This window comes from Streptomyces sparsogenes subsp. cuspidosporus (assembly GCF_039532705.1).
Lineage (GTDB): Bacteria > Actinomycetota > Actinomycetes > Streptomycetales > Streptomycetaceae > Streptomyces > Streptomyces sparsogenes.
In genome coordinates this window covers 141,817-198,619 of sequence record NZ_BAAASD010000013.1, presented here as the reverse complement: position 1 = coordinate 198,619, position 56,803 = coordinate 141,817, and the positions used below count along the sequence as shown (strand labels likewise).

Below are 56,803 nucleotides of genomic sequence, written 5' to 3'. Positions count from 1 at the left end.
GAGCCCGGCCCGGCCTGGCCCCCGGCGAGCACCTGCCGGCGGGGGCCGGGGCGAGCCGTGACGCGAACCGGGTACGGGCCACGCCCGGAAACCGGGGGCCCGTGCCGCGGAACGGGGGAGGCCCGCGCCGTGAACCGGGGGGCTCGCGCCCCGAATCCGGGGGAGAACCGTGCCCCGACAGCAGCGTCGCCGCGCCCGGCCCGTACCGTGGTGGTGTGTATCGGTTCCTGCTGACGCCCCGCTGGTGGGTGATCAACATCTTCGCCGTGCTGGCGATCCCGGTCTGCCTGTTCATGGGCAGCTGGCAGCTCAGCCGCTTCGAGGCGCGCGTCGACACCCACAACAAGCAGCAGGACCGCTCGGCCGCAGCCAAGGAGACCGCCGAGCCGCTGCTTACGCTGCTGCCGGTCACCGACCAGACCTCGGGTCGGCTGGCCACCGCGACCGGGCGCTACGACACCGCGCACCAAATGCTCGTCCCGGACCGGCGCCTCGGCGACCGGGACGGCTTCTACGTGCTGACGCTGCTGCGTACGGACGGGGGCAAGGCGCTGCCCGTCGTACGGGGCTGGCTCCCCGGCGACGCCGACGACAGGGCCGACCTCGCCAAGGTGCCCGCGCCCCCGGCCGGTGAGGTGACCGTGACCGGGGCGCTGCAGGCGTCCGAGCACCAGGACAGCGACGGTGTGCGGGCGCGCGGCGGGCTGCCGCGCGGCCAGCTGGGCATGATCAGCGCCGCCTCGCTGGTCAACCTCGTGCCGTACCAGGTGTACGACGCGTGGATCACCTCCGCCTCCGCCCCCGGCGCCCTGAAGCCGGTGCCCCCGGCCGTCGCGGACGGCACGGGGCTCGACCTCAAGGCGTTCCAGAACCTCGGCTACACCGGCGAGTGGTTCGTCTTCGCGGGCTTCGTCGTCTTCATGTGGTTCCGGCTGTTCCGCCGGGAGGTGGAGACGGCGCGCGACCTGGCGCTCGGGATCGCCCCGTCGGATTCTCCCGTCGGCCCGGCCGAAGCCGCGCCGACCGCTACCGCTCCGGACGGGGCTGCGCCGGCCGAGGCTGCTCCGGATGGGGCTGCGCCGACCGCTACTGCTCCGGACGAGGCCGAAGGTGACGCTGAGCGAACTCGATCTCCAAGCGCAACTGCTTGATCCGCTCCTCCACCACCAGCGAGCCGTGCCCCGCGTCGTACCGGTACACCTCGTGCGGGGCGCCGCGCCGCGCCAGCCGCTCCACGTAGTTGTCGATCTGCCGGATGGGGCAGCGCGGATCGTTGACCCCCGCCGAGATGTAGACCGGCGCCCGTACGGCATCCACGTACGTGAGCGGTGAGGACGCCTCGAAGCGCTCGGGGACCTCTTCCGGCGTGCCGCCCAGCAGCGTGCGGTCCATCGCCTTCAGGGCCTCCATCTCGTCGTGGTACGCCGTGACGTAGTCCGCGACCGGCACGGCCGCGAGCCCCACCGCCCACGCCTCCGGCTGGGTGCCGAGCCCCAGCAGCGTCAGATAGCCGCCCCACGAGCCGCCGGCCAGCACCAGCCGCTCGGGGTCGGCGAGCCCCGATTCGACCGCCCACTCGCGTACGGCCGCGATGTCCTCCAGCTCGATCAGGCCGACGCGGTGCTTGAGCGCGTCCGTCCACGCCCGCCCGTATCCGGTCGAGCCCCGGTAGTTGACCCGTACCACCGCGAAGCCGTGGTCCACCCAGGCGGCCGGGCCCGCCGCGAAGGCGTCGCTGTCGTGCCAGGTCGGCCCGCCGTGGATGTCGAAGACGGTCGGGAAGGGGCCCTCGCCCGCGGGCCTGTGCACCAGGGCGTGCACCCGTCCGCCGGGCCCCTCCACCCATACGTCGGTGACCGGCACCGACCCGGGCGCCCGCGGCCCCGGCGGGTCGAGCACCACCCGTCCGCTCGTCGAGCGCACCTGCGGCGGCTCGGCCGCCGAGGACCACAGGAACTCCACCGTGCCGTCCGGCCGGGCCGTCGCCCCCGAGATGGTGCCCGTGGGGGTGTCGAGGCGGGTCAGCTCGCCGGAGGCGAGGTCGTACCGCCACAGCTCGCTGCGCGCCTGGTAGCTGTGCTCGACCAGCAGCGCCGTCCCGTCCGGCACCCAGTCGGCGCCGACGTCCCCGGGCAGGTCGATGGCCAGGGCCGTCTCCACGCCGGTCAGCGGGTCCCACACCATCGGCTCCCAGCGGCCCCGCCGCTGGTGCCCGACCAGCAGCCGGGTGTCCCCGGCGACCGGAGCGAACCCCATGACGGACAGGCCCAGCTCCTGGGTGCCGCCCTTGGTGTCGTCCAGCTCCGCGACCGGCGTGCCGTCCAGCCGTACGACCCGGATCGCCGAGTGCATGGCGTCGCCGTGCTCGGTGTGCTCGATCGCGATCAGCGTCCCGTCGTACGACAGGTCGCCCACCCCGGCCGACTCGCGGTGGCGGTAGATCTCCTGGGGCGCGGCCCCGGGCCGTACGACGTGGACGGTCGAGCCGTCCTCGTCCGTGGACCGCCCGACGACGGCGGTGCCGTCCCGGCCGAGTGCCAGGCCGGCGGGGTACGAGGGGGCGAGTCCGGGCGTCGCGGGCTCGTCCGGCCCGCCGCGGCTCGCCCGGTCCGTCTCCTGGCTCGTCTCCCGGCCCGTCTCGTCGCCTGCCTGCCGGTCCCTCCCGGCCCCGGCCCCGGCACTGTCGTCCGGGACGAACGGCTGGCGCATCCACACCCCGAACTCGTCGCCGTCGGTGTCCGAGAACCACCAGATCCACTGGCCGTCCGGCGAGAGCACCCCGTCCGTCGTGCCGTTCGGCCGGTCGGTCACCTGGCGCTGCGCCCCGGTCGCCCGGTCCCAGGCGTACAGCTCGTACGTCCCCGTCGCGTTGGACACGAAAAGCGCCCGGTCCGGCGCGTCCTCGGCCCAGTCGGGCAGCGAGACGCGCGGAGCCCGGAAGCGTTTCTCCCAGTCGGGCATGGTCTGTGCGTCATTCATCCCCCCATCAAACCCGATTCCGCCCGGAGTCCGATGCCGTGATCCTCGCCAACGCACCCGGCACCCGGCGGATGACCGGCAGGGCTACTTCAGCGTCACCGGCAGCGCGTCCACGCCGTACACGATGGACAGCTTCCGGAACGAGAGCTGCTCCGGCGCGACCGCCAGGCGCATCTCCGGGAACCGCCGCACCAGCGCGGGATAGGCCGCGCGGAGTTCCATCTTGGCCAGCTCGGCGCCGATGCACCGGTGGATGCCGTGGCCGAAGGCCAGGTGGGAGGAGGTCTGCCGGTGCGGATCGAAGCGTTCCATGTCCGGGCCGAGCCGCTCGTCGCGGTTCGCCCCGCTGAGCGAGCACAGCACCAGATCGCCGCTGGATATCTTCGTACCGGCGATCTCCATGTCCTCCTTGGCGAACCGCGGGAAGGCCACCTGGACGACCGTGAGGTAGCGCAGCAGCTCCTCGACGAACCGGTCGACCACGTCGTCGTTGTCGCGGATCTCCGCGAACCGCTCGGGGCTGCGCAGCAGCACCAGCGTGCCGAGCGCCAGCATGCTGGCGGTCGTCTCGAAGCCGCCGGTGAGCACCCCGTCGGCGAGCCCGGCCAGCTCCTGGTCGCCGATCTCGTCGCCGTGCTCCTTGACCAGCATGCCCAGCAGCCCGTCGCCGGGCGTCTCGCGCTGCTTCTTGACGATGTCCAGCAGGTACGACAGCGAGTCGGATATCGCGCCGAACGAGGCGTCCGCCCCGCCGAACAGGTCGAAGCGGGCCATGCTCAGCTGCTGGAAGTCGGCGCGGTCCTCGTACGGCACGCCGAGCAGCTCGCAGATGACCAGGGAGGGGATGGGCAGGGCGAAGGCCTGCACCAGGTCGACCGAGCCGTCGCGCGCGGCCGTCGCGGCCATGTCGTCGAGCCGCTCCTCGACGATGGAGTGGATCCGCGGCGTGAGCCTGCTGAGCCGGCGCATGGTGAACTCCGGCGTCAGCAGGCGTCGCAATCTCGTATGCGTCGGTGGATCGCTGAAGCCGAGGCCTCCTGGATTCTGCTGGGCGGCGATCCCGATGTTCTTCTCCGCGAGGTTGGTGAAATCCGAGCTGAATCCGCTCGTCCGGCCCAGCACGGCCTTGGTCTCGTCATATCCGGTGACAAGCCATCCTTTTATCCCGAAAGGCAGCGGAAGCCTGCTTATGGGCTCTTTTGCCCTGGTGCGGGCCAATTCCGCCACCGGGTCAAGGCCGTCGCGCCGCAGCGGGGCGAGCGTGGCGTCCGGAAGAAACGACATCTTGGACAAGTCGAAGCCGTTCTTCTGCAGCCGCGAAAAGTACTTGCGCCCCAGCCAGGCCATGATGTTTGAGCGGAGATTCGACATGGGCGCAATACTGCCTTGCTTTGGTCGGGTGTCCGTAATGCCTTCTGTAGTGCGGCTCGGTGTGATACGCCACAGCGGGCGCTCCGGCGCACGACCCGGCGTACGTCCGAGGTGGCGGACCCCGGGCAAACGGAGGAAAGTGGACCTAACGGGCATCATGTGGGACGGTGAAGGCTGCGCGCACGCGGAAGGACGACCGCTCCGCGCAAGCGGAGGCGGAATGAGGTGAGCGGCCGTGGAGAGGCGGGAGAGATTCCGCGCCGTCCAAGGCGCGCCGTGCTGGGTCAGCCTCATGGCGGCCGACCTGGAGGGCGCCCAGAGTTTCTACGGAGACCTCTTCGGCTGGCGCTTCCGGCCCAGTCGCCACGGCCACGGCCGGTACACCATCGCGTTCACCCCGGACGGCGCGCCGACCGTCGGCATGGGCACCCCCGCCGCGACGGGTGCGATCCTGCCGGTCACCTGGACCACCTACTTCGCGGCCGACAGCGCCGACGACATCGCCTGGCGCGCCCGCGAGCGCGGCGGCACCGTCGCCGTCGGCCCGCTGGAGTTCGGCAGCGGCCGCGTGGCCTGGGCGGCCGACCCGGACGGCGCCGTCTTCGGCATCTGGGAGGGCGAGCTCTCCTCCGCCTGGTGGGGCGAGCGCCGGCCGGGCGCCCCCGTCTGGCTGGAGCTGCGCACCCGCGACGCGTTCGAGGCCGCGCTCTTCTACGGCCACGTCTTCGGCTGGGACGCCCAGGGCCAGGAGCGCTGCGACGTCCGCTTCGAGCACGACCGGGTGGTCCTGCACATCGACGGCAAGGCCGTCGCCGGGCTGCGCGGCGGCGCCCTGGAGGCCGCCCCCGACCCCAATGTCCGCCCCCGCTGGCACGTCTACTTCTGCGTCGACGACGTCGACCGTGCCGCCGCCCAGGCCGCCGCCCTCGGCGGCGGCATCATCTCCGCCCCGGCCGACACCCCGTACGGCCGCATCGCGGCCCTCCGCGACCCGGAGGGCGGGCTCTTCAGCATCGCGGCGGCGACGGAGGCGGCGGACGGGGCGGAGGCGGCGAGCGGCGCGGGGGGCTCCGCGGGCGCGGGGCTCGGCGACGCCGGCACCTGAGCCGGCTCGAGGCGCCGTCCTCCCCGCGGCCGGACCGTCACACGAGGGCGATCGTGAAGAGGGCGAAGGCGCTGACGATGACCGCCACGCGAACGAAGTGGAAGCGATCCCAACGCCGGAGCTGCTCCCGCCAGTCGGTCGGGAGGTCGCCGTTCGACCACTGGGCGACCCGCGAGTTGATGGGCACGAGCAGAAGGATCGACATCACCACGCTCACCACGAGCAGCGCGGTGGCCGTGACGATCAGCGCCACCCGCGAGTCGCCCCAGGCGTGGAGGGTCCACAGCGCTCCGAGCACCATCGAGCCGATGTACCAGAACGGCATGACCCGCCCCAGCACCCGCGCGCCGTCGCTGCGGGCCGCCAGGCCGCCGTCCTCCGGGAGTCGGTCGAGGATCGGGTTGACGAACGCCGCCACCGCCAGCTCAACCCCCACCATCAGCCCGACCACCACGACCGTGACGACAGCGAGCACGTCCTGCATGTCCCCTCCCGGGATCTAGCGTTGCTAGATTCTACGGCAATGCTAGATGTTCACTGCTCGAATGTATAGCAGTGCTAGGAATCGTGCTCGCAGGCCCAGGCCGTGGGCCAAAGGGGCTGTTCAAACTCCTTTCTCGGCGGTCCGCGCCTCCAGCGCGCGCAGCACGGCCACCATGTCCTCGCCGCCGTGGCCCCGGGTCACGGTCTCGTCGAAGAGGGTGTGGCAGACGTCGAGCAGGGGAGAGGCCAGGCCGGCCTTCCGGGCGGCCTCGGCGATCAGCCGGTTGTTCTTCAGTACGTCCGACGCCGCCGCCTGCACCGCGAAATCGCGGGCCAGCAGCTTGGGGGCCTTCATCCGGGAGACGGCGCTCGCCATCGGCCCTGCGTCCAGCACATCCAGGAACAGCCGCCGGTCCAGCCCGTGCCGGTCGGCGAAGTGGAACGCCTCGGTCAGGCCGGTGACCAGCGTGATCAGGAACAGGTTCACCGAGAACTTCAGCAACAGGGCACCCGGTACGGGCCCGCAGTCGAACGCCTGCCGGCACATGGGGGCGAGCAGGGGCCGCACCGCCGCCACGGCGTCCTCGTCGCCCGCCAGCAGCGCCACCAACTGCCCCTGCTCCGCCGGGACCCGGGAGCCGGACACCGGGGCCTCGACATATCTGCCGCCGGCCGCCCGGATGTCGTCCTCCAGGCTGCCCGAGTACTCCGGCGCGGTCGTTCCCATGTGGACGACGGTGTGTCCGGCGACGAGCGTGGCGAAGTCCGGGGTGCCGCGTCCCAGGACCGCGTCCACGGCGGTCTCGTCGGCCAGCATGAGGAACACGGTGCCGGCCCGGTCGAAGACCTCGGCGGGACTCGCCGCGACCTCGGCTCCCGCGGCCCGCAGGGGTTCGCACGTGGCCGGAGTGCGGTTCCAGACCACCACGGGAGTGCCCGCGCGGGCGAGGTTGAGCGCCATGGGCCGCCCCATGACTCCGAGGCCGACGAATCCCACGTACACGATGCACCGCCATGCGTCCGAGCCGACTATGACAGCGGTCATAGTAGTCGTCCCTATGACGACGGTCATAGGCTGGACACACGCAAGCGCGGGGAAAGGCTGGAGAGGGGTCGGGGATGGCGGCGAACGAGACGTCCGGGCGCGGGCCGCGCGAGCGGATGGTCTTCAGCGCGGCCCAGCTCATCCGGCGCGAGGGGGTCGCCGCCACAGGGATGCGCGAGGTCGCCGCACACGCGGACGCACCGCGCGGCTCGCTCCAGCACTACTTCCCGGGCGGCAAGGAGCAATTGGTCAACGAGGCGGTGGGCTGGGCGGGCCGGTACGCGGCCAACCGGGTGGCCCGCTTCCTCTCCGCCCTGCCCGAGCCGACGCCCAGTGGGCTGTTCGCCGAGATGGTGCGCCAGTGGACCGACGAGTACCGGACCACCGGCTTCGCGGGCGGCTGCCCGGTGGCCGCCGCCACGGTGGACTGCGCGGAGTCCACCGACTCCACACGGGAGGCCGCGGCCGCCGCGCTCGGCCACTGGACCGGCGCGGTGGCCCGGGCCCTGGCAGGCATGGGAGTGCCCGAGGACCGGGCCGCCGCCCTCGCCACGCTCATGATCAGCACCCTGGAAGGGGCGATCATCATCGCCCGCGCCGAGCGGAACGTCCGCGCCCTGACCACCGCGGCCCGGGAACTCGGGCCTCTCCTCGACGCCGCGGTGAGCAAGGCCGATTGACCGTCGCGGAAGGCGATCGACCCGCCATGCTGAGATTCATCGGCTGGCGTCGGCGCTGGAGTTGGAGGACGCGGGCGCCTGCACCGTAGTAACGCAGAGGGCCACCTACCAAAACTGGTAGGTGGCCCTCTGACCTGTGTCGGGGTGGCGGGATTTGAACCCACGACCTCTTCGTCCCGAACTACGGGCGGGACGGTCGCTGAGGTCTGCTGGGCTGGTCAGCCGGTCGACTGGGGCCGGAGTCGATCGACCGTGGTTGAGGCGGCTGCTGTACTTCGCTGCTGTACAGCACTCGCTGAACGCTGGCTGGGGCGTGCGCCGGGGTGAGAAACGTCTTTACTGATACTTCATGAGATTGTCGCATTAGTTACTTACGCCTCAAGTTGCACTTATTCACGCCTTTGTTGTTCTGCGTCCCATGGCTTCAATCGTGCTAAGCGAGACAACAACGCGCCCGCGTGGTCTTGCGCCGAGTTGGGATCCGCCCGCCGCGTTTGTGCGCCGTGTCTTCTGCCTCATCTGAACGGGCGGGGCCCGGCTCGGGCTGAGGGCCGGCCAACCAGGCTGCCCACAAAGCAAGGAGTCCCCCCGTGAAGTTCTCACTCAGAGCAGGCGGAATACTCTCCGCCATCGGGCTGGCCATCGGCCTCGCGGCCTTGCCCAGCCCGGCGTCCGCCGCAGTCATCGGCTGCACGGTCACGGACCTGAAGGCCGCTATCAACGCCGCCAACAGCGGCGGCGGCACCATCAACCTGTTCCCGGGCTGCACCTACAGCCTCAACTCGGTCGACAACGACAGCAACGGGCTGCCTGTGATCACAGCCGCTGTCACCATCAACGGCAACGCCGCAACCATCGAACGAGCCACCGGCTCACCCCTGTTCCGCATCTTCGAGGTGGGGGGCCCGGCTGGCAACCTGACCCTCAACACACTCACCGTACGCAACGGCGACCTCGACTCCAGTGCCGACGGTGGAGGCATTCTCGTCGACTCCGGGCGCAAGCTGACCGTCCAGGCCGGCAGCACCATCACCGGAAACACCGCCAACAACGGAGGCGGCATCTTCAGCAACGGCACCACCGCCGTCACAGCCAGCACCATCAGCAAGAACACAGCCAGCGGATTCGGTGGCGGAATCGGAGTCAGCGGCGGCGGATCCCTCACACTGACCGCCGCGACGGTCACGGGAAACACAGGAAACTTCTCCGGCGGCCTCGGCTTCGACACCGGTACCACCGGCACGATCCAATCCAGTTTCCTCACCAACAACACGGCGAACGTCAACGGTGGTGGACTGGCCAACGACGGCACGCTGACGGTCAGGAGCAGCTACTTCTCCGGCAACACCGCCGGGGGTGATGGCGGCGGACTGGCCAACGACCGGTCGCTGACGCTCTCAGGTGACGTCTTCACCGGTAACTCCGCGAACCGCGGGGCCGGTCTCGCCAACTTCAGCGGCAGTGGTCAGGCAACCATCGGCAGCACCCTCTTCCTGTCCAACAAGGCGACCACCTTCGGCGGCGGCCTGCTGACCCGCGACAACGCGAGCACCACTCTCAACAGCAGCGTGGTCGAAGTGAACGAGGCGGGCACGTCCGGCGGCGGTCTGGCGACTCTGACCGGATCCACCGCCACCCTCAACAGCACCGCGGTGATTGCGAACAAGGCGGGCTCGACGGCAGGTGGCATCTTCAACAGCGCCTCCACCACAACCTTGAACAGCAGTCCCGTAGTGGCCAACAACCCCAATAACTGCACTGGCAGTTCCCCGGCGGTAGCAGGCTGCATCGGCTGATCCACGATCTTTGTGGGCAACAGAACCGGAGGCACCACCCACAGAGCCCGGGGTGGTGCCTCCTCCGTTTGTCTGCTCAGGGGGTGGCGACTCGGAGCGGACCTCTGGGCGGCGTCCGCGATGCGGGCCCTGGTTGGCCTACCCTGCTCACCATGATCCGAGCTGTGGTGTTCGATGTCGGTGAGTGCCTGGTAGACGAGACGCGCGAGTACGGCACGTGGGCGGATTGGCTGGGGTGCCCCGGCACACGTTCGCAGCAATGTTCGGCGCCGTGATCGCTCAGGGTCGGGACTACCGCGAGACGTTCCAGGTCTTCCGCCCTGGGTTTGATCTGTCCGAAGAGCGGGAGAAGCGGGCTCAGGCCGGCCAGCCGGAGCACTTCGACAACAGCGATCTATAACCCGATGTCCGTCCGACGCTGACCGCGCTGCGGGATGCCGGTCTGTGGGTGGGCGTCGCGGGCAACCAGACCGTGCGGGCCGGGGGCGTTCTGCGCTCCCTCGACCTCCCGGCCGACTTCATCGCCACGTCCGACGACTGGGGCGTGTCCAAGCCTGATCCGGCGTTCTTCTCCCATGTGGCGGACGCGGCCCCCTGCCGGGCCGAGGAGATCCTTTACGTGGGCGACCGGATGGACAACGACATCCGCCCGGCGGCCAAGGTCGGCATGAAGACGGCACTGATCCGGCGCGGGCCGTGGGCCACCATCCAGTGGGATGAGCCGGACTCCGTCGCGATGCCGACCTTCCGCATCATGACAGAGGGCCCGGTGCGACTTGCACACCGAGCCCTCTGACCTGTGTCGGGGTGGCGGGATTTGAACCCACGACCTCTTCGTCCCGAACGAAGCGCGCTGCCAAGCTGCGCTACACCCCGAAGCAACGAGCTCTACTTTAGCGGACCCGTGGCCAGACACGAAATCCGGTTTTCGAGGGCTCGCAGGTCGGGGCGGGGGCGGCGGTCGTTCGGCGGGCGGAGGCGGTGGAGAGCAGGGGGAGGAGGGGGAGAAGGGGCTCAGGGGGTGGGTGGGGTGAGGGTGAGGAGGGTGGCCTCGGGGGGGCAGGCGAAGCGGACCGGGGTGTAGCGGTTGGTGCCGCAGCCGGCGGAGACGTGGAGGTAGGAGGTGTGGCCGGCGGCGTGGTGGGTGGAGAGGCCCTTGACGCGGCGGGCGTCCAGGTCGCAGTTGGTGACGAGGGCGCCGTAGAAGGGGATGCAGAGCTGGCCGCCGTGGGTGTGGCCGGCGAGGATCAGGGGGTAGCGGTCGGCGGTGAAGGCGTCGAGAACGCGCAGGTAGGGGGCGTGGACGACGGCCAGGGAGAGGTCGGCGCCGGATTCGGGGCCGCCGGCCACCTGGCCGTAGCGGTCGCGCTTGATGTGGGGGTCGTCCAGGCCGGTCAGGGCGATCTCCACGTCGTCCAGCTTCAGCCGGCCGCGGGTGTTGGACAGGCCGACCCAGCCGGCCGTGTCGAAGGCGTCGCGGAGCTCTTCCCACGGGTTGTGGATCGCGCCGACGACGGGGGGATTGCCGTTGAGGCCGTGCTTGCCGCTGGCCTTCTCCATCAGGTAGCGGGCGGGGTTGCGCAGCCTGGGGCCGTAGTAGTCGTTCGAGCCGAAGACGTACGCGCCGGGGAACTCCATGAGGGGGCCGAGCGCGTCCAGCACCTCGGGGACGCCCTCCGGGTCGGAGAGGTTGTCGCCGGTGTTGATGACGAAGTCGGGGCGGAGGCCGGCGAGGGACTGGAGCCAGCGCTGCTTCTTGCGCTGGCCGCTGACCATGTGGATGTCGGAGACCTGGAGCACGCGCAGGGGACGCATGCCCCGTGGCAGTACGGGGACGGTCACCCGTCGGAGGCGAAAGGACCGGACTTCGAATCCGGCGGCGTAGGCGAGGCCGGCGGCGCCGACCGCCGTGATTCCGAGGGGTACTCCGTATCGCGCGCGCATGGTCCCCATGGTCGCAGACCGTGGCCGGGCGATAAATCTTCGGGTGATTCCCGGCGAGGGCTGGCAGACTCGACGACATGACCACCACGCTCAAGTCCAGGCTGCAGGGCGATCTCACCGCAGCGATCAAGACGCGTGACGAGCTGCGCTCCTCCACGCTCCGGCTGACCCTCACCGCGATCCAGAAGGAAGAGGTCGCGGGCGAGGCCGCCCGGGAGCTGTCCGATGCCGAGGTGGAGAAGATCATCGCGCGGGAGGCGAAGAAGCGCCGCGAGGCGGCCGACGCGTTCGCGCAGGGTGGGCGTGCGGAGCAGGCCGAGCGGGAGCGGGCCGAGGGCGAGGTGCTCGCGGAGTATCTGCCCAAGCAGCTCACGGACGAGGAGCTGGACGCGCTGGTGGCCGAGGCCGTGCGGGAGGCCGCGGCGGGCGGGGCGCAGGGGCCGCGGGCGATGGGCGCGGTGATGAAGATCGTGAACCCGAAGGTGGCGGGCCGGGCCGAGGGCGGCCGGGTGGCCGCGGCGGTCAAGCGGCGGCTCGCCGAGGGCTGAGGCGAGGAGACAGACAGGAAGCGGGCCCGGACGGCGTCGTCCGGGCCCGCTTCCGTTCTTCTTCTTCTTCTTCGGTTCCGCTTCCCGTCGGAGGGGGTCCGCCTTCCGGCGCCGCTCCTCGGCCTCGGTCAGGCGCTACGGGAAGTTCCAGCCGTTGCTGTTTCCGTTCCCGTTTCCGTGCCCGCCGTTTCCGTTTCCGCCTCGGTTGCCGCCGACCAAGCCGTCGTCCCCGCCGATCACGTCCGGCGGGATGGTGATGTCCGGCCACGGGTCGTCCGCGCCGCCGTTGCTCCCGCCGTTGTCACCGCCCGGCTTGTCGCCGTTGCCGTTGTCGTCGCGGCCGGGCTTCTTCGCGCTGGGGTCCTTGATCGGCACATTGACGAAGTCCTCCGCCGGCTTGCCCTCCAGGGCGCCGGTCATGGCGTCCCTCCAGATGGGGCCGGGGGTGTCGGCGCCGTAGACCTTGTCGTGGAAGACGCCGCCGATCCGGATGTTCTCCATCTCGACGCCCTTGGAGCCGGAGCCGCCGACCCACACCGCGCCGGCGAGGTTCGGGGTGTAGCCGACGAACCAGGCGGCCTTGCGCTCGTCCGTCGTACCGGTCTTACCGGCGCTCGGGCGGTTGTCCAGGCCCGCCTTCTTGCCGGTGCCGTCCTCGACCACGCCGCGCAGCAGGGTGTTCATGGTGTCGGCGGTCTTCTCCGACATGGCGCGGGTGCACGAGGACTTGGGGACCTCCAGGTCCTTGCCGCCCGGGCCGGTGATCGACTCGATGAAGACCGGGGTGCAGTAGACACCGCGGTTGGCGAAGGTCGCGTATGCGCCCGCCATCGTCAGCGGGGAGAAGCCCTCGCTGCCGAGGGTCAGCGAAGGCACCTGGTTGAGCTTCTGGCCGTCCGCGCGCTGCATGCCCATCTTGGCGGCCATCTCGGTGACGGGGCAGACGCCTATGTCGCTGATGAGCTGCACGAAGTAGGTGTTGATCGACTTGGCGAGCGCCTCCTTCATGCCGTACGGGCCCTTTTCGGAGATGTCCTCGTTCTCGACGGTCGAGCCCTCGCTGTTGGACCAGGAGCCGTTGCAGGTGGAGACCGGGCTCGGGTAGTCCATCTTGTACGGGGACGAGTAGCGCTGGTACGGCTTCTTGCCCTGCTCGAGGGCGGCCGCGGCGGTGATCGGCTTGAACGTCGAGCCGACCTGGAAGCCGTAGTTGGAGCCGCCCATGGCCTTGTCCGCGGACAGGTTGATCGTCAGCTCGTTGGTCCCGAAGCCGTACGGCTTCGACTGGCCCATGGCCACCACCTTGCCGGTGCCGGGCTCGACGAGGGTGACGGCGGTGGCGACCGGGTCGTCCTGGTAGACGTGGGCCTTGATCGAGTTCTGGACCGACTTCTGGGCCTTGGGGTCAAGCGTCGTACGGATCGTCAGGCCGCCGCGGTCCCAGCGCTGGGAGCGCTCTTCGCGCGTCTTGCCGAAGACCGGGTCGTTGAGGAAGACCGCGCGGACGTAGTCGCAGAAGAACCCGGCGCCGTCGACGGCCGTGATGCAGCCGTTCTTGGGCGAGCTGACCTTGAGCCCGAGGGGCTTCTTCTTCGCCGCGTCGGCCTGGGCCTGGGTGATGTCCTTCACCTCGGCCATGCGCTGCAGCACGGTGTCGCGGCGGGCCTTGGCCACCTGTGGGGCGTTGACCGGGTCGTAGCGGCTGGGCGACTGGACGAGGCCGGCCAGCAGGGCCGCCTCCTCCAGCTTCAGGTCCTTGGCGTGCTTGCTGAAGTAGCGCTGGGAGGCGGCCTCGATGCCGTAGGCCTGCTGGCCGAAGAAGGTGATGTTCAGGTAGTTCTGCAGGATCAGCTTCTTGCCCAGCTCCTTCTCGACCTGGATCGCGTACTTCAGCTCCTTGATCTTGCGGCCTATGGACTGCTTCTGGGCCTTGGCGACCGCCTTCTCGTTGTTGCCCGCCTCTTCCACGAAGACGTTCTTCACGTACTGCTGGGTGAGGGTGGAGGCGCCCTGGGACACGCCGCCGTCCTGGGCGTTCTCGTTGAGCGCGCGCAGCACGCCCTTGAGGTCGATCGCCCCGTGCTCGTAGAAGCGCGCGTCCTCGATCGCGACGATCGCCTTGCGCATGTACGGGGAGATGTCCTTGAGCTTCACGATGGTGCGGTCGCGGGAGTAGACCTTCGCGATCTCGCCGCCATTGGCGTCCAGGATGGTGGTCCGCTCGCTGAGCGGCGGCCTCTTCAGATTGGCCGGAATCTCGTCGAACTGCTCGACGGTCCCCTTGGCCGCGAGTCCGATCGCGCCGACGGCGGGCAGCGCGAGCCCGGCCAGCACGGCTCCGGCGAGCACGCTGACGCCGAGGAACTTCGCGGCCTGTTGAGCGGAGGACAGGCCGCCGCCCGAACGCTTGTTACCCATGGAGGCAGCCTACGTGTCGAATCGCCGGACAGGGGACCACCTGTTCGCATACGCTGTTTCACGCCAGTCACTCCGGTGCGGTCGAGCACCATGTCGAGCCTCATGTCGAGCACCATCCCCCTCTCACTCGAGTGAGTGATGAGACCTGCCCCATTTGCGATCTTGTGTCCCGTCGTGCGGCTTCTGGAGTGGGTGAACTGCCCCTATTCGCGCGGGAAGTCACAGATGTCGTCAGCTCACTCCGTTGGGTGATCTGCCGCGTACCCATAGTCCGTTCGGGCCATCCAAGATTGGGCCCGCAGGGGGTGTTGCACCCTGTCCGCCTTCCGTAACGTCCTCAACTGGCGACGGTGAATATGCCGTTTGTCGCCGTGGGGGAGCTCCGAATCGGGAGAGGACGGCGCCAGCATGGGCTGGGTAACCGACTGGAGTGCGCAGGCCGCCTGCCGCACGACTGATCCAGATGAACTGTTTGTCCAAGGCGCGGCACAGAACAGGGCCAAAGCGGTCTGCACCGGCTGCCCGGTGCGCACCGAGTGCCTTGCCGACGCGCTGGACAACCGCGTCGAGTTCGGCGTGTGGGGTGGAATGACCGAGCGTGAGCGGAGGGCGCTGCTGCGCCGCCGTCCCACGGTCACCTCATGGCGCCGGCTGCTGGAGACCGCGCGCCTCGAGTACGAGCGCGGCGCGGGCATCCTGCCGCTCGACGACGAGGAGTACGAGCGCTTCGCCGCGGTCGGCTAGCGCGCGACTGCACGACGGCGTGGGTACGACGGCGTGTGTGCGACGGCGTGTGTGCGACGGCGTGTACGACAGGGTAGGTACGGCGGGCCAGGGCCGTACGGGACCCCTGCGAGGGCCCGTACGAGAACCCGTACGCGGGCGCTAGCCGACCGCGGGCGTGGGTGTGGCCTGCTGCTGTTCCGTCTGATCGGCGAGGCGCTCGCCGATCGCTCGCAGCCCCGCGAGGTCATGCACGTCGCCGGGGAGCGCGGCGACTTCCGCCACGGGCACCTCGGGATGCAGCGTCGTGAAGCGGTGGTGGGTGCGCTGCTCGCGGGCGAGCACCTGCATGCGCTCCGCGTGCAGCCGAAGCAGGCCCACGGCGAGCCGCTCTGCCGACGTGGGGGAGCCGTCGGGATCAGATGGAGCGTCTGCTGCCGGGGGGTCGTCCGCCGCTGAGGCGTTCTGCTCTTGAGTATTCCCTGAACCCGGGTCGACAATGCCGCCCTCAACAAGATTTTCCGGACCGTCGCCCGGGCCGTCACCCGGGTCGTCATTTTCCGGGTCGTCTGCGGTGGGCACGGCCGGTGCCTCGACCAGCCCCAGCGACAGCGTCTCCGCGGCCGCCAGCGCCCGCTCCGCCGAGAGCTGCGCGGCCCCGCTCCCGTGCACCCGGTTCAGCACCAGCCCGGCCAGCGGCATCCGGTCCGCGGCCAGCCGCTCCACGAAGTACGCCGCCTCGCGCAGGGCGTCCCGCTCCGGGGCCGCCACCACCAGGAAGGCCGTGCCGGGCGCCTGAAGCAGCCGGTAGGTGGCCTCCGCGCGCGTGCGGAAGCCGCCGAACATCGTGTCCATGGCGGCGGCGAAGGTCTGCACATCGCGCATCAGCTGCCCGCCCAGGACCTTGCTGACCGTGCCCGTCATCATCGACACGCCCACGTTCAGGAACTTCATCCCGGCCCTGCCGCCGACCTTCGCCGGGGCCATCAGGACCTTGATGAACTTCCCGTCGAGGAAGGAGCCGAGGCGCTTCGGCGCGTCCAGGAAGTCCAGCGCCGACCGGCTCGGCGGCGTGTCGACGATGATCAGGTCCCACTCGTCGCGGGCGCGCAGCTGGCCGAGCTTCTCCATGGCCATGTATTCCTGCGTGCCCGCGAAACCGGCCGAAAGTGATTGGTAGAAGGGGTTCGCCAGGATGGCGCGGGCGCGCTCGGGGTCGGCGTGCGCCTCGACGAACTCGTCGAACGTCCGCTTCATGTCGAGCATCATGGCGTGCAGCTCGCCGCCCGCCGAGCCGTCGATGCCCTCGACCCGGCGCGGCACGTTGTCCAGCGCGTCGATGCCCATGGACTGGGCGAGCCGGCGGGCCGGGTCGATGGTGAGGACGACGGCCTTGCGGCCCCGCTCCGCGGCTCGTACGCCGAGGGCTGCGGCCGTCGTGGTCTTGCCGACGCCGCCGGAGCCGCAGCACACCACGATGCGGGTCTCGGGGTCGGCCAGCAGCGCGTCGGTGTCCAGCCGCGGTGCCATGTCCATGCTCATGCCGCCTCCTGCGTACGGCTCGTACCGCTCGCTCGTGCACTCGTGCAGTTGTCGCCGCTCCCGCGGCTCGCCCTGCTCGTACAGCTCCTGGGGGTGATGCTGTCCGTGCTGTCCGTGCTGATTACGCCGATGGTGCCGATGGTGCTGATTGCGCCGACAATGCGGCTTATGTCGCTCGTGGCGCGTGTCGTCCCCGGGCCGACACCCACGCCGACGCGGCCCGGAGCGCGAGCTGGGCGGCTCACATCGGCCACTGCTTGCGCAGGTCCGCCGCGAGCCGGTACAGGCCGGCCAGGTCCACGCCGTCGGTGAGCAGCTCCAGCTCGTACAGGGGCAGCCCCAGCCCCGTCAGCTCGGCCCGCTGCGCCCGCTCCAGGGCGACCCGCTCGGCGTGCTCACGTGCCTGCTCCAGCAGCGGGTCGACCAGGCGCTCGGCGAGCCCGCCGCGCCGCGCGCCGCCCAGCCCCGCCTGGGACAGGGCCTTGGCCACGGCGGCGCGCTGACCCTGGGCGGCGGCCTCCACGGCGGCGTGGTCGAGGATCGCGGGCCGCACCATGTTGACGATGACCGCGCCGGTCGGCAGGCCGTCGGCGCGCAGCTCCCCGATGCCGTCGGCGGTCTCCTGGACCGGCATCTCCTCCAGCAGCGTGACCATGTGGACCGCCGTCTCGGGGGACTTCAGCACGCGCATCACGGCCTGCGCCTGATTGTGTATCGGGCCGGTCCGGGCGAGCCCCGCAACCTCGTGGTTGACGTTCAGGAAGCGGGTGATCCGGCCGGTCGGCGGGGCGTCCATCACGACGAAGTCGTAGACGAAGCGGCCGTCCTTGCCCTTGCGCCGCACCGCCTCGCACGCCTTGCCGGTCAGCAGTACGTCGCGCAGCCCCGGGGCGATCGTGGTCGCGAAGTCGATCGCACCGAGCTTCTTCAGCGCCCGTCCGGCCGAGCCCATCTTGTAGAACATGTGGAGGTAGTCGAGGAGCGCGAACTCGGGGTCGATGGCGAGCGCGTGCACCTCACCGCCCCCCGGCGCACTGGCGATCTTCCGCTCCTCGTAGGGCAGTGCCCCGGTTTCGAAGAGCTGTGCGATGCCCTGGCGGCCTTCGACCTCGACCAGCAGGGTTCGCCTGCCGTCGGTCGCGAGGGCCAGCGCGAGTGCCGCGGCGACCGTGGTCTTGCCGGTTCCGCCCTTGCCACTGACGACATGGAGCCTGCTCACACTGGGGAGCCTAACCAGTCGTCGTCCGGGCTACGCACCAGGGCCCGGCGGACAGGCATTACAGTCGGCCCTATGACCAAGTGGGAATACGCGACCGTGCCGCTGCTCGTACACGCCACGAAGCAGATTCTGGACACCTGGGGCGAGGACGGCTGGGAGCTCGTCCAGGTCGTGCCCGGGCCGAACAACCCGGAGCAGCTGGTGGCCTACCTGAAGCGGGAGAAGGCATGAGCGCGGTGGAGGCCACCCTCGCCGAGCTGGGCCTGAGCCTGCCGGCGGTCGCGGCGCCGCTGGCCTCGTACGTTCCCGCGGTCCGCTCCGGCTCCTACGTCTTCACCTCGGGCCAGCTGCCGCTGGTCGAGGGCAAGCTCGGCGTGACCGGCAAGGTCGGCGCCGAGGTGACCCCGGAGGAGGCCAAGGAGCTGGCGCGCACCTGCGCGCTGAACGCCCTGGCCGCGGTCAAGTCGGCCATCGGTGACCTGGACAAGGTCGTACGGGTCGTGAAGGTCGTGGGCTTCGTCGCCTCGGCGCCGGACTTCACCGGGCAGCCGGGCGTGGTCAACGGCGCGAGCGAGCTGCTGGGCCAGGCGCTGGGCGAGGCGGGGGTGCACGCCCGCAGCGCGGTGGGCGTGGCGGTGCTGCCGCTGGACGCGCCGGTCGAGGTCGAGATCCAGGTCGAGGTCGCGGACTGAGTCGCGGACCGATCCGTGGACCGATCCGTGGACTCAGTCGCGGACTGACCCGCTGTGGTGGTCGGGCCGGGGGCCTGAGTCACCCCGCCGGCCACTGACGCTCCCCTCCGACGCCGGCCGGGGACCAGGCCGGACGATCTCGGACTGTCCGGGACACCGGCAGCCCTTGCCGGACGGTACGGCCGCCGAAAAGGCTCTCCTCGGGGCCGCCCGGAGACGAGGAGAGCGATCCACCGTGAACACAGCCGCAGACATGGCCTGGTCAACTCGCGTTCGCATTAGGCTGCTTGGACAGTCCGAAGGCGGAGGAGGGGTCGTGGAGACGGGGCCTGACCCGAAGGCGGCGCGCACTGCGGCGGAGTTCGTCGCGGCGATGCGGCAATTGCGCATCTGGGCCGACCTGAGCTACCGCCAGCTGGAGCGGAACGCGGAGGCCGCGGGGGACGTGCTGCCCCGCGCCACCATCGCGGGCGCGCTCAGCCGGGACGACCTGCCCAGGGAACAGCTCCTGGCCGCGTTCGTACGGGCGTGTGGCGGGGACGCGGAGACCGTGGCCGTATGGCTGGCCGCCCGCCGGCACCTGTCCATCGCCGCTTCCGCTTCCTCTCCCACTGCCGTTTCCGCCGCCGCCATGTCCGAGGCGGATCCCGCGCTCACGTCGGCTCCCACGCCCGACCCCGCCCCGGACGCCGCCCCGTCTTCCGGCTCTGAGGCTTCCGGTGCTGAGGCTTCCGGTGCTGCGGCCGCCAGTTCTGCGGCTTCCGGCCCCCCGGTCTCTTCCGGTCTTCCGACCGCTTCCGGAGCCGCCTTGGACGCCCCTTCCGAAGCCACCGCCCTCGGCCCTTCCCGAGCCGCCTCCGCCGCCGAGCCCCGGCCCACCGACTCGGGGCCCGCCGAGGCCGACCCGCTCCCCGAGGGACCCACCGAGGCCGCCCCGCTCCCCGAGGGGGCCGCCCCGGCCGACCCGGACGAGCGGAGCCACGAAATCAGCCGCCCGGCCGATACGACCGCCTCTGGCGGGGCCTCCAGCGGGACCTCCGGTTCGGCATCCGGGGAGGGCGGGACCGGATCGTCGTGGCGCCGCCGGTATCTGCCCCCGCTCGTGGTCGCCGCGGCCGCGGCTGTCGGCGTCCTGCTGCTGACCTACTGGCCGCACTCCGGATCCGACGACGGCGCCCTCCCCGACGGCCGCTCCCGGACCAGCACCGGCCCGTCCGCCGGGGAGCCCTCAGGCGCCGGGCCGTCCACGGGTTCCGCCTCGCCCTCGAAGAGCGGGAAGTCCGTCGTCGACGCCGACGACACCCAGTCGGCCTCCCCGACGCGCACCGCCTCCTCGCCGCCCGGGCGCGAGCCGGCGGCCACCACGACCGCCCCCGAGCCGGGCGACAAGCCCCGCCTGCCGGCCGCGGGCCCGACGCGGATCCGGCCCGTCTCGGCGTCCGGTCTGTGCCTGACCGAGGGGCGCGAGCGCAACGGCCGCACCGACCGGGAGATCGCCGTCCAGAGCCCGTGCGCCGACGCCCCGCTGCCCCGGGTCTCCCTGGACGCGCTCGGCGGAGGCGTCTACCGCATCGAGTGGTACCACCCCGACCCGGACAAGGGCACCGGCTGCCTGGCCGTCGACGGTGGCTCGGCGGAGCCGGGCACCCTGATCTCCCCGCGGCCCTGCTCGGACGCCAACAACATGAAGTTCCGGTTGGAGACGTCCCACGGCGGGTTCCGGCTGCGCCCGCTCCACAGCGGCCTGTGCGTCGGGATGATGCCGCCCCGTACGGAAGGCGCCGAGGCGGTCCAGGCCACCTGCACCGGCGCGGCGGACCAGGCGTTCCGCTTCACCGCCGCCTGAGCCGCCGCGTACCCGCCGCGCGAGTCGCCGCGTACCCGCCACCCGAGATGTCGAGCACTCGCCGCGCGCCGGCCGCCAGAGACGCCAAGCACTCGCCGCGCGCCCGCAGCTTGCTGCGGCGCGCCGCGCCCAGGGCTCTCGAACATCCGCGCGTCAGCGCATAGCATCCGGCCATGTCCACTACGAATGGCCAGTGGTATCCGCCCGAGTGGCCCGAACGCATCCGGCAGCTGGCGACCGGCGAACTCACGCCGGTGACCCCGCGCCGGGCGGCCACCGTGCTGCTGCTGCGCGACGGCGCCGGGGGCCCCGTCGTGCACATGCTGCGCAGACGGACGTCCATGGCCTTCGCCGGCGGGGCGTACGCGTACCCCGGCGGCTCGGTGGACCCGCGTGACGAGCGCGGCGTGGCCTGGGCCGGGCCCTCGCGCCGGGAGTGGGCGGCGCGGCTGGGCCTCGCGGCGGACGACGGGACGGTGGCCCAGGCCATCGTGTGCGCGGCGGTCCGGGAGACCTTCGAGGAGGCGGGCGTGCTGCTCGCGGGCCCGACGCCGCACACGGTCGTCGCGGACACGACGGGCGAGGAGTGGGAGGCGGACCGTGCCGCCCTGGTCGCCCGTGAGCTGTCCTTCGCCGACTTCCTGGACCGCCGCGGGCTGGTGCTGCGCTCGGACCTGCTCGGGGGCTGGGCGCGCTGGATCACCCCGGAGTTCGAGCCGCGCCGCTACGACACCTGGTTCTTCGTGGCCGCCCTGCCGCGCGGCCAGCGCACCCGTAACGCCTCGACGGAGGCGGACCACACGGTCTGGATCCGGCCCGCCGAGGCGGCCGCCGGCTACGACCGGGGCGAGCTGCTGATGATGCCGCCGACCATCGCGACGCTGCGCGAGCTGGCGCCGTACGGCACGGTCGCCGAGGCGCTGGCGGCGGCCCCGGACCGGGACCTGGCGCCCGTACTGGCGCGGGCGCGGCTGGAGAACGGCCGGGTGGTGCTGAGCTGGCCGGGGCACGACGAGTTCACCAAGCACATTCCGACCGGCGGCCCTACAGGGGGAGCGACCTGATGACGTACGCAGCGGCCCTGCCCGGCCAGCCCCGAGGGGGCGCCGTCGGCGGCCCGGCCACCGACCGGGCGGTGTGCGTCCTCGCGCCGAACCCCTCTCCCATGACGCTCGACGGCACCAACACGTGGATCGTCTCCGAGCCGGGCTCCGACCTGGCCGTCGTCATCGACCCCGGCCCGCTCGACGACGCCCACCTCAAGGAGGTCGTCGCCACGGCGGAGCGGGCGGGCAAGCGGGTCGCGCTGACGCTGCTCACCCACGGCCACCCGGACCACGCCGAGGGCGCGGCGCGCTTCGCCGAGCTGACGCGGACCCGGGTGCGGGCCCTGGACCCGGCGCTGCGGCTGGGGGACGAGGGGCTGGGGGCGGGCGACGTCATAACCACCGGCGGTCTTGAGCTGCGCGTGGTGCCCACGCCAGGCCACACGGCCGACTCGCTGTGCTTCCACCTCCCGGCCGACGCGGCGGTGCTCACCGGGGACACGGTGCTGGGGCGCGGTACGACGGTGGTGGCGCACCCGGACGGGCGGCTCGGCGACTATCTGGACTCGCTGCGGCGGCTGCGCTCGCTGGCGGTGGACGACGGAGTGGACATCGTGCTGCCGGGGCACGGGCCGGTGCTGAACGACGCGCGCGGCGCGGTGGAGTACTACCTCGCCCACCGGGCCAACCGGCTGGCGCAGGTGGAGACGGCCGTGGAGAGCGGCTACCGCACGCCCTCGGAGGTCGTGGCGCATGTGTACGCGGACGTGGACCGGACCCTGTGGCCGGCGGCCGAGCTGTCGGTCCGCGCCCAGCTGGACTACCTGAGCGAGCACGGGCTGATCTGAGGCCGTACTACCTCGCTCCCATCACCGGCCCCGTACCTGATCCCGTACTGCCCTGTCCCGTACCTGATCCCGTACTGCCCCGCCCCGTACCTGATCCCGTACGACCTCGCCCCGTACCTGATCCCGTACTACCCGGCTCGTACTGCCCGGCCCGCCTCGTACGGGAAGGGCCCCCGCCGGACATCCGGCGGGGGCCCTTCCCTCGGGTGCTTCCGGTCAGCGGGACCGCTTGGCCAGCCGCTCGACGTCCAGCAGGATCACCGCGCGAGCCTCCAGCCGCAGCCAGCCGCGGCCCGCGAAGTCGGCGAGCGCCTTGTTGACCGTCTCGCGGGAGGCGCCGACCAGCTGGGCCAGCTCCTCCTGGGTGAGGTCGTGGACGACGTGGATGCCCTCCTCCGACTGCACGCCGAAGCGGCGCGACAGGTCGAGCAGGGCGCGGGCGACGCGTCCGGGGACATCGGAGAAGACCAGGTCGGACATCTGGTCGTTGGTCTTGCGCAGGCGCCGGGCGACCGCGCGCAGCAGCGCCGTGGCGACCTCGGGCCGGGCGTTCAGCCACGGCTGCAGATCGCCGTGGCCGAGGCCGAGGAGCTTGACCTCGGTGAGGGCGGTGGCGGTGGCGGTACGCGGGCCTGGGTCGAAGAGCGACAGCTCACCGATCAGCTCGCCGGGTCCGAGCACGGCCAGCATGTTCTCGCGGCCGTCGGGAGAGGTGCGGTGGAGCTTCACCTTGCCCTCGGTGACCACGTACAGCCGGTCGCCGGGGTCCCCTTCGTGGAAGAGGGCGTCACCGCGCGCGAGGGTGACCTCTCCCATGGAGGCGCGCAGCTCAGCGGCCTGCTCGTCATCGAGCGCCGCGAAGAGCGGGGCGCGCCGCAGAACGTCGTCCACGAGATCTCTCCTTGTCGACATGCACAGGGGACCGTCGTCCCCATGATGCCGGACGGTAAAACAGTGCGATCAATCACAAGTTTGACGCACCTGCCTGCGGCACTGTACGGCAGGGGTCCGATTGGGCGGCTCTTTCCGATGGCCGGAGCGTATGTCAGTGCCGGGGCTTAGGCTGGCTGGGTGTCCAATAGGCCGGTGAGAGCACGGGGCAAGGGGGCCGGACGGGTGAGCGCAGCTCGGAATTCCGCTGTGGGCGAACAAGGATCGGATGAGCCGACAGAAACGGCAAATCCGCACAAAACCATGAAGCGGTCGAAAGCCGCCGGCGCCAAGGACGCGGGCGCCGCCTCGCCGCGCAAGGCCGCCGGCTCCGCCGGAGCGTCGCGTAAGGCCGCCGCCCGCCCCGCCCGCCCCGAATCCCGGCTCGCGCTCGTCCGCCGGGCCCGCCGGATCAACCGCGAGCTCGCCGAGGTGTATCCGTACGCCCACCCCGAGCTGGACTTCGAGAACCCCTTCCAGCTCCTGGTCGCCACGGTCCTGTCGGCCCAGACCACCGACCTGCGGGTCAATCAGACCACCCCCGCCCTGTTCGCCGCCTATCCGACGCCCGAGGACATGGCCGCCGCCGACCCGGAGGCCCTGGAGCAGCTGATCCGTCCGACGGGCTTCTTCCGGGCCAAGGCCAAGTCCCTGCTGGGGCTGTCCGCCGCGCTGCGGGACCGCTTCGGCGGCGAGGTGCCGGGCCGCATCGAGGACCTGGTGACGCTCCCGGGTGTCGGGCGCAAGACGGCCAATGTGGTGTTGGGAAACGCGTTCGGGGTGCCGGGCCTGACCGTGGACACCCACTTCGGGCGGCTGGTCCGGCGCTGGAAGTGGACCGGCGAGGAGGACCCGGAGAAGGTGGAGGCACAGATCGCCGCGCTCTTCCCCAAGAGCGAGTGGACGATGCTCTCCCACCGCATCATCTTCCACGGCCGCCGCGTCTGCCATGCCCGCAAGCCCGCCTGCGGCGCCTGCCCGATCGCCCCGCTGTGCCCGTCGTACGGGGAGGGCGAGACGGATCCGGACAAGGCGAAGAAGCTGCTGAAGTACGAGCTGGGCGGGCAGCCGGGGCAGCGGCTGCGGCCGCCGGCCGACTATCCGGGCCGGCCCGCCGCCCCCCTGGGGGCCACCGCCGCTGCCGCTGAGGCGACCTCTCCCGCGGGGGTCGGCGAGTGACGAGCACGTACGGCGGCGAGGTGGCCGTGACCAGTGAAGGGCTGCCCGAGTGGCTGACGCCCGTGGCCCGCGCCGCCGAGACGATGGAGCCCCGGCAGCTCAGCCGGTTTCTGCCGCCGTCGCGGGGCGGCCGTCCCTCCGCCGTGCTGGTGCTCTTCGGGGAGGGTGAGCGCGGGCCCGAGCTGCTGCTCCTGGAGCGGGCCGGCTCGCTGCGCTCCCACGCCGGCCAGCCCTCCTTCCCCGGCGGCGCCCTCGACCCGGAGGACGGCGATCCGGACGGTGCGGGGCCGGTGCGCGCGGCGCTGCGCGAGGCCGAGGAGGAGACGGGCCTGGATCCGGCCGGGGTGCAGGTGTTCGCCGTGCTGCCGCGGCTCTACATCCCGGTGAGCGGCTTCGTGGTGACCCCGGTGCTCGGCTGGTGGCGGGAGCCATCCCCGATCCGGCCCGTCGACCCCGCCGAGACGGCCCGGGTCTTCACCGTGCCCGTGGCGGATCTCACGAATCCGGCACATCGGGCGACCTCCGTCCACCCGAGCGGCCACACCGGACCCTCGTTCCTGGTCGAATCCGCTCTGGTCTGGGGATTCACGGCCGGAGTGATCGACCGGATCCTGCACTACGCGGGCTGGGAAAGACCATGGAACCGTGACAAGCGAGTCCCGCTCGACTGGCGTGCATGAGACGGTGTCCGGGTGAACGTGCTGGACATCCTGCTGCTGCTCGCCGCCGTGTGGTTCGCGATCGTCGGTTACCGCCAGGGCTTCGTCGTCGGTGTGCTGTCGGTGGTCGGCTTCATCGGCGGTGGCCTCGCCGCGCTCTACCTGCTGCCCGTCATCTGGGACGGCGCCACCGAGCGGGCGTCCCCGGGCACCTTCGGCGCGATCACGGCGGTCGTCCTGGTGATCGTGTTCGCCTCGATCGGCCAGGCCGCCACCACCCACCTGGGCAACAAGCTGCGCCGGCACATCACCTGGTCACCCGCGCGCGCCCTGGACGCGACCGGCGGCGCGCTGGTCAACGTGATCGCGATGCTGCTGGTCGCCTGGCTGATCGGCTACAACCTGGCCAGCTCCTCGCTGCCCACGGTGGGCAAGGAGGTCCGGGACTCCAAGGTGCTGCTCGGGGTCTCCCGGGTGGTCCCGGAAGAGGCGAACAGCTGGTTCTCCGACTTCCGCACGGTGCTGGCGCAGAACGGCTTCCCGCAGGTCTTCTCGCCCTTCGCCAACGAGCCGATCACCTCCGTACCGGCCCCCGACCCGGCGCTCGCCCGGAGCCCGGTGGCCACCGAGGCCAAGCAGAGCATCGTGAAGGTGGTCGGCACCGCCCCCAGCTGCGGCAAGGTCCTGGAGGGATCCGGGTTCGTCTTCGCACGACACCGCGTGATGACCAACGCCCACGTCGTCGGCGGGGTCGACGACCCGACCGTACAGATAGGCGGCGAGGGCCGGCGCTACGACGCGAAGGTCGTGCTCTACGACTGGAAGCGCGACATCGCCGTCCTGGACGTGCCCTCGCTGAACGCGCCCGTGCTGAAGTTCGCCGAGGGCGACGCGCGCAGCGGCGACAGCGCCATCGTCGCCGGGTTCCCGGAGAACGGCGCGTTCGATGTGCGCGCGGCCCGGGTCCGCGGCCGTATCGAGGCCGAGGGCCCGGACATCTACCAGCGCGGCACCGTGCACCGCGACGTCTACTCGCTGTACGCCACGGTGCGGCAGGGCAACTCCGGCGGCCCGCTGCTCACCCCGGAGGGCCGGGTGTACGGCGTGGTCTTCGCCAAGTCCCTCGACGACGCGCACACCGGATACGCGCTGACCGCGGACGAGGTGCGCCAGGACGCCCAGCAGGGGCGCACGGCCCACGCACCGGTGGACACGCAGGGGTGTGCTCTGTAGGACAGGGTGTGCTCGCAGGACAGAGGTGTGCCCTTAAGGAGCGTGCCCTTCTGGTGGTGTAGGAGCGTCCCTACTGCCGGCCGCGTGGATGGCGGAGCCGGGCCGAGACCCAGCGGGCCCTGCGGCGGATGATGCGGGGGATCCCCATATCGGGGTCATGACCTGCGGAAGGCCCGGGACCGCCCCGCTCGGAAACGCTCAGCGCGGAATTGGCAGCAGCGGCGGCTTCGGAGCCGCGGTCGCTTGGTGCGTCACGGTAGTCGTGCGTCCAGCCCATACCTGGGTGTGTGCCCGGCACCCATGGTCCGTAATCGCCTCTGGCTGCGGCAATTGGCCTATGCTCCAGGCAAGTAGCCGTTCGGGAAACACCTGTTCGACCAGGGGTGTCCGGGCGGGCCGCCGTAGGCTCAGCGATCGGGTTCGGGGTCCTTGAGCCAGTTGATCAGCTCGGTGGAGAAGGCGACCGGGTCCTCCTCGTGCGGGAAGTGTCCGAGGCCGTCGAAGAGCCGCCAGCGGTAGGGCGCCTCCACATACTCCCCGGACCCCGCCGCGCTGCGCGTGCGCATCACCGGGTCGAGCGACCCGTGCAGATGCAGGGTGGGCACCCGCACCGGCCGGCGCATCCGCCGGTTGAACTGGAAACCGTCCGGCCGCGCCAGCGACCGCACCATCCAGCGGTACGGCTCGATCGAGCAGTGGGCCGTCGACGGGATCATCATCGCCCGCCGGTAGGTCTCCACGGCCTCGTCGTCGGGCAGCCGCGGCCCCGACCAGTCCCGGATCAGCCGGCCCACCAGCGCCGCGTCGTCCGCGGTCAGCTGCCGCTCGGGCAGCCAGGGCCGCTGGAAGCCCCATACGTGGGAGCTCGCCGCGCTCTGCTTGACGTCCTTGAGCATGGCCGAGCGCCAGCGCCGCGGATGCGGCATCGAGGCCACCGCGAGCCGCCGGACCAGCTTCGGGCGCATCACCGCGGCCGTCCACGCGAGGTAGCCGCCCAGGTCATGGCCGACGAGCGCGGCGTCGGGCTCGCCGAGGGAGCGGACCACCCCGGTGATGTCGAGGGCGAGGTTGGCCGGGTCGTACCCCCGGGGCGTACGGTCGCTGCCGCCCACCCCGCGCAGATCCATCGCCACCGCCCGGAAGCCGGCGTCGGCCAGCGCGGTCAGCTGGTACCGCCAGGCCCACCAGAACTGGGGGAAGCCGTGCAGCAGCAGGACCAGCGGGCCGTCACCCAGCTCGGCGATGTGGAAGCGCGCGCCGTTGGCCGCGACGTCCCGGTGGGTCCAGGGCCCGTCGAGGCGTACGACCGAGGCGGAGGTGTCAGGGGCCGTCATGCCGACGAGCGTGTCACATCCCGTGCCGGGCGGCCGCCATTGGACGCGGCGCGCGGGTGTGGCTTGACGCTCCCCAGTACGGCCGCCGTCTCCTTGGCCGAGGCCATGGACTTCTTCGGCGCCTTGACCTTCTTGAACTTGGCGAGCGCCAGACCGCCGAGGAGCGCGGCGACCAGCCAGTAGATGCCGCCCACGATCAGGAAGCACCACGCGAGGCCGAGGCCGGTCCAGGCGCGCAGGCCGTAGGCGAGGGCGAAGCTCAGCACCGGCAGCGAGAACAGGACCAGCACCCCGGCCGAGACGGCCGCGCCGCTGCCGAGCAGGGTGCGCCGGGCGCTGTCCCGGAACTCGGCCTTGGCCAGCGCGATCTCGTCGTGCACCAGCGCCGACAGTTCGGTGGTCGCCGTGGCCACCAGCTGGCCGAGGCTGCGGTTGCCGTCGTCATCGGCTGCGCTCATCGCCATCTCCCTCTGCTCTCGCATGTCTTGGGCGTCCCGCGGGTCCGACGCGTCCCGCACGCCATACGCGTCTGCCGCGTTCTGATGTGCCTTCTACGTCTTCTGCGCTCTTCCGCGATCGTCAAGCCTCTCAGATCATGCCGGACCATCGTCACCGGACTCGGCCGCGGCAGCCACTTCGGCAAGTCGGCGGTGCTCGGCGGCCTTGGCCTCGTGGATGGCGGCCATCCGCAGGTGGTATTCCGGGCTGTCCAGTTCGTACACGTCGGGGATGCCGTCCTGGTCCTCGTCCCGCTCCTCCTCCTCGCACAGCTTCCGGTACCTGCGGTCGCGCACCTTCAGCAGGACGCCCGACACGACCGCGGCGAGCAGCGAGCCGATGAGGACGGCCGCCTTCACCTCGGCGGCGAGCCGAGGGTCGCCGGGGAAGGCCAGCTCGCCGATGAGCAGGGAGACGGTGAAACCGATCCCGGCGAGCGAGGCGACCGCGAACACATCCGCCCAGGCCAGGTCCTCGTTGAGCTCGGCCTTGGTGAAGCGGGCGGCGAGCCAGGAGCCGCCGAAGACGCCGACGGTCTTGCCCACGACCAAGCCGAGGACGACGCCGAGGGTCTCGGGGCGGGTGAAGACCTGCCCGAGGGCGCCGCCGGAGACCGGGACCCCGGCGGCGAAGAGGGCGAACAGCGGGACGGCGAGACCGGCCGACAGGGGGCGCACCCGGTGCTCGACCCGCTCGGCGGGGGAGCACTCCTCGCCCTCGCGCACGGTGCAGCGCAGCATCAGGCCCATGGCGACGCCCGCGACCGTGGAGTGCACCCCGCTGGCGTGCATCAGCGACCAGATGACGACGGCGAGCGGGACATAGACGTACCAGCCGCGGACGCCCTTGTGGTGCAGGGTCCAGAAGACGGCGAGACCGGCGAAGGAGAGGCCGAGGGCGACGAGGTTGATGTGGGTGGTGTAGAAGATCGCGATGATCAGGATCGCGCCGAGGTCGTCGACCACCGCGAGGGTGAGCAGGAACGCGCGCAGGGCGGCGGGCAGCGCGGTGCCGAGGACGGCGAGCACGGCCAGGGCGAAGGCGATGTCGGTGGCGGTCGGCACCGCCCAGCCCCGGAGGTTGCCGCCGCCGGCCACGCCCACGGTCACAAAGACGAGCGCGGGCATGATCATGCCGCATATCGCGGCCACGACGGGGAGGGCCGCCGCCCGGGGGTCGCGCAGCTCGCCCGCGACCAGCTCGCGCTTGAGCTCGATGCCGGCCACGAAGAAGAAAATGGTGAGCAGGCCGTCCGCGGCCCAGGAGGCGACCGAGAGCCGCAGATGCAGCGAGTCGGGGCCGAAGGAGAAGTCCCTGACGTCCTGGTAGAGGCCGCTGAGCGGGGTGTTCGCGAGGATCAGCGCGGCGACGGCGGCGACCAGCAGGATCACCCCGCCGACGGTTTCGGTGCGCAGAGCGTCGGTGACGAAGGTCCGCTCGGGCAGGGTCAGACGGTCGAGGAACTTGCGGCGGAGGGGCGCGGCCACGGGTGAGAGCCTCCTGGCATCGGATACACGTGTGGTGTGTGCCGACCAGACTTCCCGGCGCGCCCTCGAGATCTCGTGCTTGTGCTGCTCTTCACGCGAGGCCTCCCACCCTAACCGGAATGCGCGGAGGGCGCCCGGCCCGGCCGGGGCGCCCTCCGCTTCCGCAGGCCCCTACGCCTGCTTTGACCAGGTCAGTCCTCGCTGGCCGCGGTCGGCAGCTTGCTCTGGATGAGCTCCATAACGGAGGAGTCGGTCAGGGTGGTGACATCGCCGAGCGCACGGTTCTCGGCGACATCGCGCAGCAGCCGCCGCATGATCTTGCCGGAGCGGGTCTTGGGCAGCTCGGCCACCGGCAGGATCCGCTTGGGCTTGGCGATCGGGCCGAGCTGCTTGGCCACATGCGCGCGCAACTCCTCGACCAGGCCGTCATCCTCCGCCGCGCCGCCTCGGAGAATCACGAAGGCGCAGATGGCCTGGGTGGTCTGAGGGTCGGTGGCCCCCACGACGGCGGCCTCGGCGACCTTGGGGTGCGAGACGAGCGCCGACTCGACCTCGGTCGTGGAGATGTTGTGGCCGGAGACCAGCATCACGTCGTCGACCCGGCCGAGCAGCCAGATGTCGCCGTCGTCGTCCTTCTTGGCGCCGTCGCCCGCGAAGTAGCGGCCTTCGAAGCGGGACCAGTAGGTGTCCAGGTAGCGCTGGTCGTCGCCCCAGATGGTGCGGAGCATGGAGGGCCAGGGCTCGGTGAGGACGAGGTAGCCGCCGGAGCCGTTCGGGACCTCGTTGGCGTCGTCGTCGACGACGGTGGCGGAGATGCCGGGGAGCGGGACCTGGGCCGAACCGGGCTTGGTCTCGGTGACACCCGGCAGCGGGCTGATCATGATCCCGCCGGTCTCGGTCTGCCACCAGGTGTCGACTACGGGCGTCCGGTCCGCGCCGATGTGCTTGCGGTACCAGATCCATGCCTCGGGGTTGATCGGCTCGCCGACCGAGCCCAGGACGCGCAGCGAGGACAGGTCGAACTTGGCCGGGATGTCGTCGCCCCACTTCATGCAGGCGCGGATCGCGGTCGGGGCGGTGTAGAGGATCGTGACGCCGTACTTCTGGACGATCTCCCACCAGCGGCCCTGGTGCGGGGTGTCCGGAGTGCCCTCGTAGAGCACCTCGGTCGCCCCGTTGGCCAGCGGCCCGTAGACGATGTACGAGTGGCCGGTGACCCAGCCGACGTCCGCCGTGCACCAGTACACGTCCGACTCCGGCTTGAGGTCGAAGACGGCCTGGTGGGTGTAGGCGATCTGGGTGAGGTAGCCGCCGGTGGTGTGCAGGATGCCCTTCGGCTTACCGGTCGTGCCGGAGGTGTAGAGGATGAAGAGCGGGTGCTCGGCGTCGAACGCCTCGGGGGTGTGCTGATCGGGCTGGCGGTCCACCAGCTCGTGCCACCACACGTCGCGGCCCTCGGCCCAGGCGACCTCCTGGCCGGTGCGGCGGACCACGAGCACATGGCGCACCTTGTCGGTGCCGGGGCGGGTCAGGGCCTCGTCCACGGCGGGCTTGAGCGCGGACGGCTTGCCCCGGCGGTAGCCGCCGTCGGCGGTGATCACGACCCGGGCGTCGGCGTCCTCGATGCGGGTGGCCAGGGCATCGGCCGAGAAGCCGCCGAAGACCACGGAGTGCGGGGCGCCGATGCGGGCACAGGCCAGCATCGCGATCACGGTCTCCGGGATCATCGGCATGTAGATGGCGACCCGGTCACCGGTCCGGACCCCGAGTTCGACCAAGGCGTTCGCCGCCCGGGAGACCTCGCGCTGCAACTCGGCGTAGGTGAGGGAGCGGGTGTCCCCGGGCTCGCCCTCGAAGTGGATGGCCACCCGGTCGCCCAGCCCGTTCTCCACATGGCGGTCGACGCAGTTGTACGCCACGTTGAGTTTGCCGTCGGCGAACCACTTCGCGAACGGCGGGTTCGACCAGTCCAGCGTCTCGCTCGGTTCGGCGGCCCAGGTCAGCCGACGGGCCTGCTCGGCCCAGAAGCCCAGGCGGTCAGCCTTCGCCCGCTCGTACGCCTCCGCGGTGACATTGGCGTTCGCGGCCAGGTCGGCGGGGGGAGCGAAACGGCGCTCCTCCCGAAGAAGGTTGGCCAGGCTTTCGTTGCTCACGACATCTCCCATTCCCAGGGTGACCGTTGTGTCCCAGGCCATAGCTCATCAGCCCGCGGTGCACCCTGACAAGGGTGATTGGCAAAAATTGGTTTAGACCTGTTATCGCATGAGGTCCAGGGACCCGGGCCACCCCGGCAGGGAACCGCCGCCCGCGCCGGCCGCGCCACCGGAACCCACCGGAGCCGTGACGCCCCCGCTCCCCGCCGCCGGGCCGCCCGCGCCGGCGGCGCCCGCCGCCCCGTGGTCCGGCCGCACGGCCGAGAACCTGCCCGATCCCCCCGGCTCCAGCACATACGCCTGAGCCTCCCCCACATGGAAGTACATCCCCTGCAGCACTAGCTCGCCCTCCGCCACCCGGCGGGCCACACAGCCGTGGGCCATCAGATGGTCGAGCTGCTGCACCACATTGACCAACGCCAGCCGCTCCAGCTCATCCGCCACCGGCCTGTCGCCCAGCGCCACCTCGCCACGCCCCAGGCGTCCGATCCGCTCCATCCTGGCCAGGCTCGGGCGGCCATGGCGCAGCCACCGCGCGAGCGGCGTCTGGGCCATGGGCGGCTTCGGTCCACCGGCCGGCGCGGGCACCGCCGAGCCGAGCAGCGCCTGCATCGCCCCGCAGCCGGAGTGTCCGCACACCGTGATGCTGCCGACCTTCAGCACCTCCACCGCGTATTCGAGCGCCGCGCCGACCGAGTCGCAGGAGGCGTCGGAGCCCGGCGGGGGCACCAGATTGCCCACATTGCGCACGGTGAACAGGTCGCCGGGCCCGCTGGAGGTGATCATGCTGGTCACCAGGCGGGAGTCGGCGCAGGTCAAGAAGAGCTGGGTCGGCCGCTGCCCCTCACGCGCGAGCCGCGCCAGCTCCTCCCGCACCAGTGGCGCGGTGTGCCGCTGGAAGGCGCTCACCCCGCCGAGCAGCTGCCCCCCGCCGTCCCGCACGGCCGCCGGGGCGGGGCGGGTGCAGTGATGGTTGCGCCAGGGCGTCCACGGGCGACAGGCGTGGGCACTGGCCGGCTCGGCGATCGGCCGCCCCGACCGGCCGCCGAGCCTGACCCAGCCGCCGCGCGCCCGGTGCCCTTCGGCCCAGGACTGCAGCGCGTCGTACGCGGCGTGGTCCATGAACCAGCCGCCCAGCTCCACCACCACGCTCGACCCGGCCGGCAGCTGGGCCAGGGCCCGGCTGAGCCGGGGCACCGCCAGGAACGTCAGCTGCCCGCTCACCCGCACCCGGTGCAGCCCGGCCTCCTCGGCCAGGGTGATCCGGGTGTGGGTCAGCCGGCGCAGCGCGGTCAGGGCCGCGACCGCGATCCCGACCGCCACTCCCTGCAACACGCCCAGCAGGACGACGGCGCCCAGGGTGGCCGCGTACACCGGGAACTCCCGGTTCCGCTGCACGTTCTTGATGTGGGCGAAGCTCACCATCTTCACCCCGACGACCATGACCAGCGCGGCGAGCGCGGCGAGCGGAATGAGCTCCAGCACCCCGGCGAGCAGCCCCGCGCACAGCGCCACCCATACGCCGTGCAGCATCGTCGATCGACGGGTCACGGCGCCGGCCCGGACATTTGCCGAGCCGCGCATGGCACCTCCGGCGATCGGCAGCCCGCCCAGCAGCCCGGAGACCACATTCGCCGCGCCCTGCCCGGCCAGCTCGCGGTCCAGCCTGACGGGTCGCCTCTCCGGCGCCGCTCCCCGTCCGTCCGTCCGCGCCGCTTCCCGTCCGCCTGCCCGCGCCGCTTCCCCTCCGTCCGTCCGCGCCGCTCCCCATCCGTCCGTCCACGGGCCGGACTCCGCGGTGCGCAGCCGGTCGACGGCGACGGCGGACAGCAGCGATTCCATGCTCGCGACCAGCGTGACCGTCACCACGGCGGCGACCACTCCCAGGACCGGACCCTCCGGGATCCCGGGCAGCGCCGGGGACTTCCAGGAGGGCAGGTCGACGCGCGGCAGGGACATGCCCGCGCTCACCGCGGTGGCCGCCGCGACGGCGACCAGCGCCGCCGGGACGGCCCGCGCGGCCCGCCCGGCCTTCCCGGGCAGCCGTGGCCACAGGGCGAGCACCCCGACCGTGATCGCGCCCACCAGCAGGGCGGCCGGATGCGGATGTCTCAATTCCTTGGGCAGGGCGGCGATGTTGTCGATGACGGAGCTGTCGGGGCTGTCGCCGAGCACCACATGCAGTTGGCCGATGGCGATGACCACACCGATGCCCGCGAGCATCCCGTGGACGATGGCCGGGCTGATCGCGAGCGCCGCCCGCGCCACCCGCAGGGCCCCGAGGGCGACTTGGGCCACGCCGGCGAGCACGGTGATCGCGCAGGTGGCACGCCAACCGTAACGCTGCACCAGCTCGGCGGTGACCACGACCAGCCCGGTCGCGCCCCCGCTGACCTGGAGAGGGGCACCCCCCAACAGCCCGGCCACGAGCCCACCCACGGCGGCGGAGACCAGCCCGGCCTGCAGCGGGGCGCCTGTGGCCAGCGCGATGCCGAGGGAGAGCGGGATCGCGATGAGGAAGAGGACGATCGAGGCGGAAAGGTCCCGACGGCAGGAGGGCCCACCGATCCGGTTCAAGAGCTGCGACATTCCCGTCTCCTCCGGGGCTTCGCGGCCGCGTGTGAGCACACGGCCGTGGGTCACGGCGTACTGCGGTCCGGCTGCCAAGCAGGTCTGACTTCCAGGCGGGTCTGGCTTCCAGGCGGGTCTGGCTTCCAGGCGGGTCTGGCTTCCAAGATTCCAACCCCGGCACCGACTCCCAAGTGTTGGTAAATGAATCGTAATGCCGAGTAAAGGTCGCAGGAAGTCTTTTCGGGCGAGCCGGGCCTGTATTCCATCTAACGGGTGAATAGTCATTTGAAATGGCTTGTCATCCTCTGTCTCTTCCTCATTTCATGCGAGCTTGGCTCTCGACCCGAATTCCCAGGAGCGGAACGGCACGAGAGACGAGGTGGCGGCATGGTGGCCAGAAGAAACGTCACTGCATGGTTCGCCGTGATGGCCGCCCTGGCCGCGGTGGCCAACTGCACGGGGAACTCCGAGGACTCGGGACGCTCAGGGAGCCCCGGCCAGCCGCGGGCGAACCGCGACGCGCACCAGGGCGGGCCGGCGGCCGACCACCGCGAGCAGGCCCGCAAGCGGGGCCGGCTCATCGGCGACGGATCGACCTCCGACACCGGGCCGCAGCCGGGACAGCTAAGCCCCCGGCGGCTGAAACCGGGTGAGAAGCCACCGCAGTTCGTCGTCTTCTCCTGGGACGGCGCGGGCCAGGACGGCCAGAAGCTCTTCTCCCGCTTCCGCGCGGTCGGCAAGAAGTACGGCGCGACGATGACGTACTTCCTCAGCGGCGTCTACATGCTGCCCACCGAGAAGCGGGACCTCTACGATCCGCCGAGACATTCGCGCGGCGCCTCGTCCATCGGCTTCAACGACGTCAAGGGCGTCAAGGACACCGTCGAGCAACTCGCCGCCGCCTGGCGGGAGGGCAACGAGATCGGCACCCACTTCAACGGCCACTTCTGCGGCCCGGACGACGGAGTGGGCACCTGGAGCCCCGGCGAGTGGATCGACGAGACCCGGCAGGCCGTGTCGTTCGTCAGACACTGGAAGACCAACACCGGCCTGCGGAACGGCGAACCGCTGCCCTTCGACTACGGCAAGGAGCTCGTGGGCGGCCGCGCCCCCTGCCTGGAGGGGCAGGAGAACCTGATCGCGGCGGCCAAGAAGATGGGATTCCGCTACGACGCCAGCTCCGTGGGCGGCCGCCAGGTCTGGCCGAAGAAGATCCGCGGCATCTGGGACTTCCCGCTGCAGGAGATCCCGGTGCCCGGCAAGTCCTACGAGACCCTCTCGATGGACTACAACTTCCTCGCCAACCAGTCGGGCACCACCGACGGCGACTCCTCCAAGCACGCCACCTGGGGCAAGCAGATGCGCGACGGCCTGCTCGCCGCCTTCGACCGGGCGTACGACGGCAATCGCGCACCGCTGTTCATCGGCAACCACTTCGAATCCTGGAACGGCGGAACGTACATGCGCGCCGTCGAGGACGCCATCAAGGAGATCTGCCCGCGCAAGGGAGTGCGCTGCGTCTCCTTCAAGCAGCTGGCCGACTGGCTGGACGCACAGGACCCCGGCGTGCTGCGCCGACTGCGCAAGCTGGACGTCGGAGAGCGGCCGAAGGGCGGCTGGGCGGACTTCCTCGCCGCCGAGCCGGCCTCCACACACTCGGCGCTGCCGGCTAGGCGGGAGCGGGGGTAGCCGCCGGCCGCTCCGCCCGAAGGGATTCGTCCAGCACGAAGGCGGGGTCGACCTGGGCCGCCAGGTCGGCCCCCGTCTTCTCGTTGCCCCAGCTCTGCGCGTTCTTCAGGTGGAAGTGCACCATCTGGCGCGTGTAGCGCCGCCAGTCCCGCCGCTCGTACGACGCGTCCACCGCCTCCCGCATCGTCCGCAGCGCACCGCGGTTGACCTCCTCGAGCTCCTCGAAGCGCGGCGGGCGGCCCTTCTCCATGGCCCGCACCCATTCCGAGTGGCCGACCGTGACCAGCAGGTCCTCGCCGACTTCCGCGCGCAGGAAGTCCAGGTCGTCCGGGCCCTGCACCTTGTTGCCCACCACGCGCAGCGCCACGTCGAAGTCGGCGGCGTACTCCTTGTACTGGCGGTAGACGGCGATGCCCTTGCGGGTGGGCTCGGCGACCAGGAAGGTCATGTCGAAGCGGGTGAAGAGGCCCGAGGCGAAGGAGTCGCTGCCGGCGGTCATGTCGACGACGACGAACTCGTCACGGCCGTCGACCAGATGGTTCAGGCACAGCTCGATCGCGCCGACCTTGGAGTGGTAACAGGCGACGCCGAGATCCGACTCGGTGAAGGGGCCGGTGACCATCAGGCGGACCTGCCCGCTGTCGAGCCCGACCGTCCGGGCGCAGGCCTCGTAGACCGGATTGTCCTCGTCGAGCCGCAGCAGCCGCGAGCCCTCGCCCGGCGGAGTCGTCTTGATCATCGTGTCGGCACCGGAGATGCGGGAGTTGGTGCCGCGCAGATAGTCCTTGATCAGGGGGAGGTGGGCGCCCATGGCGGGCAGCGCGGCGGCCTCCGGCTCATCCAGGCCCAGGGCCGCGCCGAGGTGCTGGTTGATGTCCGCGTCGACGGCCATGACGGGAGCGCCGGTGGCCGCGAGATGGCGGATGAACAGCGAGGACAGCGTGGTCTTGCCGCTGCCGCCCTTGCCAACGAAAGCGATCTTCATGTTCAGTCAGCGTAGGCGAGTGATCGCCTTGTGGGGCGGATGCGGTGAAGAAGACCACTCCAATGAGGGGCGGGGGCGCCGGGTGCGTAGGGTCGAACTCATGAGTACGACAGCAGATCCGCTCGCCGCCCTGGCCGCGCTTCCCGGCGTCGCCGACTCCGTGGACGCCGTACGCCAGGCCGTGGACCGGGTCTACGGCCACCGGGTGATGCGGCGCCGCAGCAACGAGGTCACGTCGGAGGCGGCCCTGCGCGGGGCGCGCGGCTCCGCCGCCCTGGCGGGGGCCGACTGGGCACTGGAGGAGGTGCGGCGCCGCAGCGACTTCGGCTCGGAGGGTGAGCCGCGCACGGTGGGCGCGGCACTGCGGCTGACCGCCGAGGCGGGGCAGCTGCTGAGCGTGTGGCGGCAGTCACCGCTGCGGGTGCTGGCCCGGCTGCATCTGGTGGCGGCGGGGGGGACGGAGGCGGCGGACGCGGTCGGGCGGCCTCGGCTGGCGGGCGAGCCGGTCGATGAGCCGCTGATCGAGCTGGGGCTGCCGGACGCCGAGGAGGCGGCGGGGCGACTGGACGGGCTGGCGCGGCTGCTGATCGCGGGGAGCGAGGCCCCGGCGCTGGTGACGGCGGCGGTGGTGCACGGGGAGCTGCTGGCCCTGCGGCCCTTCGGCTCCCGCAATGGTCTGGTGGCCCGGGCGGCGGAGCGGATCGTGCTGGTCGGAAGCGGACTTGATCCGAAGTCCATCTGCCCGGCCGAGGTCGGGCACGCGGAGCTGGGCGGCGCGGCGTACGTCCAGGCGCTGGAGGGCTATGCCTCCGGGACGCCGGAGGGCATGGGCGCGTGGATCGCGCACTGCGGGCGCGCGGTGGTGCTGGGGGCCCGTGAGTCCACCGCGGTCTGCGAGGCCCTGCAGCGCGGCGCCGCCTGAACTGGTGGCGGCCTAACCGGTGGCGGCCTGACCTGGTGGAAGGCCCCGACATGATTGCGGCGGTACCGAGTTCGGTACCGCCGCTGGCATGTCCACCGGGTTACCATGCGTGCACGAAAACTTGCCCATCAGGTCGGGATCTTCGCCCGTCACCTGGTGCGGCTGGCCCGTAATCGACGGGTCGGCGTCGCGTGGGTGCCCAATATTCATGCTCGGTCCGTGGGCCGTGGTGCTTTTGGGGGACCCTTCCGGGCGCCCCTGGTCTCGCGGGCCTTCGATTCCTTTGTACTCCTGTGCCCGGCCAAGCGGAAGCGCTCTTCGCAGATCTTTGGCTGGGGCTCAGGCCTCGGCATACGGGGCGCGGCGCCGGCTGGTGTACCACACCAGCCCGGCGGTGGCGGCCGCCGCGCCCACCGCGGCGGCCAGGGCCAGCACCGGACGCGGCGGCATGGAGAGGGAGGGCACCCGCTGCTTCAGCCGCACCGGCTTGTTGAAGGAGAGGACGGGCCAGCCGCGGGCCGCGGCCTCACGGCGCAGCGCGCGGTCCGGGTTCACCGCGTGGGGATGGCCGACGGACTCCAGCATCGGCAGGTCGGTGTTCGAGTCGCTGTAGGCGTAGCAGCGGGAGAGGTCATAGCCCTCGGACTCGGCCAGCTCGGCGATCGCCTCGGCCTTGGTCGGCCCGTAGGCGTAGTACTCCACCTCGCCGGTGAACACCCCGTCCTCCACGACCATGCGGGTGGCCACCACCCGGTCGGCGCCCAGCAGTTCTCCGATCGGCTCGACGACCTCGGCCCCGGAGGTGCTGACGATCACAACATCGCGGCCCGCGGCGTGGTGCTCCTCGATGAGGGAGGCGGCCTCGTCGTAGATGATCGGATCGATGAGGTCGTGCAGGGTCTCGGCGACGATCTCCCGAACCTGCTGGACGTTCCACCCGCGGCAGAGCGCCGAGAGATACTCCCGCATCCGCTCCATCTGCTCGTGATCGGCTCCGCCGGCGAGGAAGACGAACTGCGCATATGCGGTACGCAGTACGGCTCGGCGGTTGATCAGCCCACCTTGGTAGAAGGACTTGCTGAAGGTGAGCGTGCTCGACTTCGCAATGACCGTCTTGTCCAGGTCAAAGAAGGCGGCTGTCCGAGGCGACGAGTGGTTTTCCACGACGCCGAGCATAGGGCCCACCATTCGGCGTAAGCTCAGGCGCGTGGGTTTGCTTGAGAAGGCTCTCGGGTACACCATGGAAGTCACGGATCGTTCGCGACCGTGCTAACCCGGTCCGACTCCTCCCCCCCCGAGTCGGCCGTGGGGACGACCCCCGCTCTCCCCCCCGGCGGGGGTCGTCGCATGTCCGGACGCGTTTTCGGTCTTTTCACCTGATGATCTCCCCTCCCGGGCCTCCGGTCGGCGTCTCCGCCCCTCCAGCCTGATCCGTGACTGTGTGTAATCGCAAGGCTGCTCTCCGGAAGTCACTGGTTTAGGTGACTGGGATATTCACAAGTGATGAGTTGTCCCCAGTTTTGGACCAAGATCCCCAAGATTTTCTGGATCGTCGGACGCTGATTCTCCGCGGTGTTCGCGCTCATCGTTCGCGGAAGTGAGAGCGCGTAACGAGATGGGGAGGGGATCGTGGCTGGATCCATCACACCGAAACGACCGTCGCCGGATGGACGACAGTGCAGACCGCTGATCGTGACGGAGGACGAGGAGCTTCTCGACGATTTGCTGCGGCTGTGCGCGGCGGCGGGGGCCGAGCCGGAAGTGGCCCATGGCGTGCCGGCGCGCCGGGGCAGCTGGGAGGTCGCCCCGCTGATTCTGGTCGGCGACGACGCCGCGGCCCGGCTGCGGGGGGCTACCCGCAGGGAAGGGGTGCTGCTCATCGGGCGGGATCTCGACGACCCCGGCATCTGGCAGCGGGCCGTCGCCCTCGGCGCGGACAACGTGGCGTTTCTGCCCGACGCCGAGACCTGGCTGGTGGACCGCATCGCCGATGTGGCCGAGGGGGTCGGCCGCCCGGCCCTCACCGTCGGGGTCGTCGGCGGGCGCGGTGGCGCGGGTGCCAGCACCCTCGCCTGCGCCCTTGCGGTCACCGCCGCCCGCGCGGGGCGGCGCACCATGCTCGTCGACGCGGACCCGCTGGGCGGCGGCCTGGACGTGCTGCTCGGCGGCGAGGGCACGGAGGGCCTGAGGTGGCCCGCCTTCTCCGAATCGCGCGGCCGGGTCGCCGGCGGCGCGCTGGAGGAGTCGCTTCCCCAACTGCACTCCCTGCGACTGCTCAGCTGGGACCGCGGCCCGTCGGTGGCCGTGGCGCCATCGGCGATGCGGGCGGTGCTGGCGGCCGCGCGGCGGCGCGGCGGGGTCGTGGTGGTGGACCTGCCCCGGCGGGTGGACGACACGGCGGCCGAGGCCTTCGCCCAGCTGGATCTGGGCCTGCTGGTGGTGCCCGCCGAGCTGCGGGCGGTCGCCGCCGCCCATCGGGTGGCGTCCACGGTGGGCATGGTGCTGCGGGATCTGCGCGCGGTGGTGCGCGGACCCTGCGGGCCCGGGCTCGACGACGAACAGATCGCCCGGCTTCTGGACCTGCCGCTGGCCGGCGAGCTGCCGTCGGAGCCCGGGCTGGCGGACGCGCTGGACGCCGGCGAGCCGCCGGGCGGCGACCCCCGCGGACCGCTCGCCCGGTTCTGCGCGGAGTTCTGGGCGCGCACCCTGGAGGGCGCGGAGCAGCGAGGGGGCGGGGCATGAGCGTCGGATGGAGCGAGCGGGGCGGCGCGAGCGTCGAGTCGCCCGAGCTGCTGGACGCGGTGCGGCTGCGGCTGGCCCGCAGCGGGGCAGAGCCGACGTCCGCGCGGGTGGCGGCGGCCCTGCGCGAGGAGGGGCGGCTGCTCGGCGACACGGAGGTCCTGGGGGTGGTCGAGGCCCTGCGCTCGGAGCTGGTCGGCACCGGGCCGCTGGAGCCCCTGCTCGCCGCCCCCGATGTCACCGACGTCCTGGTGACCGCCCCCGACGAGGTGTGGGTGGACCGGGGAGCCGGACTGGAGCGGACGGACGTCACCTTCACGGACGCGGCCGCGGTGCGCAGGCTCGCCCAGCGCCTCGCCGCCGTGGCGGGCCGGCGGCTGGACGACGCCAGGCCCTGGGTGGACGCCCGGCTGCCGGACGGCACCCGGCTGCACGCGGTGCTGCCCCCGGTGGCCGTCGGATCGACCTGTCTGTCGCTGCGCGTGGTCAGGCCCCGGGCGTTCTCCCTGGAGGAGCTGGTGGCGGCGGGCACCGTCCCGCCCGGCGGCCAGAAGCTGCTGCGGGCGATGCTGGACGCCCGGCTGTCCTATCTGATCAGCGGCGGCACGGGCTCGGGCAAGACCACCCTCCTCAGCACCCTGCTGGGGCTCGTGGGGCCGGACGAGCGGATCGTCCTCGCCGAGGACTCGGCGGAGCTCAGGCCGGACCATCCGCATGTGGTCCGGCTGGAGACCCGGCCCGCCAACCAGGAGGGCAGGGGCCAGGTCACCCTCCGGGACCTGGTGCGCCAGGCGCTGCGGATGCGCCCGGACCGGCTGGTGGTCGGTGAGGTGCGCGGCCCGGAGGTCACCGATCTCCTCGGCGCCCTCAACACCGGCCACGAGGGCGGTTGCGGCACCGTGCACGCCAATACGGCGGCGGACGTCCCGGCCCGGCTCGAGGCGCTGGGATCGACGGCCGGTCTCGACCGGGCCGCGCTGCACAGCCAGTTGGCGGCCGCCCTGTCGGTCGTGATCCATCTGGTGCGGGACCGCGGCGGGCGGCGCAGGATCGCCGAGCTGCACGTGCTGGACCGTGACCGGGCGGGCTATGTGACCACCGTCCCGGCCGCGGTGTGGACCCCCGAGGGCTTCGGGGAAGCGGCGGGATGGGAGCGGCTGCGGCGGCTGTGTGTGCGCGGAGGGGGCGAGGCATGACCCGGGAAGCGATGACGGGGGGAGCGGCCCCCGAGGCGCTGCCGCTGTGCGCGGCCGTGCTGTGCGCGGGCGCGGCGGCCTGGCTGATCTCCGGGCGGAACCGGGACCTGCGGCGGGCCGGGCTGCTGTTCGCGGCCGGCGGATCCGCCGGGCCCGCCGGGGCGGATCCGCGGCGTCGGCTGACCGAGACGGTCGCCTGGCTGCGGGAGCGGTGGCGGACCGCGTACGGCGGGCGGATGGGGTGGGAGCTGCTGTGCCTCCCGGCCGGAGGCGTCCTCGCGCTGGTGGGCGTCTCGGTGCTGCCGCTTCTGGCCGGGGCGGCGGCCGTGCCGGTCGTCGGCCGGTGGCGGCGCGGGCGCGAGCACGACCGGGAGCGGGAGCGGAGGGCCGCCGCGGTGATCGAGCTGTGCGGGGCCGTGGCGGGTGAGCTGCGCGCCGGACGGCAGCCGGTCGAGGCCCTGCTGGCCACGCCCCCGGGGCACATCGGGGAGCGGTGGGGCCTGGTGTCGGCGGCGGCGCGGTTCGGCGGCGATGTGCCGGAGGCGCTGCGCCGGGCGGCCCGGTCGCCGGGCGCGGAGGGGCTCATTGGGGTCGCGGCCTGCTGGCAGGTCGCGGTCGACGAGGGAGCGGGCCTCGCGGCCGGGCTCGACCGGGTCGCGGGGGCGCTGCGAGCCGAGCGGGACCAGCGGCAGAAGCTGCGCTCCCAGCTGGCTGGCCCCCGGGCCACGGCCGTCGTCCTGGCGCTGTTGCCCGCCATCGGGCTGCTGATGGGCACCGCGCTGGGAGCGGACCCGCTGCGGGTGCTGCTGCACACCCCGGCCGGGCTGGGCTGTCTGCTGGCGGGCTGTCTGCTGGAGTGGGCCGGCTACGCCTGGACCGCGCGGGTGATCCGGGCGGCCGCCGGCCGGGAAGGACACCGGGCTCATGGCGCCTGAGGTTGTCCACAGCCTGTGGATCACGATGGCCCTCTCGGTCGCCGCCGTGTCCGTCGTGGGAGCGGTGACGGAGGCCCGCCGGGTACGGACCGCCCGGCGTCGGCTCGCCGCGCTGCTGCCGGAGCCCCGGCGGGAGGGGCGTTGCCCTGGGCTGCGGGAGAGGTGGCGCGCCGAAGGAGCGGCCGACGCGGTGCGGGACTGGGCTTCGGCGGCCGGGGCCCTGCTCACCTGCGTCGTCCTGGTCGAGGGCCCGCTGGGTTGGGCGCTGGGGCTCGCTGCCGGATACGGGGTGAGGCGGTGGCTGCGGCACCGTCGGGCGGCCGACGGCGAGCGGTCGGAGCAGCGCGCGAAGGACGGCGCGGCGCGTCAGCTTCCGCTGGCCGCCGATCTGCTCACCGCCTGCCTGGCGGCCGGAGCCGGCCCGCGGAAGGCGGCGGAGGCGGTGGGGCGGTCGCTCGGCGGTCCGGTCGGCGAGCGGCTCGCCCAGGCCGCGGCGGAGCTGCGGCTCGGAGGCGAACCGGCCGCCGCTTGGGGGCGCATAGCCGCACTGCCCGGAGCGCAAGGCCTGGCGCGCGCTCTTGAGCGCGCCGGGACGACGGGCGCGCCGGCGGTGGAGCCCGTCTCCCGGCTGGCCGCCGACAGCCGGGCCGAACAGGCGAGACAGGCGGACACCCGGGTGCAGCGCGCGACCGTGCTGGCCACCGCCCCGCTGGGGGCCTGCTACCTGCCCGGATTTCTGCTGATCGGGGTGGTGCCGGTGATGCTCGGGCTCGCGGCCGGGCTGACGCGCGGTGGCTGAGGGACCGCCCGGCAGCGACAAGCACGGCCGTCACCGGCACGGGATCGCCGCAGGCGCGGGACGGCATGGGATTCACGACTCGGGACGCGACATCGATTGGGGAGGCAGAAATGGTGATGCGGTGGTGTTTGCGGCGGTACGCGGCGGCGAGGGCACGCGCCGACGCGGGGATGGCGACCGCCGAGTACGCGATGGGAACGATCGCGGCATGCGCCTTCGCCGCGGTTCTCTACAAGGTGGTGACCGGCGGGACGGTGGACGACGCGCTGCGGTCCGTGATCGGAAAGGCACTCGATGCGCAGTTCTGACGCGGCCGGCCAGCCCGGCTCGCCCGTCCGCTTCGGCCCGCCCGGCCGATCCAGCCCGCCCGGCCGATCCAGCCCGGGCGACCGGCCCGGCCCGGCCCGCCTGTCCGGTCCAGGCGACCCGGTCGACCGGGGGTTCGTGACGGCGGAGGCCGCTGTCGCGCTGCCGGTGCTGGGGGTGTTCGCGCTGATGCTGATCTGGGGCCTGATGGCAGCCTCCGCGCAGATGCGGTGTGTGGACGCGGCGCGCGCCGGAGCGCGCGCCGCCGCGCGGTCGGAGCCGCGGGAGGCCGCGCTGGCCGCCGCCCGCTCGGCCGCACCGCGCGGCGCCCGGGTCGAGCTGCGGCGGGAAGGGGACCTGGTCCGGGTGCGGGTCGAGGCCCAGGCGCCCGGCCCCGGCCCCTTGGCGATGCGCCTGCGCGGCGAGGCGGTCGCCCTCGCCGAGGAGTCGGTGGGCCCCGGAGAGCGGCCGTCGGACCGCCCCGGGGAAGGGCCCGGCCGCTCCGGGGAAGAGCCCGGTCGTGCGGGGGCGGCGGGGGCGGGGAAGGAGGCGATGCCGTGAGGAGGGCCGGGGGAGACCGCGGGTCGGCGACGGTGTGGACCGCCCTGACCGCCACGGCGCTGTGCGCGGTCTTCGCGGCCGTACTCGTGGCCGGACAGATCATGGTGGCCCGCCACCGGGCGGGCGCGGCCGCGGACCTCGCGGCGCTCGCGGCCGCCGACCACGGATTGGAGGGTGCCGAAGTGGCGTGCGGCCTCGCCCGGCGGGTGGCCGCCGCGCAGGGCACCCGCGTGGTGAGGTGCGCCCTGCGCGGCGCGGTCGCCGATCTCAGGGTGGCCGCCCGGGCCGGGCCGTTCGCCCCCGAGGCCCGCGCCCGCGCCGCGCCCGTGGACCCGTCAGGAGGGGACCCGTCAGGAGCGGGGGCGCTCAGGAGCGGACCCGGCAGGAGCGGACCCGGCAGGAGCGGACCCGCCAGCCGCCGACCCGTCAGGAGCAGACCTCCAGGAGCAGACCTCCAGGAGCAGACCTCCAGGAGCAGACCCCCAGGAGCGAACCCGACAGCAGCGAACCCGACAGGAGCGAACCCGACAGCAGCGAACCCGACAGGAGCGAACCCGACAGCAGCGAACCCGTCAGGAGCAGACCCGCCAGCCGCCGACCCGTCAGGAGCGGACCCGGGAGAGCCCGTCGCCCCACCGGGACCCGGCCGGGCCGGGCTCCCGACCCGCTGAGCGTCGCGCCCTGAGCGGCGCCTCGGGAGGCGCCGTGGTCAGGCGTCGGCTGACTGGGGTGGGGCCTTGGCCAGGAGGGTGGCCAGGAGGCGGATGGCGGCCTTCTTGTCGAGCGGGTCGTTGCCGTTGCCGCACTTGGGCGACTGGATGCAGGACGGACAGCCGGACTCGCACTCACAGGCGGCGATCGCCTCGCGGGTGGCCGTGAGCCAGCGGGCGGCGGTGTGGAAGGCGCGCTCGGCGAAGCCCGCGCCGCCGGGGTGGCCGTCGTAGACGAACACGGTCGGGAGGAGCGTGTCGGGGTGCAGCGGGACGGAGACCCCGCCGATGTCCCAGCGGTCGCAGGTCGCGAACAGCGGCAGCATGCCGATGGAGGCGTGCTCGGCGGCGTGCAGGGCGCCGCCGAGGGCCTCCGGGGGGACGCGGGCGTCCTCCAGCTGGTCGTCGGTGACCGTCCACCACACGGCCCGGGTGCGCAGCGTGCGGGGCGGGAGGTCGAGCCTGGACTCGCCGAGGACCTCACCGCTGATCAGTTTGCGGCGCAGGAAGGAGACGACCTGGTTGGTGACCTCGACCGAGCCGAAGCACAGCCGGGCGTCGCCCCAGGGGACCTCGGTGGTGGTCTCCAGGATGGAGATCGCCGTCGTGTCGCGGGCGGTGGTCGAATACGGCGGGCTGGCCTCCTCCACGAGCGCGACCGAGTCCTCGAGGTCGAGCTGTTTGACGAGGTAGCTGCGGCCCTGGTGGAGGTGGACGGCGCCCTCGTGGACGGTGGCGTGGGCGGCGGAGGCGTCCACGGTGCCCAGCAGCCGCCCCGTCGCCGCCTCCACCACCTGCACCGGCCGCCCGCCCTCGCCGCGGATGTCGGTGAGGTCGGCGGCGCGCTCACGGCGGGTCCAGTGCCAGCCGGTCGCCCGGCGGCGGAGCAGTCTGCGCTGTTCCAGCTGGGGCATCAGCTCGTCGGTGGCGGGGCCGAAGAGCTCCAGGTCCGCCTCGGTCAGCGGCAGCTCGGCGGCGGCGGCGCAGAGGTGGGGCGCGAGGACGTACGGATTGTCCGGGTCCAGCACGGTGGACTCCACCGGCTGCTGGAAGAGGGCCTCGGGGTGGTGGACGAGGTAGGTGTCCAGCGGGTCGTCCCGGGCGACGAGGATCGCCAGCGCGCCCTGGCCGGCGCGCCCGGCCCGTCCCGCCTGCTGCCAGACGGAGGCGCGGGTGCCCGGGTATCCGGCGAGGACGACGGCGTCCAGCCCGGCCACGTCCATGCCGAGCTCCAGGGCGGTGGTGGCGGCGAGCCCGAGGAGGTCGCCGGAGTGCAGGGCGCGCTCCAGGGCGCGGCGCTCCTCCGGGAGATAGCCGCCGCGGTAGGCGGCGACCCGGCCCGCCAGGGACCGGTCGACCTCGGCGAGCCGCTCCTGGGCGATCAGGGCGATGAGCTCGGCGCCGCGCCGGGAGCGTACGAAGGTGACCGTGCGGACGCCCTGGACGGCCAGGTCGGTGAGCAGGTCCGCGGACTCCGCGGTGGCGGTGCGGCGGACCGGGGCGCCCTGCTCGCCGTGCAGCTCGGTCAGCGGCGGCTCCCACAGGGCGAAGACCACCTCGCCCCGGGGCGAGGAGTCCTCGGTGATCTCGACGACGGGGAGTCCGGTCAGCCGGGAGGCCGCGACGGCCGGGTCGGCGGCGGTGGCGGAGGCGAGCAGGAAGACGGGGGAGGAGCCGTAGCGGGCGCAGACGCGGCGCAGTCTGCGCAGCACCTGGGCCACATGGGAGCCGAAGACGCCGCGGTAGGTGTGGCACTCGTCGACGACGACATAGCGCAGCGCGCGCAGGAAGGAGGACCACCTGGGGTGGCCGGGCAGGATGCCGCGGTGCAGCATGTCGGGGTTGGTGAGCACGTAGTTCGCGTACTGGCGGACCCACTCCCGCTCCTCGACCGGGGTGTCCCCGTCGTACACCGCCGCCCGGATGCCGGTGCCCAGCGGCGCCGCCAGGTCGGCCACCGCGCGCCGCTGGTCCGCGGCCAGGGCCTTGGTGGGGGAGAGGTACAGGGCGGTCGTGCCCCGCCCGCTGGGCTCCTCCGAGCCGTCCAGAAGGGCGCTGAGGACGGGGGCCAGATAGGCCAGGGACTTGCCCGAGGCGGTGCCCGTGGCGACGACCACCGATTCGCCTCGCAGCGCGTGTTCGGCCGTACGCGCCTGGTGGGCCCACGGGCGCTCGATTCCGGCCGCTTGGATGGCGCCCGCGACTTCCGGCCGGATCTGGTGAGGCCAATCGGCATGGGTCCCCGGACGCGGGGGCAAGTGCTCCGTATGAGTGATGCGCGCAGCCCTGCCCGCCCCCGTGGTGAGCCGCCCGAGGACGGTGCGGGGTGAGGTGCGTATGCCCGCCTGCCGCGGGAGTTGGTAGTGGGCCATCGACACCGAGTCTGTCACTGGTCTGACGGACAATGGGCTCAAGGCGTCGTGCGCGCCTGCTGGTAAGTGATTGAATGCCATCGCGGCTGCCGATCCATGGGGGGCGACCGCTCGATGCAAGGTGCTGGAGGATCCGTGGACCTGTCCCTGTCGACCCGGACCGTTGGCGACCGCACGGTCGTCGAGGTCGGTGGCGAGATTGATGTATACACCGCGCCCAAGCTGCGCGAGCAGCTGGTCGAGCTTGTCAACGACGGTAACTACCACCTGGTCGTCGACATGGAGGGCGTCGACTTCCTCGACTCCACCGGGCTCGGCGTGCTCGTCGGTGGGCTCAAGCGAGTGCGTGCCCATGAGGGCTCGCTGCGCCTGGTCTGCAACCAGGAGCGCATTCTCAAGATCTTCCGTATCACCGGTCTGACCAAGGTGTTCCCGATCCACACCTCGGTCGACGACGCCGTAGCGGCGACCGACTGATCAGTCCCACCGGAAGAACGAGGGGGCACCGGGCGGGTCCGCCCGGCCCCTGAGATGCACGCCCATACGCCCGAGGGGGATGGCATGGCCACCGTCGAACTCCGCTTCAGCGCGCTGCCCGAGCACGTCAGAACCGCACGCCTGGTGGCGGCGGCCGTGGCGCGTCGGGCCGGGGTGGACGAGGCCGTGCTCGACGAGGTGAGGCTCGCGGTCGGAGAGGCGTGCACGCGCGCGGTCGGGCTGCACCTGAGCCATGGGGTGGAGGCCCCGGTGCGGGTGGTCCTGACCGACGAGGAGAAGAAGTTCTCCATCGAGGTCGGCGACGAGACGCCGACAACCGCCGGGCTGACGCCCGGCTCCCATCCCGACGTGGACGAGGAGCCGGCGGCCGAGGGTGAGGACGAGATGGGGCTCGCGGTCATCAGCGGGCTTGTCGACGACGTCGAGGTGACGACGAGCGACACCGGTGGCCGGATCCGGATGAGCTGGCCCACCGCCCCCCAGTCGCTCCTGCCGTAACCAGTCCCTCCTGCCGTAGCTCCACAGCTCGCGCCGGGGTCCGAAGCGGATGCCGGCGCAGGGCGCTCCGCCCTGCTCTGGCCATGCGCTGAGCAGGGCTTTTTATATGAGCTGAGATCGTTTTATGTGACGCTGAGATCGTTTATAGAGATCATTGTCTATGCGTCAGCGATTTAGTCGCGTTCCTTCATCCGAGGGAATTCCCGGGGCCGAAACCTGTTGATCTTCGCTGGTGCAGGCGAATTCCTATTCCGGCGCCCTGTTTTGATCTGGTGGCGCTCCCTACAATCCGTCCACATCTTGAGCTCAGGACGCCTGAGCGTGGCGGCTCTTCTGCGGTCGCAGAACTGCTGCGCGCCCATGTGCCAAACGTCAAGGAGGACGAATGGCGGGGCAACTCACCCCTCATCGACTGGACCTTCCCCCAACCCTGGCCGCCGCAGAACTGACCGACGACAACAGAGTGATCGTGCTGGTGATCGCCGCGGTCGCGGTGGCGGCACTCGCGGTCGCGGTGACGCTGGTACGACAAGTACTCGCGGCCGGCGAGGGCACCGACACCATGAAGAAGATCGCCTCGGCGGTCCAGGAAGGCGCGAATGCCTATCTGGCCCGGCAGCTGCGCACTCTCGGCGTATTCGCCGCCGTGGTGTTCTTCCTGCTCATGCTGTTGCCGGCGGACAACTGGACGCAGCGCATCGGGCGATCGGTGTTCTTTCTGATCGGCGCCGGATTCTCCGCGGCCACCGGCTATATCGGGATGTGGCTCGCGGTGCGCAGCAATGTGCGGGTCGCCGCGGCCGCCCGTGAGGCCACACCCGACAAGCCGTCCGGGGCCACTCCCGTGAATGGAAGCGGCCCGTCTTCCACCCCGGGCGCCGACCCGTCCTCGGGCGCGTCCGGCGGCCCGGCATCCGCCGCCGGCGCGGCGGGCGTCGATCTGACGGCCGTCTCGCACAAGGCCATGAAGATCGCTTTCCGCACCGGCGGTGTGGTCGGCATGTTCACCGTCGGTCTCGGCCTGCTCGGCGCGTCCTGCGTGGTGCTGGTCTACGCGGCCGACGCGCCCAAGGTGCTCGAGGGCTTCGGCCTCGGCGCGGCCCTGATCGCCATGTTCATGCGGGTCGGCGGCGGCATCTTCACCAAGGCCGCCGACGTCGGCGCCGACCTCGTCGGCAAGGTGGAAAAGGGCATTCCCGAGGACGACCCGCGCAACGCCGCGACCATCGCGGACAACGTCGGCGACAACGTCGGGGACTGCGCCGGCATGGCGGCGGACCTGTTCGAGTCGTACGCGGTGACCCTGGTCGCCGCGCTGATCCTCGGCAAGGCCGCCTTCGGCGACTCGGGCTTGGTGTTCCCGCTGCTGGTCCCGGCCATCGGCGTGGTCACCGCCATGATCGGCATCTTCGCGGTGGCCCCGCGGCGTTCCGACCGCAGCGGCATGTCCGCCATCAACCGCGGCTTCTTCATCTCCGCGGTGATCTCGATGGCGCTGGTGGCGGCGGCCGTCTTCATCTATCTGCCGTCCAGCTACGCCGACCTGCACGGCGTCACCGACCGGGAGATCCTCGGCCACGGCGGGGACCCGCGCGTGCTGGCGCTCGTCGCCGTCGCCATCGGCATCGTGCTCGCCGCGCTCATCCAGCAGCTCACCGGCTACTTCACCGAGACCACTCGGCGGCCGGTGCGGGACATCGGCAAGACGTCCCTGACCGGCCCCGCGACCGTGGTGCTCGCCGGGATCTCGGTCGGGCTGGAGTCCGCGGTGTACTCGGCCGTGCTGATCGGCCTCAGCGTCTACGGGGCGTTCCTGCTCGGCGGCAGTTCGATCATGCTGGCGCTGTTCGCGGTGGCGCTGGCCGGCACGGGGCTGCTCACCACCGTGGGCGTCATCGTCGCGATGGACACCTTCGGCCCGGTCTCCGACAACGCCCAGGGCATCGCCGAGATGTCCGGCGATGTGAAGGGCGCGGGCGCGCAGGTGCTCACGGACCTCGACGCGGTCGGCAACACCACCAAGGCGATCACCAAGGGGATCGCCATCGCGACGGCGGTGCTCGCCGCCTCCGCGCTCTTCGGCTCGTACCGCGACGCCATCGCCGAGGCGGTCCGTGATGTGCACACGACCGTGGCCGGGAAGACGGGCCTGAGCCTGGACATCTCGCAGCCGAACAACCTCGTCGGGCTGGTGCTCGGCGCCGCCGTCGTCTTCCTCTTCTCGGGGCTGGCGATCAACGCGGTGTCGCGCTCCGCGGGCTCGGTGGTCTTCGAGGTGCGGCGGCAGTTCCGCGAGAAGCCCGGGATCATGGACTACAGCGAGAAGCCCGAGTACGGGCGGGTCGTGGACATCTGCACGAAGGACGCGCTGCGCGAGCTCGCCACGCCCGGGCTGCTCGCCGTGATGGCGCCGATCGCGGTCGGCTTCACCCTCGGGGTCGGTGCGCTCGGCTCGTTCCTGGCCGGCGCGATCGGCACCGGGACCCTGATGGCGGTCTTCCTCGCGAACTCCGGCGGCGCGTGGGACAACGCGAAGAAGCTGGTGGAGGACGGCCACCACGGCGGTAAGGGAAGCGAGGCGCATGCGGCGACAGTGATCGGCGACACGGTCGGCGACCCCTTCAAGGACACGGCGGGCCCCGCGATCAACCCGCTGCTGAAGGTCATGAACCTGGTGGCGCTGCTGATCGCCCCGGCGGTCGTCAAGTTCTCCTACGGCGACAACGCCAGCCCGGGCGTGCGGGCCGGGATCGCCGCGCTGGCCCTGGTGGTCATCATCGTCGCCGTGTACGTGTCGAAGCGGCGCGGCATCGCGGTGGGTGACGAGGGCAACTCGGAACGGGTGGCCAAGTCAGCCGACGCCGCGGTGATGTCCTGACCCGGGGAGTCAGCCGCGAGCCGGCGGGGAGCGAGCCCCGCGACCGGCGGGCGGGCAGGGTGCGTCGGCACCCTGCCCGCCCGCTTCGGCGTGTGGGTCCGCGCCCGCTCCGGCGTGCGGCGCCGCGATGAGGCGGACAGCACACCTGGCTTGGTTCAAATGGCTTCAGAAGTATCCATAAGGGACGCTCGACCCAGGGCCCCGGCCGCTCGGCCGTGTATGTTCCGGGGCCGAGAAGAGCCATGGAAGGGACCAATCCGGTGAACAAGAAGCTTGTGGCGGCACTGTCCGGCGGTGCGGCACTCGTCGTGGCGCTGACCGGCTGCGGCGGCGGCGGGGGCGAAAGCGACAAGGAGGCCAACGACTGGGCCAAGACGGTCTGCGACGAGGTGCAGCCACAGCTGAAGAAGATCCAGAGCGCGAACGCCTCGATCCAGGCGGCGTCGGACGAGCAGGACTCCAAGAAGCTCCAGCAGACGGACTCCGAGGCGTTCAAGGACATCTCCGAGGCGTACGCGGCGCTCGGCAAGGCCGTGCAGAACGCGGGCCCCCCGCCTGTCGACAACGGCGAGAAGATCCAGAAGCAGGCGGTCAAGGAGCTGAACTCGACCTCCCAGGCGTACAAGGACCTCCAGACGGCCGTCGACAAGCTCGACACCTCGGACAAGGCGAAGTTCGCCGCGGGGCTCAATGACATCGCCGACCAGCTCAACAAGCTCAGCAGCTCGGGGGACCAGGCCCTGAAGAAGTTGCAGGAGGGCAAGGTCGGCAAGGCGATGGCCAAGCAGCCCGGCTGCCAGAAGCCCAAGGGCACCAGCACCGCCTCGCCCTCGTAACCCCCGCCCATAAACAACCCCGCCGCCGTACGCTGCTGGTCGCTCCCCGAGGGGCCCGCTGTCAGTGGTTCCCCCGACAATGGGGGAGTGAGTACGCACCGCCTCCCCAGCCCCGCCGGCCCCGAGCGCGTCGACCGCCTGCGCGGCGCGCTGCTGGCCGCCGACTTCACCGCCGATGGCCTGCTGGACCTGCTCGGCGCGCCCGCCTACGCCGCCCTGGCGCGCGGCGAGACCGTCCCGGCCCTGCGCGCCACGCGGGGCGGCGGCCCGCTGGAGACGCTGGTGCGGCTCTTCCTGCTGCAGCGCCCGGTGGCGTTCGGCCGGGCGGCCGCGGCCCTGCCCGTCGAGGACTGCCTGGCCGACGGCTGGCTGGTGCGCGACGGCGACGAGGTGCGCGCGAGCGTGGACGTGCGCCCGTACGGCGGCCCGCGGGGTGAGGACTGGTGGATCGTCTCCGACGTGGGCTGTGCGGTCGGCGGAGCCGCGGGTATCGGCGGGCCCGGCGGCGCGCCGGGCGGCGTGGACCGCTCCGGGCTCGTCCTCGGGGTCGGCGGGGCGTCCACCACCCTCGCCGGTCTCACGGTCCGCGCCCCGGTGGAGCGCGCCCTCGACCTGGGCACCGGATCCGGCATCCAGGCGCTGCACGCCGCCCGCCACGCCACGTCCGTCACCGCGACGGACCCCAACCCGCGGGCCCTGCGCATCGCCCGGCTCACCCTCGCCCTGTCCGGCGCGGCGGAGCCCGATCTGCGGGAGGGCTCGCTCTTCGAGCCGGTCGCCGGCGAGACGTACGACCTGATCGTCTCCAATCCGCCCTTCGTGATCTCGCCGCCCTCCTCCGAGGGGGACCGGCTCGTCTACCGGGACGGCGGGATGTCCGGCGACGACCTGTGCCGCACCCTCGTCCAGCGGTCCGCCGACCACCTCGCCGACGGCGGCTGGTGCCAGGTGCTGGCCAACTGGCAGCACGTGGAGGGGGAGGACTGGCGCGAGCGGGTCGCCTCCTGGGTGCCGGGCGGCTGCGACGCGTGGATCGTGCAGCGCGAGGTGCAGGACATCACGCAGTACGCCGAGCTGTGGCTGCGGGACGCCGGGGCCCACCTCGCCGGGCCCGCCGAGTACGCCGTGCGGTACGACGCCTGGCTGGACGAGTTCGAGGCCCGCAAGACCAGGGCCGTCGGGTTCGGCTGGATCACCCTGCGCAAATCCGGGGCCGACCGCCCGGCGGTGACCGCGGAGGAGTGGCCCCACCCCGTGGAGCAGCCGCTGGGCGACGCGGTCATGGCCCATTTCCGGCGGCAGGACTTCCTGCGCACCCACGACGACGCGGCGCTGCTGGCGGCCCGCTTCCGGCTGGCCGACGAGGTGGTCCAGGAGCAGGTGGGACTGCCGGGCGCGGAGGATCCGGAGCATGTGGTGCTCCGTCAGAACCGGGGCATGCGGCGCGCGACGAAGGTGGACACGGTCGGCGCGGGCTTCGCGGGGGTGTGCGACGGCACGCTGAGCGCGGGCCGCATCCTGGACGCGATCGCCCAGCTCCTCGGGGAGGACCCGGTGGTGCTGCGGGACCGCACGCCGGAATCGATCCGGCTGCTGGTCGAGCAGGGCTTCCTGTGGCCGGTGGACGAGCGGGAGGAGACCGGGTAGAAGACGACGAGGGGTTGTGCGCCGGAGCGCGCGCCGCGCCGCACGCACCACCCGGATGGCAAGAAGTTGCCAGGCCGGAGCGTGATCATGGCCGGAAGAGCCGGAGCAGTGGGTGACGCGCTGTTCACCCGGGGTTCGCGCGGACGCCTTCCGAGAGTGCCACGCTCTCCCCATGGAGAGGGGACCCGCGATCTTCGCCGGTACGGCATTCGTCGTGTTCGGCGCCGCGCTGCTGCTCTGGACAGCGGCGCGAACGCGGCTGCGCGCGCCGGTCGCGCACGATGTGAGCCCGGTCGCTTCGGCGGTCCTCTCCGTTCTCTTCGGCGCCGCCGCGCTGGGCGGCGGGATCTGGTGCCTTCTTTACGCCTGACAGGGCCCCCGCGCGGCGCCGAGTGTCGGTCCGGGCGGCAGACAGGACGCTTGTCGGGTTACCGTTCGAGTGGCGTTGCGGGCTTTTTCCGTTTGACACGGGGCCGGGAGGTACCGTCACACTCCGCAGCGTCACCGTAGTGGTGTGCGTGGACGCGTAACCCGCGTAGCAGTGCCCGTTCACCGAGCGTCGACCGGAGAGAAGAGCGAAAGTTGTCCCCGACCAGCGAGACCGCACAGGGCGGCCGCCGACTCGTCATCGTCGAGTCGCCTGCCAAGGCGAAGACGATCAAGGGCTATCTCGGCCCGGGCTACGTGGTCGAAGCCAGCGTCGGGCACATCCGGGACCTGCCGAACGGTGCGGCCGAGGTGCCCGACCAGTACACCGGGGAGGTACGCCGCCTCGGAGTGGACGTCGAACACGACTTCCAGCCCGTCTATGTCGTCAACGCCGACAAGAAGAGCCAGGTCAGGAAGCTCAAGGAGCTGCTCGCCGATTCGGACGAGCTCTTCCTGGCCACCGATGAGGACCGCGAGGGCGAGGCCATCGCCTGGCACCTCCAGGAGGTGCTCAAGCCCAAGGTCCCGGTCCGCCGGATGGTCTTCCACGAGATCACCAAGGACGCGATCCGCGCGGCCGTCGCCAATCCGCGCGAGCTGAACCAGCGGCTGGTCGACGCCCAGGAGACCCGCCGCATCCTCGACCGGCTCTACGGCTACGAGGTCTCGCCGGTCCTGTGGAAGAAGGTCATGCGCGGTCTGTCCGCGGGCCGCGTCCAGTCGGTGGCCACCCGCCTGGTCGTCGAGCGCGAGCGCGAGCGCATCGCCTTCCGCTCCGCCGAGTACTGGGACCTGACCGGCGTCTTCGCGACCGGCCGGGCCGGTGACACCAGCGACCCCGGCACCTTCGGCGCCCGGCTGACCGCCGTCGACGGCCGCCGGGTCGCCCAGGGCCGCGACTTCACCTCGACCGGGCAGCTCAAGGGTGGTGCCCAGGTCCTCCACCTGGACGAGGCCGGGGCCCGCGGGCTGGCCGTGGCCCTCGAGGGCGCCGCCTTCACGGTCCGCTCCGTGGAGTCCAAGCCGTACCGCCGCTCGCCGTACGCCCCGTTCCGCACCACCACCCTCCAGCAGGAGGCCAGCCGCAAGCTCGGCTTCGGCGCCAAGGCGACCATGCAGGTGGCGCAGAAGCTGTACGAGAACGGCTTCATCACCTATATGCGTACCGACTCCACCACGCTGTCCGAGACGGCGGTGGCGGCGGCCCGGGCGCAGGTCACCCAGCTGTACGGGGCCGACTACCTGCCGGACAGGCCGCGCTCCTACGCGGGCAAGGTCAAGAACGCCCAGGAGGCGCACGAGGCCATCCGTCCCTCCGGGGACCGCTTCCGCACCCCGGCGGAGACCGGCCTGACCGGCGACCAGTTCCGGCTGTACGAGCTGATCTGGAAGCGGACCGTCGCCTCCCAGATGAAGGACGCGGTCGGCAACTCCGTCACCGTCAAGATCGGCGGCCGGGCGAGCGACGGCCGGGACGCCGAGTTCTCCGCCTCCGGCAAGACGATCACCTTCCACGGCTTCATGAAGGCCTACGTGGAGGGCGCCGACGACCCGAACGCCGAGCTCGACGACCGCGAGCGGCGCCTGCCGCAGGTCGCCGAGGGCGACCGGCTGGCCGCCGAGGAGATCACCGCCGACGGCCACGCCACCAAGCCCCCGGCCCGCTACACCGAGGCCTCGCTGGTCAAGGAGCTCGAAGAGCGCGAGATCGGCCGCCCCTCGACCTACGCCTCGATCATCGGCACCATCCTGGACCGCGGCTACGTCTTCAAGAAGGGCACCGCGCTGGTCCCGTCCTTCCTGAGCTTCGCCGTCGTCAACCTGCTGGAGAAGCACTTCGGCCGACTGGTCGACTACGACTTCACCGCCAAGATGGAGGACGACCTCGACCGCATCGCGCGCGGCGAGGCCCAGGCGGTGCCGTGGCTCAAGCGCTTCTACTTCGGCGAGAGCGCCACCGCGCCCGGCGCCGAGGGTGGCGCGGCGCCCGGCGCCGTGGGAGTCGCGGCCGAGGCCGGGAACGGCGACGGCGACCACCTCGGCGGCCTGAAGGACCTGGTCACCGACCTCGGCGCGATCGACGCCCGGGAGATCTCCTCCTTCCCGGTGGGCGACGGGATCGTGCTGCGGGTCGGCCGCTACGGCCCGTACGTCCAGCGGGTGACCGAGGCCGAGGGCGAGACCGGGCAGCGGGCCGACGTCCCCGACGACCTGCCGCCGGACGAGCTGACCGTCGCCTACGCGGAGGAACTGCTCGCCAAGCCGAGCGGCGACTTCGAGCTCGGCACGGACCCGGAGACCGGCCGCAAGATCGTCGCCAAGGCCGGCCGCTACGGCCCGTACGTCACCGAGGTGCTCCCCGAGGACACCCCGAAGACCGGCAAGAACGCGGTCAAGCCGCGCACCGCCTCGCTCTTCAAGTCGATGTCGCTCGACACGGTCACCCTCGAGGACGCGCTGCGGCTGATGTCGCT

General features: G+C 71.9%; 49 protein-coding genes, 1 tRNA gene and 1 pseudogene (2 of these 51 running past the window's edge). 32 read left to right on the top strand and 19 right to left on the bottom strand.

What is annotated here, in order from left to right:
• Window positions 1–2, top strand: a 2-nt sliver of a protein-coding gene (locus ABFY07_RS18370; RefSeq protein WP_346175518.1) for a hypothetical protein. It extends 1,264 nt beyond the left edge of the window; a 2-nt sliver of its 1,266-nt coding sequence is all that appears in the window; the start codon falls outside the window, past its left edge; only part of the stop codon is in view: it crosses the left edge, with 2 bases visible at window positions 1–2.
• A 213-nt stretch (window positions 3–215) separates the two neighbouring features.
• A complete protein-coding gene (locus ABFY07_RS18365) occupies window positions 216–1,151 on the top strand; it encodes an SURF1 family protein (RefSeq protein WP_346175517.1) in 936 nt (311 codons plus the stop codon).
• Here the strand turns inward: ABFY07_RS18365 and ABFY07_RS18360 are convergent.
• Both ABFY07_RS18360 and ABFY07_RS18355 read right to left on the bottom strand, forming a co-directional pair.
• A complete protein-coding gene (locus ABFY07_RS18360; RefSeq protein ID WP_346175532.1) occupies window positions 1,087–2,961 on the bottom strand; it encodes a S9 family peptidase in 1,875 nt (624 codons plus the stop codon). The genes ABFY07_RS18365 and ABFY07_RS18360 overlap by 65 nt on opposite strands.
• Window positions 2,962–3,063: 102 nt before the next feature.
• Entirely contained in the window at window positions 3,064–4,350 is a 1,287-nt protein-coding gene (locus ABFY07_RS18355) for a cytochrome P450 (RefSeq protein ID WP_346175516.1), read from the bottom strand.
• A 292-nt stretch (window positions 4,351–4,642) separates the two neighbouring features.
• On the opposite strand from ABFY07_RS18355, the gene ABFY07_RS18350 reads away from it, so the two are divergent.
• Window positions 4,643–5,455 carry a VOC family protein gene (locus ABFY07_RS18350; RefSeq protein ID WP_346175531.1) on the top strand — a complete coding sequence of 271 codons (813 nt, stop codon included), beginning with the start codon at window positions 4,643–4,645 and terminating at the stop codon, window positions 5,453–5,455.
• Window positions 5,456–5,492: 37 nt separating this feature from the next.
• Here the strand turns inward: ABFY07_RS18350 and ABFY07_RS18345 are convergent, their stop codons facing one another.
• Complete coding sequence (locus ABFY07_RS18345) at window positions 5,493–5,939, bottom strand: anthrone oxygenase family protein (protein WP_346175515.1); 447 nt, start codon at window positions 5,937–5,939, stop codon at window positions 5,493–5,495.
• A gap of 120 nt (window positions 5,940–6,059) precedes the next feature.
• On the bottom strand, window positions 6,060–6,941 hold the full coding sequence (locus ABFY07_RS18340; RefSeq protein WP_346175530.1) for an NAD(P)-dependent oxidoreductase: 882 nt from the start codon (window positions 6,939–6,941) through the stop codon (window positions 6,060–6,062).
• A gap of 116 nt (window positions 6,942–7,057) precedes the next feature.
• Here ABFY07_RS18340 and ABFY07_RS18335 point away from each other — a divergent pair, with 116 nt between their 5' ends.
• From ABFY07_RS18335 to ABFY07_RS18325, 3 genes and pseudogenes are all read left to right on the top strand, one after another.
• On the top strand, window positions 7,058–7,663 hold the full coding sequence (locus ABFY07_RS18335; protein WP_346175514.1) for a TetR/AcrR family transcriptional regulator: 606 nt from the start codon (window positions 7,058–7,060) through the stop codon (window positions 7,661–7,663).
• 590 nt (window positions 7,664–8,253) lie between these two features.
• Complete coding sequence (locus ABFY07_RS18330; protein ID WP_346175513.1) at window positions 8,254–9,459, top strand: hypothetical protein; 1,206 nt, start codon at window positions 8,254–8,256, stop codon at window positions 9,457–9,459.
• Window positions 9,460–9,611: 152 nt separating this feature from the next.
• Window positions 9,612–10,255: pseudogene (locus ABFY07_RS18325) on the top strand (HAD family hydrolase).
• 6 nt (window positions 10,256–10,261) lie between these two features.
• On the opposite strand, the gene ABFY07_RS18320 reads toward ABFY07_RS18325, so the two are convergent.
• Window positions 10,262–10,335: transfer RNA gene (locus tag ABFY07_RS18320), tRNA-Pro, on the bottom strand.
• Between the two features lie 138 nt (window positions 10,336–10,473).
• Window positions 10,474–11,403 (bottom strand): metallophosphoesterase, encoded by a 930-nt coding sequence (locus ABFY07_RS18315; protein WP_174589013.1) that lies wholly within the window; start codon window positions 11,401–11,403, stop codon window positions 10,474–10,476.
• A 77-nt stretch (window positions 11,404–11,480) separates the two neighbouring features.
• Here ABFY07_RS18315 and ABFY07_RS18310 point away from each other — a divergent pair, with 77 nt between their 5' ends.
• On the top strand, window positions 11,481–11,951 hold the full coding sequence (locus ABFY07_RS18310; protein ID WP_346175512.1) for a GatB/YqeY domain-containing protein: 471 nt from the start codon (window positions 11,481–11,483) through the stop codon (window positions 11,949–11,951).
• Between the two features lie 135 nt (window positions 11,952–12,086).
• On the opposite strand, the gene ABFY07_RS18305 is transcribed toward ABFY07_RS18310, so the two are convergent.
• The gene (locus tag ABFY07_RS18305; RefSeq protein ID WP_346175511.1) at window positions 12,087–14,369 is read right to left on the bottom strand and encodes a transglycosylase domain-containing protein; all 2,283 of its coding nucleotides are present in this window, start codon (window positions 14,367–14,369) and stop codon (window positions 12,087–12,089) included.
• 408 nt (window positions 14,370–14,777) lie between these two features.
• On the opposite strand from ABFY07_RS18305, the gene ABFY07_RS18300 reads away from it, so the two are divergent.
• Window positions 14,778–15,113, top strand: a complete 336-nt coding sequence (locus ABFY07_RS18300; protein WP_043487364.1) for a WhiB family transcriptional regulator — start codon at window positions 14,778–14,780, stop codon at window positions 15,111–15,113.
• A 141-nt stretch (window positions 15,114–15,254) separates the two neighbouring features.
• Here the strand turns inward: ABFY07_RS18300 and bagB are convergent, their stop codons facing one another.
• Together bagB and bagA are read right to left on the bottom strand one after the other, a co-directional pair.
• Entirely contained in the window at window positions 15,255–16,634 is a 1,380-nt protein-coding gene (gene bagB, locus ABFY07_RS18295; protein WP_346175510.1) for an ATPase BagB, read from the bottom strand.
• Between the two features lie 241 nt (window positions 16,635–16,875).
• A complete protein-coding gene (gene bagA, locus ABFY07_RS18290) occupies window positions 16,876–17,853 on the bottom strand; it encodes an ATPase BagA (protein ID WP_065961549.1) in 978 nt (325 codons plus the stop codon).
• A gap of 72 nt (window positions 17,854–17,925) precedes the next feature.
• Between bagA and ABFY07_RS18285 the strand changes: the two genes are divergently transcribed.
• The 5 genes from ABFY07_RS18285 to ABFY07_RS18265 all read left to right on the top strand — a co-directional run bounded on the left by ABFY07_RS18285 (window position 17,926) and on the right by ABFY07_RS18265 (window position 22,285).
• Window positions 17,926–18,084 carry a Sp36 family protein gene (locus ABFY07_RS18285; RefSeq protein WP_003967454.1) on the top strand — a complete coding sequence of 53 codons (159 nt, stop codon included), beginning with the start codon at window positions 17,926–17,928 and terminating at the stop codon, window positions 18,082–18,084.
• Entirely contained in the window at window positions 18,081–18,545 is a 465-nt protein-coding gene (locus tag ABFY07_RS18280; protein ID WP_346175509.1) for a RidA family protein, read from the top strand. Before ABFY07_RS18285 ends, ABFY07_RS18280 begins: the two co-directional genes overlap by 4 nt.
• Before the next feature lie 316 nt (window positions 18,546–18,861).
• Window positions 18,862–20,391, top strand: a complete 1,530-nt coding sequence (locus ABFY07_RS18275; protein WP_346175508.1) for a hypothetical protein — start codon at window positions 18,862–18,864, stop codon at window positions 20,389–20,391.
• Between the two features lie 173 nt (window positions 20,392–20,564).
• Complete coding sequence (locus ABFY07_RS18270; protein WP_346175507.1) at window positions 20,565–21,455, top strand: NUDIX hydrolase; 891 nt, start codon at window positions 20,565–20,567, stop codon at window positions 21,453–21,455.
• Complete coding sequence (locus tag ABFY07_RS18265; protein WP_346175506.1) at window positions 21,455–22,285, top strand: MBL fold metallo-hydrolase; 831 nt, start codon at window positions 21,455–21,457, stop codon at window positions 22,283–22,285. The genes ABFY07_RS18270 and ABFY07_RS18265 overlap by 1 nt, the downstream gene beginning before the upstream one ends.
• 216 nt (window positions 22,286–22,501) lie before the next feature.
• On the opposite strand, the gene ABFY07_RS18260 is transcribed toward ABFY07_RS18265, so the two are convergent.
• Window positions 22,502–23,176, bottom strand: a complete 675-nt coding sequence (locus tag ABFY07_RS18260) for a Crp/Fnr family transcriptional regulator (RefSeq protein ID WP_003981529.1) — start codon at window positions 23,174–23,176, stop codon at window positions 22,502–22,504.
• A 303-nt stretch (window positions 23,177–23,479) separates the two neighbouring features.
• On the opposite strand from ABFY07_RS18260, the gene nth reads away from it, so the two are divergent.
• Genes nth through ABFY07_RS18245 form a run of 3 tightly spaced genes read left to right on the top strand, consistent with a single transcriptional unit; the run spans window position 23,480 to window position 26,286 of the window.
• Entirely contained in the window at window positions 23,480–24,394 is a 915-nt protein-coding gene (nth, locus tag ABFY07_RS18255; RefSeq protein ID WP_346175505.1) for an endonuclease III, read from the top strand.
• Window positions 24,391–25,074, top strand: coding sequence for an NUDIX hydrolase (locus tag ABFY07_RS18250; protein WP_346175504.1), 684 nt, complete (start codon window positions 24,391–24,393; stop codon window positions 25,072–25,074). Before nth ends, ABFY07_RS18250 begins: the two co-directional genes overlap by 4 nt.
• Before the next feature lie 12 nt (window positions 25,075–25,086).
• A complete protein-coding gene (locus ABFY07_RS18245; protein WP_346175503.1) occupies window positions 25,087–26,286 on the top strand; it encodes a MarP family serine protease in 1,200 nt (399 codons plus the stop codon).
• 70 nt (window positions 26,287–26,356) lie between these two features.
• On the opposite strand, the gene ABFY07_RS18240 is transcribed toward ABFY07_RS18245, so the two are convergent.
• The 6 genes from ABFY07_RS18240 to ABFY07_RS18215 all read right to left on the bottom strand — a co-directional run bounded on the left by ABFY07_RS18240 (window position 26,357) and on the right by ABFY07_RS18215 (window position 34,347).
• Window positions 26,357–26,563, bottom strand: a complete 207-nt coding sequence (locus ABFY07_RS18240; protein WP_346175502.1) for a hypothetical protein — start codon at window positions 26,561–26,563, stop codon at window positions 26,357–26,359.
• 130 nt (window positions 26,564–26,693) lie between these two features.
• Complete coding sequence (locus ABFY07_RS18235; RefSeq protein WP_065961532.1) at window positions 26,694–27,620, bottom strand: alpha/beta fold hydrolase; 927 nt, start codon at window positions 27,618–27,620, stop codon at window positions 26,694–26,696.
• Window positions 27,617–28,078 (bottom strand): phage holin family protein, encoded by a 462-nt coding sequence (locus tag ABFY07_RS18230; protein ID WP_065961531.1) that lies wholly within the window; start codon window positions 28,076–28,078, stop codon window positions 27,617–27,619. Before ABFY07_RS18230 ends, ABFY07_RS18235 begins: the two co-directional genes overlap by 4 nt.
• A gap of 135 nt (window positions 28,079–28,213) precedes the next feature.
• Window positions 28,214–29,605 (bottom strand): Na+/H+ antiporter NhaA, encoded by a 1,392-nt coding sequence (gene nhaA, locus ABFY07_RS18225; RefSeq protein ID WP_346175501.1) that lies wholly within the window; start codon window positions 29,603–29,605, stop codon window positions 28,214–28,216.
• 191 nt (window positions 29,606–29,796) lie between these two features.
• Window positions 29,797–31,758, bottom strand: a complete 1,962-nt coding sequence (gene acs, locus ABFY07_RS18220) for an acetate--CoA ligase (protein WP_065961609.1) — start codon at window positions 31,756–31,758, stop codon at window positions 29,797–29,799.
• 102 nt (window positions 31,759–31,860) lie between these two features.
• On the bottom strand, window positions 31,861–34,347 hold the full coding sequence (locus ABFY07_RS18215) for a bifunctional SulP family inorganic anion transporter/carbonic anhydrase (RefSeq protein WP_346175500.1): 2,487 nt from the start codon (window positions 34,345–34,347) through the stop codon (window positions 31,861–31,863).
• Window positions 34,348–34,716: 369 nt separating this feature from the next.
• Between ABFY07_RS18215 and ABFY07_RS18210 the strand changes: the two genes are divergently transcribed.
• Window positions 34,717–36,018 carry a polysaccharide deacetylase family protein gene (locus tag ABFY07_RS18210; protein ID WP_346175499.1) on the top strand — a complete coding sequence of 434 codons (1,302 nt, stop codon included), beginning with the start codon at window positions 34,717–34,719 and terminating at the stop codon, window positions 36,016–36,018.
• On the opposite strand, the gene ABFY07_RS18205 is transcribed toward ABFY07_RS18210, so the two are convergent.
• Window positions 35,999–37,003 (bottom strand): ATP-binding protein, encoded by a 1,005-nt coding sequence (locus tag ABFY07_RS18205; RefSeq protein WP_346175498.1) that lies wholly within the window; start codon window positions 37,001–37,003, stop codon window positions 35,999–36,001. The two genes, ABFY07_RS18210 and ABFY07_RS18205, sit on opposite strands and share 20 nt — an antisense overlap.
• Window positions 37,004–37,103: 100 nt before the next feature.
• Between ABFY07_RS18205 and ABFY07_RS18200 the strand changes: the two genes are divergently transcribed.
• The gene (locus ABFY07_RS18200; RefSeq protein ID WP_346175497.1) at window positions 37,104–37,925 is read left to right on the top strand and encodes a Fic family protein; all 822 of its coding nucleotides are present in this window, start codon (window positions 37,104–37,106) and stop codon (window positions 37,923–37,925) included.
• Window positions 37,926–38,264: 339 nt separating this feature from the next.
• On the opposite strand, the gene ABFY07_RS18195 is transcribed toward ABFY07_RS18200, so the two are convergent.
• Window positions 38,265–39,101: an HAD family hydrolase gene (locus ABFY07_RS18195; RefSeq protein WP_346175496.1), complete on the bottom strand. Its 837-nt coding sequence runs from the start codon at window positions 39,099–39,101 to the stop codon at window positions 38,265–38,267.
• A gap of 453 nt (window positions 39,102–39,554) precedes the next feature.
• Here ABFY07_RS18195 and ssd point away from each other — a divergent pair, with 453 nt between their 5' ends.
• The 7 genes from ssd to ABFY07_RS18160 all read left to right on the top strand — a co-directional run bounded on the left by ssd (window position 39,555) and on the right by ABFY07_RS18160 (window position 45,132).
• Window positions 39,555–40,667, top strand: coding sequence for a septum site-determining protein Ssd (gene ssd, locus ABFY07_RS18190; RefSeq protein WP_346175495.1), 1,113 nt, complete (start codon window positions 39,555–39,557; stop codon window positions 40,665–40,667).
• The gene (locus ABFY07_RS18185) at window positions 40,664–41,860 is read left to right on the top strand and encodes a TadA family conjugal transfer-associated ATPase (protein WP_346175494.1); all 1,197 of its coding nucleotides are present in this window, start codon (window positions 40,664–40,666) and stop codon (window positions 41,858–41,860) included. The genes ssd and ABFY07_RS18185 overlap by 4 nt, the downstream gene beginning before the upstream one ends.
• On the top strand, window positions 41,857–42,795 hold the full coding sequence (locus ABFY07_RS18180; protein ID WP_346175493.1) for a type II secretion system F family protein: 939 nt from the start codon (window positions 41,857–41,859) through the stop codon (window positions 42,793–42,795). Before ABFY07_RS18185 ends, ABFY07_RS18180 begins: the two co-directional genes overlap by 4 nt.
• Entirely contained in the window at window positions 42,785–43,594 is an 810-nt protein-coding gene (locus ABFY07_RS18175; RefSeq protein ID WP_346175492.1) for a type II secretion system F family protein, read from the top strand. The genes ABFY07_RS18180 and ABFY07_RS18175 overlap by 11 nt, the downstream gene beginning before the upstream one ends.
• A gap of 110 nt (window positions 43,595–43,704) precedes the next feature.
• Complete coding sequence (locus ABFY07_RS18170; protein ID WP_065961510.1) at window positions 43,705–43,902, top strand: DUF4244 domain-containing protein; 198 nt, start codon at window positions 43,705–43,707, stop codon at window positions 43,900–43,902.
• A gap of 100 nt (window positions 43,903–44,002) precedes the next feature.
• Complete coding sequence (locus ABFY07_RS18165) at window positions 44,003–44,461, top strand: TadE family type IV pilus minor pilin (protein WP_346175529.1); 459 nt, start codon at window positions 44,003–44,005, stop codon at window positions 44,459–44,461.
• Window positions 44,458–45,132 (top strand): Rv3654c family TadE-like protein, encoded by a 675-nt coding sequence (locus ABFY07_RS18160; RefSeq protein WP_346175491.1) that lies wholly within the window; start codon window positions 44,458–44,460, stop codon window positions 45,130–45,132. The genes ABFY07_RS18165 and ABFY07_RS18160 overlap by 4 nt, the downstream gene beginning before the upstream one ends.
• A gap of 38 nt (window positions 45,133–45,170) precedes the next feature.
• Here ABFY07_RS18160 and ABFY07_RS18155 read toward each other — a convergent pair whose 3' ends face one another.
• The gene (locus ABFY07_RS18155; RefSeq protein WP_346175490.1) at window positions 45,171–47,624 is read right to left on the bottom strand and encodes a DEAD/DEAH box helicase; all 2,454 of its coding nucleotides are present in this window, start codon (window positions 47,622–47,624) and stop codon (window positions 45,171–45,173) included.
• 54 nt (window positions 47,625–47,678) lie between these two features.
• On the opposite strand from ABFY07_RS18155, the gene bldG reads away from it, so the two are divergent.
• The 7 genes from bldG to topA all read left to right on the top strand — a co-directional run.
• Window positions 47,679–48,020 (top strand): anti-sigma factor antagonist BldG, encoded by a 342-nt coding sequence (gene bldG / locus ABFY07_RS18150; protein WP_014178436.1) that lies wholly within the window; start codon window positions 47,679–47,681, stop codon window positions 48,018–48,020.
• Between the two features lie 84 nt (window positions 48,021–48,104).
• On the top strand, window positions 48,105–48,539 hold the full coding sequence (locus ABFY07_RS18145; RefSeq protein WP_065961501.1) for an ATP-binding protein: 435 nt from the start codon (window positions 48,105–48,107) through the stop codon (window positions 48,537–48,539).
• Between the two features lie 385 nt (window positions 48,540–48,924).
• On the top strand, window positions 48,925–51,417 hold the full coding sequence (locus tag ABFY07_RS18140; RefSeq protein WP_346175489.1) for a sodium-translocating pyrophosphatase: 2,493 nt from the start codon (window positions 48,925–48,927) through the stop codon (window positions 51,415–51,417).
• Window positions 51,418–51,659: 242 nt separating this feature from the next.
• A complete protein-coding gene (locus tag ABFY07_RS18135; protein ID WP_076970955.1) occupies window positions 51,660–52,253 on the top strand; it encodes a small secreted protein in 594 nt (197 codons plus the stop codon).
• A gap of 87 nt (window positions 52,254–52,340) precedes the next feature.
• Complete coding sequence (locus tag ABFY07_RS18130; protein WP_346175488.1) at window positions 52,341–53,900, top strand: DUF7059 domain-containing protein; 1,560 nt, start codon at window positions 52,341–52,343, stop codon at window positions 53,898–53,900.
• A 172-nt stretch (window positions 53,901–54,072) separates the two neighbouring features.
• Window positions 54,073–54,270 (top strand): hypothetical protein, encoded by a 198-nt coding sequence (locus tag ABFY07_RS18125; protein WP_065961490.1) that lies wholly within the window; start codon window positions 54,073–54,075, stop codon window positions 54,268–54,270.
• Window positions 54,271–54,482: 212 nt separating this feature from the next.
• A protein-coding gene (gene topA, locus ABFY07_RS18120; protein ID WP_346175487.1) for a type I DNA topoisomerase crosses the window boundary here: on the top strand, window positions 54,483–56,803 show its 5' portion. The gene runs 574 nt beyond the window's last position; the window shows 2,321 of its 2,895 coding nt (coding positions 1–2,321); it begins with the start codon at window positions 54,483–54,485; its stop codon lies off the right edge, out of view.

Excerpts from the sequence above, each read along its gene's own strand:
- nth (WP_346175505.1), top strand. The coding sequence starts at position 23,480 with ATGAAGCGGTCGAAAGCCGCCGGCGCCAAGGACGCGGGCGCCGCCTCG.
- ABFY07_RS18235 (WP_065961532.1), bottom strand. The coding sequence starts at position 27,620 with ATGACGGCCCCTGACACCTCCGCCTCGGTCGTACGCCTCGACGGGCCC.
- bagB (WP_346175510.1), bottom strand. The coding sequence starts at position 16,634 with ATGAGCATGGACATGGCACCGCGGCTGGACACCGACGCGCTGCTGGCC.
- ABFY07_RS18300 (WP_043487364.1), top strand. The coding sequence starts at position 14,778 with ATGGGCTGGGTAACCGACTGGAGTGCGCAGGCCGCCTGCCGCACGACT.
- ABFY07_RS18305 (WP_346175511.1), bottom strand. The coding sequence starts at position 14,369 with ATGGGTAACAAGCGTTCGGGCGGCGGCCTGTCCTCCGCTCAACAGGCC.
- ABFY07_RS18195 (WP_346175496.1), bottom strand. The coding sequence starts at position 39,101 with ATGCTCGGCGTCGTGGAAAACCACTCGTCGCCTCGGACAGCCGCCTTC.
- ABFY07_RS18350 (WP_346175531.1), top strand. The coding sequence starts at position 4,643 with ATGGCGGCCGACCTGGAGGGCGCCCAGAGTTTCTACGGAGACCTCTTC.
- ABFY07_RS18140 (WP_346175489.1), top strand. The coding sequence starts at position 48,925 with ATGGCGGGGCAACTCACCCCTCATCGACTGGACCTTCCCCCAACCCTG.
- ABFY07_RS18280 (WP_346175509.1), top strand. The coding sequence starts at position 18,081 with ATGAGCGCGGTGGAGGCCACCCTCGCCGAGCTGGGCCTGAGCCTGCCG.
- ABFY07_RS18155 (WP_346175490.1), bottom strand. The coding sequence starts at position 47,624 with ATGGCATTCAATCACTTACCAGCAGGCGCGCACGACGCCTTGAGCCCA.
- ABFY07_RS18240 (WP_346175502.1), bottom strand. The coding sequence starts at position 26,563 with ATGGGCTGGACGCACGACTACCGTGACGCACCAAGCGACCGCGGCTCC.
- ABFY07_RS18180 (WP_346175493.1), top strand. The coding sequence starts at position 41,857 with ATGACCCGGGAAGCGATGACGGGGGGAGCGGCCCCCGAGGCGCTGCCG.
- ABFY07_RS18360 (WP_346175532.1), bottom strand. The coding sequence starts at position 2,961 with ATGCCCGACTGGGAGAAACGCTTCCGGGCTCCGCGCGTCTCGCTGCCC.
- ABFY07_RS18315 (WP_174589013.1), bottom strand. The coding sequence starts at position 11,403 with ATGCGCGCGCGATACGGAGTACCCCTCGGAATCACGGCGGTCGGCGCC.
- ABFY07_RS18170 (WP_065961510.1), top strand. The coding sequence starts at position 43,705 with ATGGTGATGCGGTGGTGTTTGCGGCGGTACGCGGCGGCGAGGGCACGC.
- ABFY07_RS18185 (WP_346175494.1), top strand. The coding sequence starts at position 40,664 with ATGAGCGTCGGATGGAGCGAGCGGGGCGGCGCGAGCGTCGAGTCGCCC.
- ABFY07_RS18355 (WP_346175516.1), bottom strand. The coding sequence starts at position 4,350 with ATGTCGAATCTCCGCTCAAACATCATGGCCTGGCTGGGGCGCAAGTAC.
- ABFY07_RS18205 (WP_346175498.1), bottom strand. The coding sequence starts at position 37,003 with ATGAAGATCGCTTTCGTTGGCAAGGGCGGCAGCGGCAAGACCACGCTG.
- ABFY07_RS18265 (WP_346175506.1), top strand. The coding sequence starts at position 21,455 with ATGACGTACGCAGCGGCCCTGCCCGGCCAGCCCCGAGGGGGCGCCGTC.
- ABFY07_RS18270 (WP_346175507.1), top strand. The coding sequence starts at position 20,565 with ATGTCCACTACGAATGGCCAGTGGTATCCGCCCGAGTGGCCCGAACGC.
- ABFY07_RS18230 (WP_065961531.1), bottom strand. The coding sequence starts at position 28,078 with ATGAGCGCAGCCGATGACGACGGCAACCGCAGCCTCGGCCAGCTGGTG.
- ABFY07_RS18125 (WP_065961490.1), top strand. The coding sequence starts at position 54,073 with ATGGAGAGGGGACCCGCGATCTTCGCCGGTACGGCATTCGTCGTGTTC.
- ABFY07_RS18345 (WP_346175515.1), bottom strand. The coding sequence starts at position 5,939 with ATGCAGGACGTGCTCGCTGTCGTCACGGTCGTGGTGGTCGGGCTGATG.
- ABFY07_RS18145 (WP_065961501.1), top strand. The coding sequence starts at position 48,105 with ATGGCCACCGTCGAACTCCGCTTCAGCGCGCTGCCCGAGCACGTCAGA.
- ABFY07_RS18215 (WP_346175500.1), bottom strand. The coding sequence starts at position 34,347 with ATGTCGCAGCTCTTGAACCGGATCGGTGGGCCCTCCTGCCGTCGGGAC.
- ABFY07_RS18135 (WP_076970955.1), top strand. The coding sequence starts at position 51,660 with ATGGAAGGGACCAATCCGGTGAACAAGAAGCTTGTGGCGGCACTGTCC.
- ABFY07_RS18335 (WP_346175514.1), top strand. The coding sequence starts at position 7,058 with ATGGCGGCGAACGAGACGTCCGGGCGCGGGCCGCGCGAGCGGATGGTC.
- ABFY07_RS18175 (WP_346175492.1), top strand. The coding sequence starts at position 42,785 with ATGGCGCCTGAGGTTGTCCACAGCCTGTGGATCACGATGGCCCTCTCG.
- ABFY07_RS18210 (WP_346175499.1), top strand. The coding sequence starts at position 34,717 with ATGGTGGCCAGAAGAAACGTCACTGCATGGTTCGCCGTGATGGCCGCC.
- ABFY07_RS18285 (WP_003967454.1), top strand. The coding sequence starts at position 17,926 with ATGACCAAGTGGGAATACGCGACCGTGCCGCTGCTCGTACACGCCACG.
- ABFY07_RS18310 (WP_346175512.1), top strand. The coding sequence starts at position 11,481 with ATGACCACCACGCTCAAGTCCAGGCTGCAGGGCGATCTCACCGCAGCG.
- ABFY07_RS18200 (WP_346175497.1), top strand. The coding sequence starts at position 37,104 with ATGAGTACGACAGCAGATCCGCTCGCCGCCCTGGCCGCGCTTCCCGGC.